52 protein-coding genes and 2 tRNA genes (2 of these 54 only partly in view) are annotated in these 56863 nt (G+C 62.6%); 31 read left to right on the top strand and 23 right to left on the bottom strand.

Annotation, left to right across the window (positions count from 1 at the left end):
* The 6 genes from A9K65_RS24475 to A9K65_RS24450 all read left to right on the top strand — a co-directional run.
* On the top strand, positions 1-247 hold the 3' portion of the coding sequence (locus A9K65_RS24475) for a VOC family protein (protein WP_027162400.1). Its footprint begins 176 nt before the window's first position; only the last 247 of its 423 coding nucleotides appear in the window; its start codon lies beyond the left edge, outside the window; it ends in the stop codon at positions 245-247.
* Positions 247-1029, top strand: coding sequence for an AAA family ATPase (locus A9K65_RS24470; RefSeq protein WP_064995428.1), 783 nt, complete (start codon positions 247-249; stop codon positions 1027-1029). Before A9K65_RS24475 ends, A9K65_RS24470 begins: the two co-directional genes overlap by 1 nt.
* A complete protein-coding gene (locus A9K65_RS24465) occupies positions 1026-1790 on the top strand; it encodes a GNAT family N-acetyltransferase (protein WP_024504600.1) in 765 nt (254 codons plus the stop codon). Before A9K65_RS24470 ends, A9K65_RS24465 begins: the two co-directional genes overlap by 4 nt.
* Positions 1777-2298 carry a CoA-binding protein gene (locus A9K65_RS24460; RefSeq protein ID WP_024504599.1) on the top strand — a complete coding sequence of 174 codons (522 nt, stop codon included), beginning with the start codon at positions 1777-1779 and terminating at the stop codon, positions 2296-2298. Before A9K65_RS24465 ends, A9K65_RS24460 begins: the two co-directional genes overlap by 14 nt.
* A 226-nt stretch (positions 2299-2524) precedes the next feature.
* Entirely contained in the window at positions 2525-3805 is a 1281-nt protein-coding gene (locus A9K65_RS24455; protein ID WP_064995427.1) for an O-acetylhomoserine aminocarboxypropyltransferase, read from the top strand.
* A 94-nt stretch (positions 3806-3899) separates the two neighbouring features.
* Positions 3900-4247 (top strand): cupin domain-containing protein, encoded by a 348-nt coding sequence (locus A9K65_RS24450; protein WP_064995426.1) that lies wholly within the window; start codon positions 3900-3902, stop codon positions 4245-4247.
* Positions 4248-4644: 397 nt separating this feature from the next.
* On the opposite strand, the gene A9K65_RS24445 is transcribed toward A9K65_RS24450, so the two are convergent.
* Together A9K65_RS24445 and A9K65_RS24440 are read right to left on the bottom strand one after the other, a co-directional pair.
* Positions 4645-5712: a hypothetical protein gene (locus A9K65_RS24445; protein ID WP_245321891.1), complete on the bottom strand. Its 1068-nt coding sequence runs from the start codon at positions 5710-5712 to the stop codon at positions 4645-4647.
* Positions 5713-5736: 24 nt separating this feature from the next.
* Positions 5737-6987, bottom strand: coding sequence for a cytochrome P450 (locus A9K65_RS24440; RefSeq protein ID WP_064995425.1), 1251 nt, complete (start codon positions 6985-6987; stop codon positions 5737-5739).
* Positions 6988-7091: 104 nt separating this feature from the next.
* On the opposite strand from A9K65_RS24440, the gene A9K65_RS24435 reads away from it, so the two are divergent.
* Positions 7092-8195 carry an FAD-dependent oxidoreductase gene (locus tag A9K65_RS24435; RefSeq protein WP_064995424.1) on the top strand — a complete coding sequence of 368 codons (1104 nt, stop codon included), beginning with the start codon at positions 7092-7094 and terminating at the stop codon, positions 8193-8195.
* A 25-nt stretch (positions 8196-8220) separates the two neighbouring features.
* Here the strand turns inward: A9K65_RS24435 and A9K65_RS24430 are convergent, their stop codons facing one another.
* Positions 8221-9600 (bottom strand): pyridoxal-dependent decarboxylase, encoded by a 1380-nt coding sequence (locus A9K65_RS24430; RefSeq protein ID WP_064995423.1) that lies wholly within the window; start codon positions 9598-9600, stop codon positions 8221-8223.
* Between the two features lie 49 nt (positions 9601-9649).
* Positions 9650-10240: a hypothetical protein gene (locus A9K65_RS24425; protein WP_064995422.1), complete on the bottom strand. Its 591-nt coding sequence runs from the start codon at positions 10238-10240 to the stop codon at positions 9650-9652.
* Between the two features lie 337 nt (positions 10241-10577).
* Here A9K65_RS24425 and clpP point away from each other — a divergent pair, with 337 nt between their 5' ends.
* The 4 genes from clpP to A9K65_RS24405 all read left to right on the top strand — a co-directional run bounded on the left by clpP (position 10578) and on the right by A9K65_RS24405 (position 16068).
* Complete coding sequence (gene clpP / locus A9K65_RS24420; RefSeq protein WP_013532191.1) at positions 10578-11207, top strand: ATP-dependent Clp endopeptidase proteolytic subunit ClpP; 630 nt, start codon at positions 10578-10580, stop codon at positions 11205-11207.
* Between the two features lie 297 nt (positions 11208-11504).
* Entirely contained in the window at positions 11505-12779 is a 1275-nt protein-coding gene (clpX, locus tag A9K65_RS24415) for an ATP-dependent Clp protease ATP-binding subunit ClpX (protein WP_013532190.1), read from the top strand.
* Positions 12780-13085: 306 nt separating this feature from the next.
* Positions 13086-15497, top strand: coding sequence for an endopeptidase La (lon, locus tag A9K65_RS24410; protein WP_013532189.1), 2412 nt, complete (start codon positions 13086-13088; stop codon positions 15495-15497).
* A gap of 298 nt (positions 15498-15795) precedes the next feature.
* Positions 15796-16068, top strand: coding sequence for an HU family DNA-binding protein (locus A9K65_RS24405; protein WP_006201846.1), 273 nt, complete (start codon positions 15796-15798; stop codon positions 16066-16068).
* A 144-nt stretch (positions 16069-16212) separates the two neighbouring features.
* Here the strand turns inward: A9K65_RS24405 and A9K65_RS24400 are convergent, their stop codons facing one another.
* Positions 16213-17235 carry an aldo/keto reductase gene (locus tag A9K65_RS24400; protein WP_064995421.1) on the bottom strand — a complete coding sequence of 341 codons (1023 nt, stop codon included), beginning with the start codon at positions 17233-17235 and terminating at the stop codon, positions 16213-16215.
* A 177-nt stretch (positions 17236-17412) separates the two neighbouring features.
* Here A9K65_RS24400 and A9K65_RS24395 point away from each other — a divergent pair, with 177 nt between their 5' ends.
* Positions 17413-17979 (top strand): SIS domain-containing protein, encoded by a 567-nt coding sequence (locus A9K65_RS24395; protein WP_027162393.1) that lies wholly within the window; start codon positions 17413-17415, stop codon positions 17977-17979.
* A gap of 3 nt (positions 17980-17982) precedes the next feature.
* Positions 17983-18726, top strand: a complete 744-nt coding sequence (locus tag A9K65_RS24390) for a creatininase family protein (protein ID WP_063167792.1) — start codon at positions 17983-17985, stop codon at positions 18724-18726.
* A 50-nt stretch (positions 18727-18776) separates the two neighbouring features.
* Here A9K65_RS24390 and A9K65_RS24385 read toward each other — a convergent pair whose 3' ends face one another.
* The 3 genes from A9K65_RS24385 to A9K65_RS24375 form a co-directional block, all read right to left on the bottom strand.
* Complete coding sequence (locus A9K65_RS24385) at positions 18777-19694, bottom strand: carbohydrate ABC transporter permease (protein ID WP_064995420.1); 918 nt, start codon at positions 19692-19694, stop codon at positions 18777-18779.
* A gap of 26 nt (positions 19695-19720) precedes the next feature.
* A complete protein-coding gene (locus tag A9K65_RS24380) occupies positions 19721-20842 on the bottom strand; it encodes a sugar ABC transporter permease (RefSeq protein WP_024504588.1) in 1122 nt (373 codons plus the stop codon).
* 88 nt (positions 20843-20930) lie between these two features.
* Complete coding sequence (locus A9K65_RS24375; RefSeq protein ID WP_013532183.1) at positions 20931-22595, bottom strand: sugar ABC transporter substrate-binding protein; 1665 nt, start codon at positions 22593-22595, stop codon at positions 20931-20933.
* A 289-nt stretch (positions 22596-22884) separates the two neighbouring features.
* On the opposite strand from A9K65_RS24375, the gene ugpC reads away from it, so the two are divergent.
* Genes ugpC through rbsK form a run of 3 tightly spaced genes read left to right on the top strand, consistent with a single transcriptional unit; the run spans position 22885 to position 25351 of the window.
* Entirely contained in the window at positions 22885-23943 is a 1059-nt protein-coding gene (gene ugpC / locus A9K65_RS24370; RefSeq protein WP_064995419.1) for a sn-glycerol-3-phosphate ABC transporter ATP-binding protein UgpC, read from the top strand.
* 21 nt (positions 23944-23964) lie between these two features.
* Positions 23965-24417 carry an RbsD/FucU family protein gene (locus A9K65_RS24365; RefSeq protein WP_064995418.1) on the top strand — a complete coding sequence of 151 codons (453 nt, stop codon included), beginning with the start codon at positions 23965-23967 and terminating at the stop codon, positions 24415-24417.
* A gap of 4 nt (positions 24418-24421) precedes the next feature.
* Complete coding sequence (rbsK, locus tag A9K65_RS24360) at positions 24422-25351, top strand: ribokinase (RefSeq protein ID WP_064995492.1); 930 nt, start codon at positions 24422-24424, stop codon at positions 25349-25351.
* A gap of 145 nt (positions 25352-25496) precedes the next feature.
* Here the strand turns inward: rbsK and A9K65_RS24355 are convergent.
* Positions 25497-25573 (bottom strand) — tRNA-Asp (locus A9K65_RS24355).
* A 216-nt stretch (positions 25574-25789) separates the two neighbouring features.
* Between A9K65_RS24355 and A9K65_RS24350 the strand changes: the two genes are divergently transcribed.
* Positions 25790-25865, top strand: a tRNA-Val gene (locus A9K65_RS24350).
* Position 25866: 1 nt separating this feature from the next.
* Here the strand turns inward: A9K65_RS24350 and A9K65_RS24345 are convergent.
* The 6 genes from A9K65_RS24345 to A9K65_RS24320 all read right to left on the bottom strand — a co-directional run bounded on the left by A9K65_RS24345 (position 25867) and on the right by A9K65_RS24320 (position 31449).
* Positions 25867-26520, bottom strand: a complete 654-nt coding sequence (locus tag A9K65_RS24345) for a GNAT family N-acetyltransferase (protein WP_064995417.1) — start codon at positions 26518-26520, stop codon at positions 25867-25869.
* On the bottom strand, positions 26517-27287 hold the full coding sequence (locus tag A9K65_RS24340; RefSeq protein WP_013532178.1) for an SDR family NAD(P)-dependent oxidoreductase: 771 nt from the start codon (positions 27285-27287) through the stop codon (positions 26517-26519). Before A9K65_RS24340 ends, A9K65_RS24345 begins: the two co-directional genes overlap by 4 nt.
* Before the next feature lie 13 nt (positions 27288-27300).
* On the bottom strand, positions 27301-28296 hold the full coding sequence (locus A9K65_RS24335; RefSeq protein ID WP_013532177.1) for an ABC transporter permease: 996 nt from the start codon (positions 28294-28296) through the stop codon (positions 27301-27303).
* A 145-nt stretch (positions 28297-28441) separates the two neighbouring features.
* Positions 28442-29482: a sugar ABC transporter substrate-binding protein gene (locus tag A9K65_RS24330; protein WP_027162389.1), complete on the bottom strand. Its 1041-nt coding sequence runs from the start codon at positions 29480-29482 to the stop codon at positions 28442-28444.
* Positions 29483-29521: 39 nt separating this feature from the next.
* Positions 29522-30286 carry an ATP-binding cassette domain-containing protein gene (locus A9K65_RS24325; protein ID WP_063167797.1) on the bottom strand — a complete coding sequence of 255 codons (765 nt, stop codon included), beginning with the start codon at positions 30284-30286 and terminating at the stop codon, positions 29522-29524.
* Complete coding sequence (locus tag A9K65_RS24320) at positions 30283-31449, bottom strand: ROK family transcriptional regulator (protein WP_064995416.1); 1167 nt, start codon at positions 31447-31449, stop codon at positions 30283-30285. The genes A9K65_RS24325 and A9K65_RS24320 overlap by 4 nt, the downstream gene beginning before the upstream one ends.
* Before the next feature lie 224 nt (positions 31450-31673).
* Here A9K65_RS24320 and A9K65_RS24315 point away from each other — a divergent pair, with 224 nt between their 5' ends.
* A complete protein-coding gene (locus A9K65_RS24315) occupies positions 31674-32852 on the top strand; it encodes a M24 family metallopeptidase (protein WP_064995415.1) in 1179 nt (392 codons plus the stop codon).
* Entirely contained in the window at positions 32839-34068 is a 1230-nt protein-coding gene (locus A9K65_RS24310; protein WP_064995414.1) for an amidohydrolase, read from the top strand. The genes A9K65_RS24315 and A9K65_RS24310 overlap by 14 nt, the downstream gene beginning before the upstream one ends.
* Positions 34069-34117: 49 nt before the next feature.
* On the opposite strand, the gene A9K65_RS24305 is transcribed toward A9K65_RS24310, so the two are convergent.
* Positions 34118-35422: a M23 family metallopeptidase gene (locus A9K65_RS24305; RefSeq protein ID WP_063171953.1), complete on the bottom strand. Its 1305-nt coding sequence runs from the start codon at positions 35420-35422 to the stop codon at positions 34118-34120.
* A gap of 150 nt (positions 35423-35572) precedes the next feature.
* Complete coding sequence (locus tag A9K65_RS24300; protein ID WP_013532169.1) at positions 35573-36040, bottom strand: peroxiredoxin; 468 nt, start codon at positions 36038-36040, stop codon at positions 35573-35575.
* A gap of 95 nt (positions 36041-36135) precedes the next feature.
* Here A9K65_RS24300 and A9K65_RS24295 point away from each other — a divergent pair, with 95 nt between their 5' ends.
* Complete coding sequence (locus A9K65_RS24295) at positions 36136-39516, top strand: DUF3971 domain-containing protein (protein ID WP_064995413.1); 3381 nt, start codon at positions 36136-36138, stop codon at positions 39514-39516.
* Positions 39517-39522: 6 nt separating this feature from the next.
* On the opposite strand, the gene tyrS is transcribed toward A9K65_RS24295, so the two are convergent.
* Positions 39523-40776: a tyrosine--tRNA ligase gene (gene tyrS, locus A9K65_RS24290; RefSeq protein ID WP_013532167.1), complete on the bottom strand. Its 1254-nt coding sequence runs from the start codon at positions 40774-40776 to the stop codon at positions 39523-39525.
* A 343-nt stretch (positions 40777-41119) separates the two neighbouring features.
* Between tyrS and A9K65_RS24285 the strand changes: the two genes are divergently transcribed.
* Positions 41120-42763, top strand: coding sequence for a glycosyltransferase family 39 protein (locus tag A9K65_RS24285; RefSeq protein ID WP_064995412.1), 1644 nt, complete (start codon positions 41120-41122; stop codon positions 42761-42763).
* 126 nt (positions 42764-42889) lie between these two features.
* A complete protein-coding gene (locus tag A9K65_RS24280) occupies positions 42890-43639 on the top strand; it encodes a phosphatase PAP2 family protein (RefSeq protein WP_245321889.1) in 750 nt (249 codons plus the stop codon).
* A gap of 11 nt (positions 43640-43650) precedes the next feature.
* On the opposite strand, the gene A9K65_RS24275 is transcribed toward A9K65_RS24280, so the two are convergent.
* Together A9K65_RS24275 and A9K65_RS24270 are read right to left on the bottom strand one after the other, a co-directional pair.
* Positions 43651-44301, bottom strand: coding sequence for an FMN-binding negative transcriptional regulator (locus A9K65_RS24275; protein ID WP_064995411.1), 651 nt, complete (start codon positions 44299-44301; stop codon positions 43651-43653).
* A gap of 21 nt (positions 44302-44322) precedes the next feature.
* A complete protein-coding gene (locus A9K65_RS24270) occupies positions 44323-44997 on the bottom strand; it encodes an alpha/beta hydrolase (RefSeq protein ID WP_013532163.1) in 675 nt (224 codons plus the stop codon).
* Between the two features lie 236 nt (positions 44998-45233).
* Between A9K65_RS24270 and A9K65_RS24265 the strand changes: the two genes are divergently transcribed.
* The 7 genes from A9K65_RS24265 to sufA all read left to right on the top strand — a co-directional run bounded on the left by A9K65_RS24265 (position 45234) and on the right by sufA (position 52552).
* On the top strand, positions 45234-46397 hold the full coding sequence (locus A9K65_RS24265) for a cysteine desulfurase family protein (RefSeq protein WP_064995410.1): 1164 nt from the start codon (positions 45234-45236) through the stop codon (positions 46395-46397).
* A 242-nt stretch (positions 46398-46639) separates the two neighbouring features.
* Entirely contained in the window at positions 46640-48157 is a 1518-nt protein-coding gene (sufB, locus tag A9K65_RS24260) for a Fe-S cluster assembly protein SufB (protein ID WP_013532161.1), read from the top strand.
* A 27-nt stretch (positions 48158-48184) separates the two neighbouring features.
* The gene (sufC, locus tag A9K65_RS24255; protein WP_023810312.1) at positions 48185-48940 is read left to right on the top strand and encodes a Fe-S cluster assembly ATPase SufC; all 756 of its coding nucleotides are present in this window, start codon (positions 48185-48187) and stop codon (positions 48938-48940) included.
* A 19-nt stretch (positions 48941-48959) separates the two neighbouring features.
* Positions 48960-50228 (top strand): Fe-S cluster assembly protein SufD, encoded by a 1269-nt coding sequence (gene sufD / locus A9K65_RS24250; protein WP_064995409.1) that lies wholly within the window; start codon positions 48960-48962, stop codon positions 50226-50228.
* 184 nt (positions 50229-50412) lie between these two features.
* Complete coding sequence (locus A9K65_RS24245) at positions 50413-51654, top strand: cysteine desulfurase (protein WP_064995408.1); 1242 nt, start codon at positions 50413-50415, stop codon at positions 51652-51654.
* Positions 51655-51675: 21 nt separating this feature from the next.
* Positions 51676-52068, top strand: coding sequence for an SUF system Fe-S cluster assembly protein (locus A9K65_RS24240; RefSeq protein WP_013532157.1), 393 nt, complete (start codon positions 51676-51678; stop codon positions 52066-52068).
* Between the two features lie 103 nt (positions 52069-52171).
* The gene (gene sufA / locus A9K65_RS24235; RefSeq protein WP_013532156.1) at positions 52172-52552 is read left to right on the top strand and encodes a Fe-S cluster assembly scaffold SufA; all 381 of its coding nucleotides are present in this window, start codon (positions 52172-52174) and stop codon (positions 52550-52552) included.
* 184 nt (positions 52553-52736) lie between these two features.
* On the opposite strand, the gene A9K65_RS24230 is transcribed toward sufA, so the two are convergent.
* A complete protein-coding gene (locus A9K65_RS24230) occupies positions 52737-53234 on the bottom strand; it encodes a GFA family protein (protein WP_024504571.1) in 498 nt (165 codons plus the stop codon).
* Between the two features lie 90 nt (positions 53235-53324).
* Here A9K65_RS24230 and A9K65_RS24225 point away from each other — a divergent pair, with 90 nt between their 5' ends.
* Entirely contained in the window at positions 53325-53648 is a 324-nt protein-coding gene (locus A9K65_RS24225) for a TfoX/Sxy family protein (RefSeq protein ID WP_024504570.1), read from the top strand.
* Between the two features lie 234 nt (positions 53649-53882).
* On the opposite strand, the gene A9K65_RS24220 is transcribed toward A9K65_RS24225, so the two are convergent.
* Both A9K65_RS24220 and A9K65_RS24215 read right to left on the bottom strand, forming a co-directional pair.
* Positions 53883-54800 (bottom strand): pseudouridine-5'-phosphate glycosidase, encoded by a 918-nt coding sequence (locus A9K65_RS24220; RefSeq protein ID WP_064995407.1) that lies wholly within the window; start codon positions 54798-54800, stop codon positions 53883-53885.
* Positions 54801-54874: 74 nt separating this feature from the next.
* Entirely contained in the window at positions 54875-55819 is a 945-nt protein-coding gene (locus tag A9K65_RS24215) for a carbohydrate kinase family protein (protein WP_064995491.1), read from the bottom strand.
* 279 nt (positions 55820-56098) lie between these two features.
* Between A9K65_RS24215 and recA the strand changes: the two genes are divergently transcribed.
* Positions 56099-56863, top strand: partial view of a recombinase RecA gene (gene recA / locus A9K65_RS24210; RefSeq protein WP_013532151.1) — the 5' portion only. Its footprint extends 333 nt past the window's final position; only the first 765 of its 1098 coding nucleotides appear in the window; its start codon is at positions 56099-56101; its stop codon lies beyond the right edge, outside the window.

Here is a 56863-nt window from a genome sequence, read left to right as displayed (position 1 = left end):
CGGCATTGCCTTCGCCGCGGCGCCATCGGCGGTCTACCTCGCCTACAACACCCGCTCCGACGCTGAAGTCGACGACGTGCTCGCCAGGGCGGAAAAAGCCGGCGGCCGCATCGTCAAGCCGGCCGGCCGCGCCTTCTGGGGCGGCTGGTACGGCTACTTCGCCGACGCCGACGGGCATGTCTGGGAAGTGGCGCACAATCCGGCCTTTCCGATCGCGGAAGACGGCACGATTTCGCTACCTGGCTGATGGCCCATCGCAAGCAGCTGACGCGGCTCAACGCTCCCTATCTGAAGCGCATCCTGCTCGATGCCGTGCGGGTCGAGGATTGGGAAAAATATCCATGGAACCTGCCGCTGTTTCGCGGCCACGACTTCGAACTCGAATTCACCACGCCGATCACCATCATCGTCGGCGAGAACGGCACCGGCAAATCGACGCTGCTCGAGGCGATCGGTGCGCTGGCCGGCTATGACGAAGCCGGTGGCGGCAAGGGATATAGGCCGGTCGACCATTCCAGCGCCATCGACAAGAGCGGTGCTGCGCTGGCAAACACGTTCCGTGGCCACTGGCTGCCGAAAGTCACTGCCGGCTGGTTCTTTCGTGCCGAATCCTTCTACTCCGTGGCCCGATATCTCGATCAGGCGGCACTGGAAGACCCTTTCAGGCCCCCGCCGCCGGACTTCCTGTCCTGGTCGCATGGCGAGGGCTTTATCCGTTTTTTCGAGGAGCGCTGCCGCAGGCAAGGCATCTACATCCTCGACGAACCCGAAAGCGCACTGTCGCCGACGCGACAGATCGAGCTGCTCAAGATGCTGCGGCGCATGGACCAGTCGGGCACCGCGCAAGTGATCATGGCGACGCATTCGCCGCTGCTGATGGCTTGTCCTGGCGCGCGGCTGTTCCGCATCAGCCGGTTCGGGCTCGATCCCACGGATTTCAGCGATACCGATCATTTTCGCATGATGCGCGACTTCTGCACCGATCCGCAGGCCTTTATGGAGGAAGCGCTGCGGGAGGATGACGCGTGAGCGCCGGCGATGATGACCTCAACTGGCGCGTCGAGCAGGCGTGCCGCGAAGGCTGGCCGGCGGCGACCGAGACGTTGGTTGATGGCTGGCTTCTGCGGCGATCGGGCGGACGGATCCGGCGTACCAATTCGGCCAATCCCTTGCGCGGCGAGCGTGGCGCGCCTGATGCAGTCATCGACGCCGCCGAGTCCTTCTACATCGGCCACGGCCAGACGCCCTTGTTTCGGGTTCCCGGCATCGCCGGCGAGCTCGAAGCCGCTCTCGACCATCGCGGCTACCAGCCGGAAGGCGGCACGATCCATCTCCATGCCGGGATCGGCGACCTGGCTGAATTTCGCGATGAGCAGGTCACCGTTTTGAAGGTGCCGGGCGAGGACTGGCTCGCGGCGCGGTTCCGCATGGGAGCCTTTGACGACGCCGAGCGCCGCATCTTTCGCGAGATGACCGGGCTGATCGTCGGCGACCGGGCGTTTGTGTCCTATGAACGCGACAGCCAAATTGCCGCCCTGGCCTATGGTGTCATCCGCAATGGCCTGCTTGTGGTGGAATCGGTTGAAACCGATGGCCGTTTCAGGCAGCAAGGCCTGGGCCGCAAGACCGTCGGCGGCCTCATCGGCTGGGCGCGGCGGGCAGGGGCTCACGCCGCATGCTTGCAGGTGGTGGCCGACAACACACCGGCCCGCGCTCTCTATGCCTCGCTTGGGTTCAGCCGTGAACTTTACCGATACCACTACCGCAGGAAGCCGCATGAACCACGATAGCTACGACAACACTTACATTGCCGGCATCCTCAATTCGGTGAAGACCATCGCCATGGTCGGCGCGTCCGCCAATGATGTGCGGCCAAGCTATTTCGTGCTGAAATATCTGCTGGCCAAGGGATTTTCGGTGTTTCCGATCAATCCTGGCCAGGCCGGCAAGGAGATCCTCGGCCGGATGACCTATGCGAGGCTCGCCGATATTCCGGAGCCGATCGACATGGTCGACATCTTTCGCGCGCCGGCGGCGGTGCCCGGCATCGTCGACGAGGCGTTGCGGCTCGATCCCTTGCCGAAAGTGATCTGGATGCAGCTTGGCGTGCGCCATGACGAAGCAGCCGCGCGCGCCGAGGCCGCCGGCATCAAGGTGGTGATGAACCGCTGCCCCAAGATCGAATATGGCAAGCTGTCCGGCGAGATCGGTTGGACCGGCGTCAATTCCGGCGTGCTGTCGTCGAAGAAGCCGCTGATGCGGTCGGGATTCCAGAGTTTTGGCGTGCGGCAGAAGTAGTGCACGTCGCTCAAAAGTGCGCAGCGGTTTTGGGATAACGACGTGCACCAAAAGCAAGGCCTGACGCGCGATGCGCCTTAGGCGCAAAATTATTCCTTAGGCCAGCGCATTTTCTCGGGCCTCGGCCGCAGATCGCTAGCCGAAGGGTATTTTCTTCTTTGCATTCGCGCTCATGCTTCGCCAAGAATGCCCGGCGATTTCAAGAGTTTCAAAAGGGAGGTTTTCAGTGACCCGCACGCCAGGTTTCAACACGCTCGCCATCCATGCCGGCGCCAAGCCCGACCCGGCGACCGGCGCGCGTGCCACGCCGATCTACCAGACGACCTCCTTCGTCTTCGACGATGCCGACCATGCCGCTTCGCTGTTCGGGCTGAAAGCCTTCGGCAACATCTACACCCGCATCATGAACCCCACCCAGGCGGTGCTGGAAGAGCGCATGGCGGCCCTCGAAGGCGGCACGGCGGCACTTGCGGTCGCCTCTGGCCATGCCGCGCAGGTGATCGTGTTTCACAATCTGATGCAGCCGGGCGACAATTTCGTCGCCGCCAACAAGCTTTACGGCGGTTCGATCAACCAGTTCGGCCATGCCTTCAAGAACTATGGCTGGGAGGTGCGCTGGGCCGACACCAACGACATCTCGACCTTCGAGAGCCAGATCGACGACAGGACCAAGGCGATCTTCATCGAGAGCCTCGCCAATCCGGCCGGCACCTTCGTCGACATCGAGAAGATCGGTGACATCGCCCGCAAGCACGGTCTGCCGCTGATCGTCGACAACACGCTGGCCTCGCCCTACCTCATCCGGCCGATCGAGCACGGCGCCGACATCGTCGTGCATTCGCTGACCAAGTTCATCGGCGGCCATGGCAACTCGATCGGCGGCGCCATCGTCGATGGCGGCACGTTCGACTGGTCGAAATCGGGCAAATACCCGATGCTGTCGGAACCGCGCCCTGAATATGGCGGCCTCGTTCTGCACGAAACCTTCGGCAATTTCGCCTTCGCTATTGCCGCGCGCGTGCTTGGCCTGCGCGACCTCGGCCCGGCGATCTCGCCGTTCAACGCATTCCTGATCCTGACCGGCCTGGAAACCTTGCCGCTGCGCATGCAGCGCCACTGCGACAATGCCGTCACCGTTGCCGCCTGGCTGTCCAACCACCCCAAGGTCGCATCGGTGAATTACCCCGGCCTGCCCTCAGACAAGAACAACGCGCTGCAGAAGAAGTACTCACCGCTTGGCGCCGGCGCCGTGTTCACCTTCGCGCTGAAGGGCGGCTATGACGCGGGCGTCAAATTCGTCGAGGCGCTCGAGCTGTTCTCGCACCTCGCCAATGTCGGCGACACCAAGTCGCTGGTCATCCACCCGGCCTCGACCACGCACCGCCAGCTATCCGACGAGCAGAAGGTCAAGGCTGGCGCAGGACCGGACACGGTGCGGCTGTCGATCGGCATCGAGGACGTCAACGACATCGTCGCCGACCTCGAACAGGCGCTCGCCAAGGTCTGATTCTTTTACCCTCCCCCTTGTGGGGAGGGTCGGCGCGCAGCGCCGGCGTGGGGGTGAGCCGGCGGATTGCCGGCTCTTTCATGGAGAACAAGTCTTGTCCGTGCACTACTTGACGATATCGACCGACAGCGTCGAACCCGAATCTGGCGCGCCGGCGCCGGATCGGCTGATCTCGGGCGATCCCAAATTCCGCACCTGGAATGTCGAGGAGCGGGAGGGCGGCCTCCACGCCGGCATCTGGGAATCGACCCCCGGCAAATGGCGCATCGCCTATGACGAATGGGAGTTCTGCCACATCCTGTCCGGCGTTTCGGTGGTGACGGAGGACGATGGGCAGGCGCGCACCGTCAAGGCCGGCGACAGTTTTGTGCTCAGGCCCGGCTTCAAGGGCAGCTGGGAAGTGCTTGAAACGACTCGCAAGGAGTATGTGATCAAGCTCTGATCGCTTTCATGAACAATAACAGCGGAGAGCTTGCGCTAGTTTGAAATTCCAGTACAATTAGGTATGGATGTATATAAAATAGCTGTCACTATTGCTTGTATATTTGCGGATGTCTGGATCATAAATTTTTGCATTTCAGTTGTGTTTCCAGCGATCAAATCAGGAATCTATCCTGCGCCCGGTAGGGTCTACCTGCGAGAAACGCACCCGAAGAGATTTTGGTTGGCGATAGTGTTCTTTCCAACGTTGGCGGTTTTTGCGGTGGCCTCGACGATACTGCTGGTATTTAGCATTTGAGGGAAAGTATCGGCCTCCAATAGAGGTTTCCCGCAAGAATCCGAATTTCATTGTCCCGGCTATCTCGGCTCCTCGGTCTGTCGCCAGCGTGCCGGTTTGTCTACTTCGCCGGAAACTGGCTAAGGCAGGCTTCCGAGGCCTTGTCGTGGAAAGTCAGCACGTCGGCGTCCTGCGCCTCGATGTCCGCGTCGGAGATCTCGTCGCGATAATACTGCGCCATGAGATCGAGTCCCTCCTGGCTGATGCCCTGCGTCGGCATCTCGCGGGCGAGGCAGCCGCACAGGGTGAGCGCACGGTCCGGTGATCCGATCTTGTGGTTGGTGAGAATGAAATCCTGCGCCGGACAGGCATCGAGAAAGCCGTCAAAACTCAACTTCTGCTGCGGCTGGTCGCCATGGTTGAAATAGGCTGGCGGCCATTGGTTCTTGCCGCTGGCGACATCGCAGCCGGTGCCGACATCCTTGGCACTGTTCTGGACGGCAAGCAGCGCCGTCCACTTTTCACCCGTCGGATATTCGAAGTTTTCTGCCAGCGACGCGGTGTACATGTCGAGATCGGCCTGCGTGAGGCTGGTTACCTGAAACCGGTTGAGCTGGCACTGGCATTCGGCGCTCACGCGCTCGGCTTCGCCCTCCGCCGGCTGCTCGTTGGATTTGCTTTTCTGGCAAGCCGCCAGGAAGGCCGCGCCGTCGAGCGACGAGGCCGGGAAGGCGTAGGCGTCGAGATAGCGCTTGCCGTCCCAGACGATCGTCATCTGGTCGGACTGCATGTCAAGAAAACCGTTTCGCTTGAAGGCGCTGAGCCCGATCTTGTCCTGCGGCACCAGCCTCGCCCCCGGAATGTCGCCGAGAACCTCCTGGTAGCTGTCGCCTTCCAGGACAAACAGGAAGTTGCCGCAGTTGGTGCCATCACAGCCGGGCGCATAGCGATAGGCGAAAATCTCCGGAAAACCGTCGAGGTTGAGATCGACCTCGATGGCAAAGGATGTCGGCGGCAGGCCCTTCGACCCGGTCTGCCGCTCCAGCAGAACCGTCGCCATTTTCTGGGCGATGGCCATGCTGTTTTGCCACGGGATGTTTTCCGGCTGCTGCTGGGCGGCCGCGATCTCAGGGAATGCGCACGCCAGCGCCAGGGCAAACACCGTCGCCCGTATCGAAAACAATCTCATATCGCAGCCCCAGGCCCGCGATCGTCAAAAGCCGACGGCGAGCCTTTCCAGCCCATGGAAGTGGTAAGTGTCGCGGAAGCTTGGCCTTTCGGCAAGATGCAGCTTCGGGTGCCGTTCGAACAGGGTTTTCAGCGACACCTGCAATTCTAGCCTGGCCAGCGGCGCGCCGATGCAGAAATGAATGCCGGCGCCGAATGACACGTTCTTCTGGTCCGCACGATCCGGCCGGAAAGCTTGCGGTTCGGCGAAGGCGCGCGGGTCATGATTGGCCATGCCCAGCATCAGCCCGATCGTCTGGCCCGGCTGCACGACAATGCCAGGCGCGACTTCGATCTCTTGGTAGGCATAGCGCGTGAACATGTGCAGCGGCGCGTCGAAGCGCAGGCATTCCTCGACCGTTGCCGCGGTCGCTTCGGGTGAGCCGAAGAAGCGGCTGACATCGCCGCCTTGCATAAGGATCGAACGGACAGCGTTGCCGGTCTGATGCACTGTCGCTTCATGACCGGCATTGAGCAGCAGGATCGCCGAGGACACCATCTCGTCCTCCGACAGCTTTTTGCCGTCCTCCTGCGCCGAGATCAGCAGCGACAGCAGGTCGTCGCCAGGGTTCTTGCGTCGCTCGGTGACATGGAAACGCAGGAAATCGGCAAATTCGCCCGCGGCGCGGTTGGCCGTCTCTTCGATCGCGCGCGTGCGGCCATGCATGTACATGGCAACCATCTGGTGCGACCAGTCGAGCAGTTGCGGCCCCATCTCGACCGGCACACCGAGCATTTCGGCAATGATGGTGATCGGCAAGGGCGCCGCGAAGGCAGGCAACAGGTCGACCGTCTTGCCTGGTTCGAAACGGTCGATCAGCTCGTTGGCCAAAGCCTCGACACGCGGCCGCAGCCGTTCGACCTGACGCGAGACGAAGGCGCGGTTGACCAGTGTTCTCAGCCGCGTGTGCACCGGCGGCTCCAGTTCCAGCATCGAATTGGCTTCGACGCCGTCGAAGGCCCTGAGATGGCTGCGGTCCTGTCCAATGCCGCGACTGTCTGGAATGCCGGCCGGATTCTGGCGGCCGAAACGGCGGTCGCGCAGCAGCCGGTTGACGTCGTCGAAGCCGCCAAAGCACCAGAAGCCGAATTCTTCCCAGAAGAAGGCATTCGATGCGCCGTGCAGAAATGCATAGGCCTCGTACGGGTTCTGAAAAAAGGCAGGCTCGTGCGGATCGAGCCGCAGGTGTCGCGTGGCTGGATCAAAGACCAGGCCGGGTGGCGTCAATTTGCTCATGCCAGACCAATAGCGCGGCTTGCCAGTCCGGTTCCAGACCGTATGTTGGCGCCCGCAACCCAATGCGTTGAGCCAGCCGACAAGGCTGCGGAAAGTCTGATCTGATGAATGTGATCGTTGTCGGCGCGGGTATTGCCGGTCTCTCGACCGCGTGGTCGCTGGTCAAGGCGGGTCACAGCGTTTCGGTCGTCGAGCAGGGGCCGATCCCGAACCCGCTGGCCGCGTCGGGCGACCATCATCGCATCATCCGCCGCGCCTATCGCGCGGGGACCGGCTACGGCCGGCTGATCACCGAAGCCTACCAGGCCTGGGACGAGATGTGGGCCGATCTCGGCGAAAGCCACCTCGATCCCAGAGGATTTGTCTGCATTTCGCGCGAGCCCGGCGACGAGGCCGAGGAATATCGCGAGGGCCTGGAAGAAGGCAATTTTCCGTTCGAACTGCTGGAGCCCGATGCAGCCGTGAAACGCTGGCCGTTTCTGGAAGCCGGCTCGTTTCGCTACGCCTATTTCTCGACCGAAGGCGGCGCCCTGCATTGCCGCAAGATCGCGTCCGGCCTGGCAAAGTGGCTGCGCGCCAACGGCGCCAATGTCTACGAAAACAGCAAGGTCGTCGAGGTCGACGCCGAAGCCGGCCACATCGTGTTCGAAAGCGGCGAGACGATGCAGTCCGACCGCATCGTCGTCGCCGCAGGCGCCTGGGTGCTAAAACTGTTTCCGGAATTGGACGGAGAATTGGAGACCTATCGAACCGCACTTGCCTATGTCGAACCGCCGGCCGACCTCAAGGCGGCCTGGCAGGCGGCACCGGTCGTGCTCGATGTCGGCGGCGCGATCGACGGCTATGTGATCCCGCCCTCCGGCGGCGCTGGCATGAAGTTCGGGTCCGGGCTGCACAAGGTGCCGACCAGCGACGCCGATTGGAACCGTCAGCCGGTGGCGGGCGAGGGCGAGGCGATCCGCAACCTGTTTTCGCCGCCGATCGCCCGCATCGCGGAGTATCGTGTGACCGAGGTCGTCACCTGCGCCTACACTTTCACATCAGAGGAAAAATTCATGGCGCATGGAAAGGGCAAATGCCTTGTTGTCTCGGCATGCTCCGGCCACGGCTACAAGTTCGGCGCGGCGGTCGGCAGGCGCGTTGCCGCTGCTGTCGGCGATGGGGATATCGCCGGTCTGAAGGCATGGCTGCGGGCGGAGGTCGCCTGAAACACGAGGCCAAATCCGCAGCGGTTCAATGATTGAGTTCGTCTGCGGCGGCAATGACTTCGGACACAATCGCCCGCACGTCATCCAAGGTCGTCCTGTGATTGACGAAACACGCCCGCAGCGCGAACTGACCGTTGATCGTTGCATTCGACAGATACACGCGGCCGCGCGCGATCACGCGGCGCAGGATCGCTTCGTTGTCCTTAGAGCGGTGACGGAAACAGACCGCGCTTAGCGATACCGGCGCAAGCTGCTCAAGCTCCGGCTGTGAAGCGATTGCCTGTGCCAGCATCTGGGCATGGTAGAGATCGCGCGCGATGGCTTCGCGATAGGCACGGCGCCCGTGATACTGCAGCGACATCCAGAGCTTCAGCGCACGGAAGCGCCGAGACAGTTCGATCGACTCTTCAAAGAATGCAAATGCTTCCGTTGGGTCTTCGCTCAATATCCTGACGTAGTCGTCGCTGTGCGAGAAAGTCGTGCGCGCAATGTCTGGGTGACGATTGAGCAGGCAGCCGCAATCGAGTGGCTGATAGAGCCACTTGTGCGCATCGAGCGACAGCGAATCCGCCAAAGACAGTCCCTGGAACTTTTCCGGGACGGCCAGCGCCGCCAGTCCCCCATAGGCCCCATCGACATGCATCCACAACGCTTCCTTGCGGGCAATGTCTGCGATTTCGGGAAGGGGATCGATCGCACCGGAGATGATGGTGCCGGCCGTGGCCACGATGGCGATGGGCATGTTGCCGATGCCGCGGTCGGCGGCAATAGCTGCCTGGAGGGCATCCGTCCGCATCCTGAATTTGTCGTCGACAGGGATCAAACGGAGATTTTTTCTACCGATCCCCAACAGCGCGACGGCCTTGGGAATGGACATGTGCACTTGCTCGGAAGCATAGATCACGCACGGCCGCACGCCTGTTTCGTTGGCTGGCAGCTTCGCTTCCCGCGCCATCGCCAGGGCCATGAGGTTCGCCGTCGAGCCGCCGCCGCACAGGCTGCCTGTAAATCCGGGGCAACCGACAGCCTCCGCCAACCATTCGACGACGGCGCGTTCGATCGATGTCGCAGCCGGTGCCGAGCGCCACGACGTCACATTCTGATTGAGCACCGCAGCCAGCAATTCCCCCAGCGCGCCGATCGGTTCGCCGGAGCCGACGACATAACCGAAGAACCTGCCGGTTGAAGGCCGCACATGCTCCGCTATCGACTTGAAATCCTGCAAGACTTCCCGACCACGACCGCTCTCCTGCCAAGGCCGCGAGAAGAGTTCCGTCGTCTGTTTGCCGCTGGTCGTGGGATACGTCCGACGTTCCTCGAGGGAGGCCCAATAAGCTTTGGCAAGCGCCAAGGCTTCTTCGGCAAGGTCTGACAATTCCTGATTGGAAATTTCCAGGTCGCGCATGCCCTCAGCCCAACGGAGATCCGCTGCGAAGCAGGGTACGCCATGCGCGCTAATCCTGGCAATGCCTGGGAATATGCACCCGCCGCCAACTGGATGAGCCTTCCCGGACCAAGACGCGACGCGCGACGGTCTGGTAGGAGGCGGGGACATCGATGACGCGCCTTTGTTCCGGCCGCACCAGCACCTCCTCGGCGATGCTGTCATATTGTGCGGGAATGACGACGCGCCGCGTGCGTTCGGGCTGGATCACGATGGTCTCTGCGACGCGTTCGTAGCGCGCCTTGTGCCATACCTTGCACAGCACCTTGCGGCCATGGATGACGCGCCATTCCCAGGAATAGCCGACGCCATCGACCCGGACCGTACGGTAGACGGTGCGGGTGACGGCCGGTACGATCTGGTAGGTCACTTGCGCCGGAACGGTCATCACGACGCGCTCGCGCGTGCCAAAGATAGGGGCGATATAGTCGACCTGCTGACCGGGCGGACTGATCATCACGTCTTCATAGACCGTGTCATAGACGGCCGGACTGCGGACCGGCTCATAACATTCGACGGCGCGGCCGCCGGCCGCCGTCTGCGAAATCGTGCCGAGCACGGTCAGGCCGGCAATGGTGAAGCATGCGGTTTTCCCGGGCATGACACTCCCCTGTTGAACTCTATGCATAAGTTCAACGTTGAATTGTAGAGGAAGCCGTCTCGGAAAAAAGCGGTTTCGGCGCATTTCGTTAAGTGACGCGGTTAAGAAACTGCTACGTTGCGGGGCCGGCGATGCGGCTCCGGACCCGCGGAAGCATCCGCCGCCGCGAATCCTTGGTCAGAAAGCTTGATTCGACTTACCCAGATGGCTAGGAGGGGTCGGCCTTGCACAAGGACGAGCCGGCATCCTATTTACGGAATAACGATCCAGAACCGATTCTGCCCGATCTGCCGGCATTCCCGGCGCCGGAATCCCACCGCGAGATAAGAGATACCTGATGAAGAACCCCGTCGAAACCTACATGAACCTCGTTCCGATGGTGGTCGAACAGACCAATCGCGGCGAGCGGGCCTACGACATTTTCTCGCGCCTCCTCAAGGAGCGCATCATTTTCATCACCGGTCCGGTCGAGGACGGCATGGCGACGCTGGTCTGCGCGCAGCTTTTGTTCCTCGAAGCTGAGAATCCGAAGAAGGAAATCAACCTTTACATCAATTCGCCGGGCGGCGTCGTCACCTCGGGCATGGCGATCTACGACACCATGCAGTTCATCAAGCCGGCCGTGTCGACGCTCTGCATCGGCCAGGCGGCTTCGATGGGTTCGCTGCTCCTGACTGCCGGTCACAAGGACATGCGCTTTGCCACGCCGAACGCCCGCATCATGGTTCACCAGCCTTCCGGCGGCTTTCAGGGCCAGGCGTCCGACATCGAGCGCCATGCCCTTGATATCATCAAGCTGAAACGTCGCCTCAACGAGGTCTACGTCAAGCACACCGGCAAGAGCTACGAAGAGATCGAGAAAACGCTCGACCGCGACCATTTCATGACCGCCGACGAAGCCAAGGATTTCGGCCTCATCGACAAGGTCATTTCGTCGCGCGAGGCGGCCGAAGGGGCGCTGGCATAAAGGCAAGTTGGCAGTTGGATGGCACCATCACGCGCTTTTGGCGCGTCTTGCGGCATTTCGGCCACAATTGGCTGTTCCCTCGGGGGACAGGATTGCCTACGTTAAGGCTATGTTGAGTTTCGGCGGCTTAGCTTTATGCGGGGTTGTCGCGAATCATTGCCACGTTTTCTGATTTGTGTTTCGTACGGAATGCGTTGCGGGAGCCGGGACACACTGGCGGCGGCGGATTCCCGCGATAGATAGAGTATGCGCCCTTTCAGCCAGACCATCGGCGGGCGGCCATGAAAGGACATGAAAATGAGCAAGGTCGGCAACAACAGCGGCGATTCCAAGAACACGCTTTACTGCTCGTTTTGCGGCAAAAGCCAGCACGAAGTGCGCAAGCTGATCGCCGGTCCGACGGTCTTCATCTGCGACGAGTGCGTCGAACTCTGCATGGACATCATCCGTGAAGAGAACAAGACCTCGATGGTGAAGTCGCGCGAAGGCGTGCCGACACCGCAGGAGATCCTCAAGGTTCTCGACGACTATGTCATCGGTCAGCCCTACGCCAAGCGCGTGCTGTCGGTGGCGGTCCACAATCACTACAAGCGCCTCGCGCATGCCGGCAAGAACAACGATGTCGAACTGGCGAAGTCCAACATCCTTTTGATCGGCCCGACCGGTTGCGGCAAGACGCTGCTCGCGCAGACGCTGGCCCGCATCATCGACGTGCCGTTCACCATGGCTGACGCGACGACGCTGACCGAAGCCGGCTATGTCGGCGAGGACGTCGAAAACATCATCCTGAAGCTGTTGCAGTCGGCCGACTACAATGTCGAGCGCGCCCAGCGCGGCATCGTCTACATCGACGAAATCGACAAGATTTCGCGCAAGTCGGACAATCCCTCGATCACCCGCGACGTGTCGGGCGAGGGTGTGCAGCAGGCGCTCTTGAAGATCATGGAAGGCACCGTCGCCTCCGTGCCGCCACAGGGCGGCAGGAAGCACCCGCAGCAGGAATTCCTGCAGGTCGATACAGCCAACATCCTGTTCATCTGCGGCGGCGCCTTCGCCGGGCTGGACAAGATCATCTCGGATCGCGGCCGCAAGACGTCGATCGGCTTCGGCGCGGTCGTCGCTTCGCCGGAGGATCGCCGCACTGGCGATGTTTTCCGCCTGGTCGAGCCCGAGGACCTGTTGAAGTTCGGTCTCATCCCTGAGTTTGTCGGCCGTCTGCCGGTCCTGGCGACGCTGGAAGACCTCGACGAACCGGCGCTGATCCAGATCCTGACCGAGCCGAAGAACGCGCTGGTCAAGCAGTATCAGCGGCTGTTCGAGATGGAAAATGTCGACCTGACCTTCCATGAGAACGCTCTTTCGGCGATCGCCAAGCGCGCCATTGAGCGCAAGACCGGCGCGCGCGGCCTGCGTTCGATCATGGAGGCGATCCTGCTCGACACGATGTTCGAGCTTCCCGCACTCGAAGGCGTGCGCGAAGTGGTGATTTCGGAGGAGGTGGTGACCGGCAGTGCCCGGCCGCTCTACATCTACTCCGAGCAGAAGGAAAAGAAGGGCAATGTCAGCGCCTGACATGAGCCCGCAGCGAAATTCTGAAACGGCGCCGCAAGGCGCCGTTTTGCTGTCGCACAGCGGTTTTGCGCGGCGTACGGGCTGGCGTCGCAAATGTGTCACTCGCGGACGGGTTGGGAGTGCGGATTTGGACACGCCCCTTGATCTTTGGGGGTCGTGCATCCAACTAACTGGAGAAGGCCGAGGTGCCCGATTTCTGTGCTGTAAAACTCCCGTCACAAACGGTGGTAGGCGGAACGATCCCCGGTCGTTAATATAAGATTCGCGGTTGGCTCAATTAGCGGCCGCGACATGAAAGGTTGGACAATGGCCAAAGTATCCAAGGCACCCAGCGACGGCGTCTTCGCAGTTCTCCCACTGCGCGACATCGTGGTGTTCCCGCACATGATCGTTCCGCTCTTCGTCGGGCGTGAGAAGTCGATCAAGGCGCTGGAAGAGGTGATGGGTCAGGAAAAGCAGATCCTGCTTGCCACCCAGATGAATGCCGCCGATGACGATCCCGAGCCCGATGCCATTTTCGACATCGGCACGCTCGCCAATGTGCTGCAATTGCTTAAGCTGCCCGACGGCACCGTCAAGGTTCTGGTTGAGGGCGCCTCGCGTGCGAAAATCGTCTCGTTCACCGACCGTCCCGATTTCCACGAGGCCCGCGCCGCGGCGCTGGTCGAGCCGGAAGAGGAAGAGGTCGAGGTTGAGGCGCTGGCGCGTTCGGTCGTCACCGACTTCGAGAATTACGTCAAGCTGAACAAGAAGATCTCGCCCGAAGTGGTGGGTGCTGCCAGCCAGATCGACGACTACTCCAAGCTCGCCGACACGGTTGCCTCGCATCTCGCCATCAAGATCCCCGAGAAGCAGGAGATGCTGGCCACGCTTTCGGTCAAGGAGCGGCTGGAAAAGGCGATGGGCTTCATGGAAGCCGAAATCTCCGTCCTGCAGGTGGAGAAGCGCATCCGCTCGCGTGTCAAGCGCCAGATGGAGAAGACGCAGCGCGAGTACTACCTGAACGAGCAGATGAAGGCGATCCAGAAGGAACTCGGCGAAGGCGAGGACGGCCGCGACGAGGCCGCCGAGATCGAGGCGCGCATCAAGAAGACCAAGCTCTCCAAGGAGGCCCGCGAAAAGGCGGAAGCCGAGTTGAAGAAGCTCCGGACGATGTCGCCGATGTCGGCTGAATCGACCGTCGTGCGCAACTATCTCGACTGGATCCTGTCGATCCCGTGGGGCAAGAACTCCAAGGTCAAGCAGGACCTGGCTTTCGCGCAGAACGTGCTCGATACCGACCATTTCGGCCTCGACAAGGTCAAGGAGCGCATCGTCGAGTATCTCGCCGTGCAGAGCCGCCAGAAGAAGCTGAAGGGGCCGATCCTGTGCCTCGTCGGCCCTCCCGGTGTCGGCAAGACCTCGCTCGGCAAGTCGATCGCCAAGGCGACTGGACGCGAGTTCATCCGCATGGCGCTGGGCGGCGTGCGTGACGAGGCCGAGATCCGTGGCCACCGGCGCACCTATATCGGCTCGATGCCCGGCAAGGTCATCCAGTCGATGAAGAAGGCCAAGAAGTCCAACCCGCTCTTCCTGCTCGACGAGATCGACAAGATGGGCCAGGACTTCCGTGGCGATCCGTCATCGGCGTTGCTCGAGGTCCTCGATCCGGAACAGAACTCGACGTTCATGGACCACTACCTCGAGGTCGAATACGATCTGTCGAGCGTCATGTTCGTGACGACGGCGAACACGCTGAACATCCCGGCGCCCTTGATGGACCGCATGGAGATCATCCGTATCGCCGGCTACACCGAGGACGAGAAGATCGAGATCGCCAAGCGGCACCTGATGCCTAAGGTGATCCGCGATCACGCGCTGCAGCCGAAGGAGTTTTCCGTCGGTGAGGACGCGATCCGCGCCATCGTCCAGACCTACACCCGTGAAGCGGGCGTCAGAAGCCTGGAGCGCGAGCTGATGAAGCTCGGGCGCAAGGCGGTGACCGAGATCCTGAAGACGAAGAAGAAGACGGTGAACATCACGGCGGCGAACCTCGCCGATTACCTCGGTGTTGAACGCTTCCGCTTCGGTCAGGTCGAGGCTGACGATCAGGTCGGTGTCGTTACCGGACTCGCCTGGACGGAAGTCGGCGGCGAGCTGCTGACGGTCGAAGGCGTCATGATGCCCGGCAAGGGCCGCATGACGGTGACCGGCAATTTGCGCGACGTGATGAAGGAATCGATTTCGGCGGCGGCCTCCTATGTCCGCTCGCGCGCCGTCGATTTCGGCATCGAGCCGCCGCTGTTCGACAAGCGCGACATCCACGTGCACTTGCCGGAAGGCGCCACGCCGAAGGACGGCCCGTCTGCAGGTGCTGCCATGGCGACAGCCATTGTATCGGTACTGACGGGTATTCCGGTCCGGGCGGATGTGGCGATGACCGGCGAGATAACGCTTCGCGGCCGCATCCTGCCGATCGGCGGGCTCAAGGAGAAGCTGCTCGCCGCACTGCGCGGCGGCATCAAGAAGGTGCTGATCCCGGAAGACAATGCCAAGGATCTGGCGGAGATTCCGGACAATGTGAAGAACGGCATGGAGATCATTCCGGTCTCACGTGTCGGCGAGGTGTTGCGCCACGCGCTGGTGCGTATGCCGGAGCCGATCGAATGGGTCGAGCCGGTCAATCCGCCGGCTGCGACAGACAGTGCCGACGACGCTGGAAAGTCTCTGGCGCATTAGAGCGCCGGGCGTCCATCTGGACGCACAAAGGACGCTCTAACGCTTAGACTTGCGCATGGCCCTTGCCGCAAACCGGCTACGGTTTTCGGGGCCATGCGTTGGTTTTCGTCGAGGTTGCAGCGCACAAACGGAGAGCCGGGCCTGACGCCCGGCTTTTTCATGTGAAAAACCCCGGAATTCCGGGCTTTTTCCGCTTTTTTCCTGCCTTTTCGACTTGGTTGCGGGAGCGCTTCTTTCTAAAGTCCGTTTCCTGCCGGATGAGTCGATAGTTCCGGTGTTCTCATGGAAGGGAATTTTTATGAACAAGAACGAACTGGTGTCCGCTGTCGCCGACGCCGCGAGCATTTCGAAGGGTGACGCGCAGTCGGCGGTCGATGCGGTATTTTCCGTGATCACCGGCGAACTGAAGAAGGGCGGCGATGTCCGGCTTGTCGGCTTTGGCAATTTCACCGTGTCAAAGCGTGCCGCCTCGACCGGCCGCAATCCTCAGACCGGCGCCGAAGTGAAGATCCCGGCGCGTACCGTGCCGAAGTTCTCGGCCGGCAAAGGCCTCAAGGACGCAGTCAACTAAGCGTTTTTTCTTTTCAGAGACCTCAGAAAAGCCGGGCTTGCCCGGCTTTTCATTTTGGTGCCCTACGTTGGTTCATGCGACCAGAAAAGCCGGGCTTGCCCGGCTTTTCATTTTGGTGCCCGACGCTGACGCGACGCGGCCGGCTTATGCGGTCGGCGCATCAGTGCGCATAAGACCTTCCTCCTTGAGATCCGCCCAAAGTGCTGCGGGCAGTTTCGCATCGAGCAGCGAGCGATTGCTCTCGACCTCGCTCGGCCGTTGGCCACCGGGGATCACCGAAACGACTGAAGGATGCAGCAGCGGGAATTGCAGGGCGGCCTCGATCAGCCTGACACCATGACGCTTGCAGACGTTCTCGATCCCGGCGACCCGGTCGAGTATGTCCTTCGGCGCTTCGGAGTAGTTGTAGTAGGCTCCGGGCTTCGGCCCTGTTGCGAGGATGCCGGAGTTGTAGGGTCCGCCGAGAACGATGCCGATGCCGCGTGCCTGGCAGAGCGGCAGGAAGGACGTCAGCGCCTCCTGTTCCAAGAGCGTATAGCGCCCGGCCAGCAGGAACAGGTCGAAGTCGCCGCGCTCAGCCAGCGTCTGCGCGACCTGCCACTCATTGATGCCGCCGCCGAACGCCTTGATCACGCCCTGGTCGCGCAGCGACAGCAGGCCGTAATAGCCCGAGCGCATGAACTCCTCGATGCGCCGGTCGGAGGCTCCCTTGCTGCCATGCGTGAAGATGTCGACATCGTGCACGAAGAGTATGTCGATCCGGTCGACGCCGAGGCGCTCAAGCGAGGCTTCGAACGAGCGCATGACGCCGTCATAGCTGTAGTCGTACACCTCGCGGCGTGATGGCGTGTCGAAGAACTTGCCGATGCCGGTGCGCTCTTCGGGCGGGCAGGCACGCATGATGCGGCCGACCTTGCTCGACAGCACATAGTCAGCGCGCTTCTTGCCGCGCAGGAACGGGTTGAGCCGCGTTTCCGAGAGGCCGAGCCCATAGAGCGGCGCGGTGTCGTAGTAGCGGCAGCCGGTCGCCCAGGCGGCCTCCAGCGTGGCGTTGGCGTCCTCGTCGGAGACGGCACGGTAGAGATTGCCGAGCGGCGCCGCGCCGAAGCCGAGCTCGGTGAAACTGATGCCGCCATTGCCGATGCGGTCGAAATGCCGTGTCTTCATATCCTGCCGTTTGCCTCGCTTGATTTGTCTGACATGACACTATCACGCCTGTGATCAGGCAAAAGCATAGCTGCGCGTTGGACACGCATTTTCACGGTTGCTAGCATAACGAAATCAAGCTGTTCGTGGCAGCAAGAGCGGCAAATACCAGGGTGATTTTTCAATGGCGGGTTTGCGGTGAGCGACAAGAGCAAAAGCCTGTTCGAGACCTCACTTGAGGAGCTGGGTGGCGTGCTGGCACGCATCGACGAAAGCCGGATCGACGCCGCCTGCAAAACGCTAGCCGGCGCGCGACAGATCGTCGTCTATGGCTGCGGCCGCGAGGCCTTGCAGGTCAAGGGTTTTGCCATGCGGCTCTACCATTTGGGCCTGCCGGTTTCCGTGGTCGGCGACATGAACACGCCGCCGCTGGGGCAGGGCGATGTCTTCCTGGTCAGTTCCGGGCCGGGAGAAACCTCGACCGTGCTGACCCTGATGCAGGTCGCGCGCCAAGCAGGTGCAACCAATCTCCTGCTGACCGCCCAGGCCGAAGGCAGCGCGGCAAGGCTTGCCGACTTCACGCTGCTCATTCCCGCGCAGACCATGGCCAACGATCAGGGGGCGCAAAAAACATCGGTCCTGCCGATGGGCTCGGTGTTCGAAGGCGCGCTGTTCCTGCTGTTTGAGGTGATGGTGCTGAAGCTTAGGGAATTGACCGGCGTGTCGCCCGAAGCCATGCGCGCCCGCCACACCAACATGGAATAGATCATGCGCTATGAACTGATGCTGCCACACCAGATCCGCAGGGCGATCGCCGAGAATTGGCCGGTCGCTCTGCCGCTCGGCGTGCTGGAATACCATGGCGAGCACATGGCCGTCGGCATGGACACGCTGGCCGTCATCAAGACGCTGGAGCTGTTCGAAAAGGAGAAGGACGTCGTCATCCTGCCGCCCTTCTACTACGGTGCGGCAAGCTATGCGGTGGCGCCGCCGGAAGGCAGCGGCTCGGTGCAGGTCGGCGGCAATGCGCTGGCGCCGTTCGGCGAGGAACTGTTCTACAGCCTGCTGCGCATCGGCTTCCGCAACATCCACGCCATTATCCACCACCAGACCGAGAACTTTGTCGCCGGCATGCCGACCGATCTGGCGTTCAAGGCCGCCGGCCGCCAGGCGATCTTCCGCTTCCTCGAAAAGGAGCGCGGCGAGGGCTGGTGGGGGTCGCAGGCGATGGCGGACTATTATTCAGGACACGCGGCGGGTGAAAATTTCTTCAACTGGGTGCAGGTGCATCCGCTGATGTCGGCTGACATGAACGGCAAGTACCCGTTCGACCATGCCGGCATTGGCGAGACCTCGCTGATGCTGGCGCTATGCCCGGAGGCTGTCGATGCCAATCACTTCGCCGACAATACCGGCTGGTACACGGCGAGCGCCAAGGATGCTTCGGCAGAGCTCGGGCAGAAGGGCGTCGCCATGATCATGGACCACCTGCGGGCAATATTGGGACGCTAGCGCGCGGCTTCCCTTCTCCCACAAGGGGGAGAAGGTAAGAGGGCGCCATGCTACTTCACCGCGCCCGCGGTCATGCCCATGATCAGATAGCGCTCCAACGCGATGCCAATGACGGCGAGCGGCGCGATGGCCGCCGTCGCTAGTGCCGCCATCGACCACCAGTTGATGCCTTGCGAGCCGGTCTGGCTCGCCACCATGACCGGGATCGTCTTGGCGTCGGTCGAGGTCAAAAGGGCGGCGAAGAAATACTCGTTCCAGCACAGCACCATCGCCAGGATGAAGGCGGCGACCATGCCCGGCAGCGCGATCGGCATGACGATGCGGAAGAAGGCGCCCCAGATCGACAGCCCGTCAACAAGGGCGGCTTCCTCGAGCTCGACCGGGATCGAGTTGAACTGGTCGCGCATGATCCAGATGACGATCGGCAGCACCATCAGCGTGTAAAGCAGGATCAGTCCGATGCGCGTGTCGAGCAGGCCGACCTCGCGGTAGAGCACCAGGAAGGGCAGCGCCAGCACCACCGGCGGCAGGATCAGCTGCGACAGGAAGAAGAACGAGATGTCCTCGTTCTTGAACCAGGCGAAATGGTAGCGATAGCGGGTGAGCCCGTAGGCGGCGAGGCTGCCGATGATGATGGCGAGGCTCGACGCGCCGACCGAGGTGATCACCGAATTCATGAAGCGCTTGAGGAACTCCTCGCGCACGGTCGAGGTCTGGAAGATCGAGTCCGGCGACAGGCCGAGCGAACGCCAGCCCTTCCAGTCCGGCTGGAAGTCGACGAAGGGGACGAGATGGCCTTGCGTGACGTCGACTGCGGTCTTGAACGAAGTCGTGATCGTCCAATAGATCGGGAACAGGCAGATGAACGCCCAGAAGGCCAGCGCGCCATAGATGAAGACGCGGCTGGCGAGGAAGCTCGCCGGCGAGCGGATCTCCGAGGCGACATATTCGGTGGTCTGAACGCTCATCGGGCTCAATTCACCCCCATCTTGCTTTAATTGACATTGCGGACAAAACGGTTGGCAAATTTCAACAACCACGTGACGAACACGACGATGATCACCAGATAGGCCATCGCCAGCATGGTTCCGTAGCCGACATTCGAGCGGTCGCGGTATTCGCGGTAGATGAAGCTCGACACGGAATCGGTGGCGCCGCCGGGGCCGCCGGACGTCACGGTGATGATGATGTCGGCAAGCTTCAGCTTGAAGATGATGCGCAGGACCACCGCCGTCACCGACACCGGCAGCATCAGCGGGAAGGTGACCTGCCAGAAGGTCTGCCACGCATTGGCGCCGTCGACGCGTGCGGCTTCGAGCACCTCGCGCGACATCGCCTGCAGCCCGGCCAGCAGCATGATCATCATGAACGGAATGAAGGTCCAGGCATCCAGTATCATGATCGATATGCGCGCGATGATCGGATCGGAGAAGAAGGCGGGATTTTCCCAACCGAGATGGCGCGCCAGCGTTGCGGCCGGTCCGAACCTGTATTCCATCAGCGATTTGCCGATCATCCACGACACCGCGACCGGCGACAGCATCAGCGGCATCAGGAAGACGACGCGGAAGAATTTTCGCGCCCGGATCTGGGCATTGAGGAGCAGCGCCAAGCCGAAGGCAATGACATATTCGACCGCCACCGCCAGCACGTAGAGCACCATGTTGAACAGCGCGTTGCGGTAGTAGGGATCGCCCAGCATCTGCCAGAAATTGTCGAGCCCGTTGAACCGGCGGCCGCTGAAGGAACTGAGGTTCCAGTCGGTGAGCGCGATGTAGAAACCGAACAGCGTCGGGAAGATCACCATGGCGATGGTGAACAGCAGCGCCGGCAGCAGAAACAGGGCACGCTGGCCGTCTTCGCCGCGCGTCAGCACCTGGCCGACACCGATCGCCACGCCCCACAGCACATAGGCATAGACGACGGGGCGCCAGGTCTCGAAGCCGATCGTATCGGGGCTGCCCTTGTAGAGGATCTCCAGCACGATCGTCGCCAGCAGGCCAAGCGTCGCAACGGCCATCAGCGCCCAGCCAAGGCGTTTACGGCCTGGAGAGATCAGATCGGAAGTGCCGGCATCTGCCGGCCACGGGTTCGCGGTCGATGTCTGGTCAGCCACAAATCTCGCCCGTTTGAAGGCTCTCGAGGAGCCGGAGCCTGTCTAAAGTGGTCCGGCGTTGCCGCCGGACCACGGTTCATAGGCCAGCCTACATGCCGAGCGAAGCTTTGTAGAGCTTGATCTGGTTGTCGCGGCCGATCTGGTCGGTCAGCTTCTCCCATGCCGCCGCGATGGCGTCGGCGCCTTCCTGCGCCTTCATCTTGCCCGCGAAAGTGTTGGCCAGGATGTCCTCGGCGGCGCTGTAGTACTGGAAGATGCCGGGGATGCGTGGCTCGATCGCCGCGTTCGGATGGTTGTAGCTGTCGGATTCCGATTTGAGGTAGGAGGTGATGAAGGCCTCGTCGTAGCCGGCCGCCACCCATTCGGGAATGTCGAAATGCGAGTTGCGGTAAGGCTGGAAGCCCGACGGATACATCGCCGTCCAGATCGACAGGTCCTTGCCGCCGAGATGGGCTGCAGCGGACCATGCCGCCTTCTTCTTCTTTTCGTCGGCATCGACGCGGGCCATGACATAGACGCCCCAACCGAGATAGGCGCAGTTGGGCGCATAGTTCGGGCCGCTGGCGAGCTTGTCCCAGGCGCCGGTCTTCGCATTGTAGACATCGTCCGAGCCCGGCAGGATCGAGAAGCCGGTGACGTCGCCGACGACGGAAGAGTCGTTGGTCTTGACGTTGGAGCCGACGTCGCCCCACCAGGTGACCATCGAGCCGGTGCCGGCCAGGAACTGCTGGAAGGCGGTCGTGTTCGGATCGGCGTTGATCTGGTCGGCGGGTTCGGAGGGCAGCGCGTCGATGACGTCCTGGATGGCGCGCACCCAGGCCGGATTGTTGACGCGCGGCTTCATCGTGTCGGCGTCGAACAGCCAGGCCTTGTCGTCGGGGTGCTTGGCATAGGCGGTGGCGCGGCTGCCAAGGAAATAGAAGCCGAAGCCGCCCCAGGGCTTCGGCGCGTCGAGATAGCCATAGACGTCCTGGTCCTTGAGCTTCTTGCCCTTCAGGAACTTGGTCACCGCCTGAACCTGCTGCCAGGTCTTCGGCACGCCCCATTCACCTTCGCCGCCGCCGTCCTTCCAGGCCTTGGCGAGGTCGGCATCGGCGAACACGTCGGTGCGGTAGTTGAAGTTGTGCGCGTCGCCGTCGACGGTCACGCGGTATTGCTTGCCGTCCCAGGTGCCGACCGGCGGCTTCAGATAGCTGACCAGATCGTCGAAATCGATCTGGGTCTTGACCCAGTCGGGCATTTCCGACGTCAGGCCCTTGCCGCAGACATCGCCTTCGAACGGCGCGCCCATTTCGATGATGTCGAAGTCGACGGTCCCGGTCGCGATCGACTGCTGCAGGCGGGCGTTGTAGTCGGCCTGCGCCAGGTCGATCCAGTTGATCTTGGCGCCGGTATAGGTCTCCCATGGCTTCAGGAAGCCGCGGAACAGCACATTGTGCAGGTTCTGGTTGTTGAGACCCATGAAGGTCAGCTCGACGCCGGCGAATTCGCCTTCCTTGACATTGGCCTTGGTGGCTTCGAGGCAGAGTTCACCGACCTTCTGGAAATCGGCGTCCGTCGGCTGGCCTTTGCCGACGCCGGGGATCTGCAGGATTTTTGTGCGCAATTCGCTTGCCGCGGAGGCCGGGCGCGTCAAGGCGCCAAGTCCGGCGCCGGATGCGGCTGCGATCGCGGCCATGCTTGCCGCACCCTTCAATATGTCGCGCCTTGTGGCGCCGGCTCGAACCAGTTTGTCGTAAAGACCCGTTCTCATCGCCTATTCCTCCCAGAACATCAGTGTGAATAAATCGGCCAACTGTCGGACGCCGGAGCGCCAACGATGCTCCCGTTTCGGAAACGAATTAGGCAGGACCCCACCCTGCGTCGATTGAAGTTCCGATTGCGGATCGGGCACCGACATTTTGACCAGCGCCTGCCACTATTCTCACAACCCAACGCCGTGTCAACGAGAGCGGGTTTTTATCTATAAGGGACCGACTTGCCCTGGCAGGTCGCGTTGGTTAGCTTCTGCGCCTACGGCCGGTGGAGCCGATGGGGGAGACATGGCGCAAGTCGCGATCAGCAAAGTGGCCAAGGCGTTTGGAACCGTCAAGGTTCTGCACGAAGTCAGCGTCGATATCGCCGACGGCCAGTTCGTGGTGCTGGTCGGCCCTTCGGGTTGCGGCAAGTCGACGCTGCTCAGGATGGTGGCCGGGCTGGAGACCGTCTCGGGCGGCACGATCGCCATCGGCGACCGCGTCGTCAATCATTTGCCGCCGGCCAAGCGCGACATCGCCATGGTGTTCCAGAACTACGCGCTCTATCCCCACAAGACGGTGGAGCAGAACATGGCCTTTGCCTTGAAGCTGCGGAAGACCGATCCGGCCGTGGTCGCCGAGCGGGTCAAGCGCGCCGCCGACATCCTCGACCTCAACCCTTATCTGAAGCGCTATCCCCGGCAGCTCTCGGGCGGGCAGCGCCAGCGCGTGGCCATGGGCCGCGCCATCGTGCGCAATCCCCAGGTGTTCCTGTTCGACGAGCCGCTCTCCAACCTCGACGCCAAGCTGCGCGTACAGATGCGCACCGAGATCAAGGAACTGCACCAGAGGCTGAAGACCACCACCATCTACGTCACCCACGACCAGATCGAAGCCATGACCATGGCCGACAAGATCGTCGTCATGCGCGACGGCCGCATCGAGCAGGTCGGCGCGCCGCTGGAACTGTTCGACCGCCCGGCCAACCTGTTTGTCGCCGGCTTCATCGGTTCGCCTTCGATGAACCTGCTCAAGGGCACCATGCGCAAGGGCGACAAGCCAGGGGTCGACATCGCAGGCACGCTGTTCCCGATCGGATCGGGCAACGCCGCACAGGACGGGCAAGCGGTCGTCTATGGCGTGCGACCGGAGCACCTCGAGATCCATCCCGACGGCGTGCCGGCGAAGATTTCGGTGGTCGAGCCGACCGGCTCGGAAACGCTGGTGTTCCTGCGCTTCGGCGAAGGCGAGATGGTGGCGCTGTTTCGCGAGCGCCACGACTTCAAGCCGGGCGATACGCTGAAGCTGAAGCCAAGGCTCGACCAGATCCATCTTTTCGACGCAGAGACCGGCAAGCGTCTCTGATCCCAACGCACGAGGAATACCATGCTCAAAGGCATCAACCCGCTGCTCAATGCCGACGTGCTGCAGGCATTGCGGGCAATGGGGCATGGCGATGATCTGATCATCGCCGACACCAATTTTCCGTCCGATTCGGTGGCGCGCCAGACGGCGCTCGGCCGCGTGCTGCGCATCGATGCTTCGGCCGCGCAAGTGGTCAAGGCGGTGCTGTCGCTCTACCCGCTCGACACGTTCGTCGACGATTCGGCCGCGCGCATGGAAATCGTCGGCAAGCCGGACGAGATTCCTGAAGTGCAGAAGGAAGTGCAGAAGGAAGTCGATAAGGCCGAGGGCAAGTCGTGGCCGATGATCGCGGTCGAGCGCTACGCCTTCTACGAGCGCGCCAAACAAGCCTATTGTGTCATCCAGACCGGCGAACGCCGCTTCTATGGTTGCTTCGCCTTCCGCAAGGGCGTCGTGCCGCCGGATGCGGAGTAGCGGCATGGCTTCGGGCAAGCCGGTCGTCATATTGGGTGTGTTCGTCGCCGACACCGCCTACAGGGCGCAGCGGCAGCCGCGCATGGGCGAAACGATCCTCGGCACATCTTTCACGCTGGGTCCCGGCGGCAAGGGCTCGAACCAGGCGGTGGCCGCCGGCAAGCTCGGCGCCGACGTCACCTTCCTCACCCGCCTCGGCGTCGATCCCTTCGCCGACATGGCCAGGCAGACCTGGGCGCAGGCGGGCGTCAAGGATGCCGTCATCGATACGCCGGAAAGCTACACCGGCGCGGCCTACATCTTCGTCGAGGAGACGACCGGCAACAACGCCATCATCGTCAGCCCCGGTGCTGCCATGCTGATCTCTCCAGCCGATATCGAAGCCAATGCCGCATTGATCAGCAATGCCGGTGTCTTTGTCACGCAGCTCGAACAGCCGATCGAAGCAGCCATGCGGGCGTTGGAGATCGCGCGTGGGGCAGGGGTGACGACGATCCTCAACCCAGCCCCTGCGGCAAAGCTTCCCGACCGCATCTACACGCTCTGCGACTACCTCACGCCCAACGAGACCGAGACGGAGGAACTGACCGGGATGAAGGTGTCCTCGGTCGACGAGGCGCGAGCCGCCGCCGACAGTCTGCTCAAAAAGGGGGTCGGCACAGTCATCGTCACGCTCGGCGACAAGGGCGCGCTTTTGCACTCGAAAGATCGCTCCGACCACGTTCCAGCCGTCAGCGCCGGCCCGGTGGTCGAAACCACGGGGGCAGGCGATGCTTTCAATGGCGGGCTTGCGGCAGCACTTTCGAGGGGCGTGGAACCGCTGCAGGCGGTGCGCTTCGCTTGCGCCGTCGCCGGAATCTCGGTGACCCGGCCAGGGACTGCGCCATCCATGCCGACGCTGCAGGAGGTCGAGGCGCTGCTGGCGAGAGGATGATCTTGCGCGGCAAGACGTCTGCACGGGCCGAACGGACCTGAGTGACCTCAGGTCTCTTGGACCTCAGGTCTCTTGCAAGACAACATTTTTGACAATCAATGTCGACATTTCTCCAAAGCCAAGGGCTTGATACCCTTGAGAGAAATGGCGCGAGTGACGGGGCTCGAACCCGCGACCTCCGGCGTGACAGGCCGGCACTCTAACCAACTGAGCTACACCCGCGCATGGCGAACACGTGTCAGCCGTGTTCGTCGTTGGGGCGCTGGATAAGGGGTTCGCCACCGGGTGTCAAGCGCACCAAACCATCATAACAGCAAACAGGAGAAGGTTTTTTGACAGCCGGCGTTTTGTTGGCAAAACCGGCATCCAACCAGGGCGTCCTGCGCTCATTTGGCCTTGCGAAGCGGACCCTGACCGCTTAAAGGTCCGGCCCGGAGCGGGCGATTAGCTCAGTTGGTAGAGCGCTTCGTTTACACCGAAGATGTCGGCGGTTCGAGCCCGTCATCGCCCACCATTCACACGATCTCCGGTGCGGTTGTCAGCCGTTTGGCGACATAGATGCTGTGGTCTGGCAATCCCGGCTCCCGCAACACTGCGAATCCGATGGCCCTGTAGAAGCGCAGCGCGTTGTGATTGTCCGGCATCACTTCGAGGCAAAGCCCGCGTGATCCGAGCGCGGCGAGCCTTTTCTCGAGAAAAGCCATCGCCCGCCGGCCGATGCCTTTTCCACGCGCTTGCGGCAACAGGTCGATATGACCGTGCGAAGGGTAGGCAGCCAGGGCCGGCGGAATGGTGAAGTCGCGATGATGGATCTGGTGGCGAGCCCAGTCGCTGCCGCTCCAGCGTGTGCGGTCGGGTCCGGGATCGGTCACCTGCGCGCGAAGGCGCGGATACCACCTTGCTGCCAGGCCTGCATTGAAAGCCTTTGTGTCTTTTGCACCCAGCAGATAGCCCGCGGCGCCCGTTGGCCCATCGACGATGAAAGCGAGGTCGGGCTCCAGCACCTGGTAGGGGATGGTGTAGATCTGGCCCAACAGATCCGGAGCGTCTTCGCGACCGGTTGCATCCTGGCCGGCATCACCGGTCTTGAGGCAGATCATGGCAAGTGCTGGATGGTCGGCCTCGGTCGCCTGGCGCAGGAAGAAGCCATCGCCGAAATCGATGATCATGGCGGAACGAGCCGGAAATCGCTGCCTTCGGGCAGCAACTGCCCACCATCGACGACGATGGTCGTGCCGGTGATGTAACTGGCATCGTCCGAGGCGAGGAACAGGAAGGCATTGGCGACGTCGCGCGGGCTGCCGAGGCGGCCAAGCGGGATGGAATCCTCCATGTTCTTGATGAACGCCTCGCCGCGATGCAGCTCGATCGCTTCGGTCAGGATGTTGCCGGGCTCGACGCCGTTGACGGTGATGCCGTAGCCGGAGAATTCCAGTGCCGCGGCGCGGATGAAGCCGTTGATGCCGGCCTTGCTGGCCGAATAGTGGCCATGGCCCGGGCTGGTGACATGCGGACCGGTGATGGAGGAGGTGTAGAGCATGCGGCCGAAGCGTTGCGCCTTCATCGGCACCAGGGCCGCGCGGCTGGCATTGAAGGTGCCGCGCAGATTGACCGCCATGACGCGGTCCCAGTCGTCGGCGCTGGTGTTCTCGATCAGCTGCCAGGGATAGATGCCGGCATTCTGCACGATGATGTCGAGACGGCCATGCTGCTTCAGCGCCAGCGCCACGGCGGCCTCGGCGTCGCTCATTTGCGAGATGTCGGTGCGGATGAAGGGGACGCCCAACTCGCCAGCGGTCGCTTGCCCGGCCTCGACTTCGGTGTCGGCGAGCACCAGCCGCGCTCCCTCTTCGGCAAAGCGGAGCGCAATGCCCTTGCCGATGCCGCGGGCGGCGCCGACGATGAGCGCCACCTTGTCTTTTAGCCGTCCTGTCATGCGAGCCGTCCTGTCATGCGAGTCTTTGGCGAATGGTTTGCTTGAAGGCGTCGAGCAGCACCGCGGCCAGCACCAGCAGGCCATGAATCACCTGGGTGAAATTGGCCGGCAGGCCCATCAAATTGATCGCCGTGTTGATGGCCGAGAGCAAAAGCACGCCGGCATAGACGCCGGGGAGGGTGCCGACGCCGCCTTTGAGGCTGACGCCGCCGATGACGACCGCGGCGAAGGCGTTGAACAGCAAGCCGACGCCGAGATTGGCGGTGGCGCCCGACGTGCGGATCGCCAGCAGCCAGCCAGCGAGGCCGGCGATGGCGCCGGCGAGCACGAAGGCGATGATGAGATTGCGGTTCACCCGGATGCCGGCGCGGAAGGTCGCCGTCTCGTTGCCGCCGATCATCACCAGATGCCGGCCGAACGGCGTCTTGGCCATGATCAGCGAAAAGACCACGAAACAGCCAACCGCGATCCAGGCGGTGAGCGGCAGGCCGACAAGGCGCTGGATGCCGAACCAGCGGATGGCTGGCGCCAGGTCCTGCGCCGAGCGGCCGCCCGACACGACCAACACGAGGCCGCGCACCCAGATGTAGGACGCCAGCGTGATGATGAAGGCGCTCATCTTCACCTTGACCACCAGATAGCCGTTGAAGGCGCCGATGAGACCCCCGACTGCCAGCGCCAGCAGCAGCGAAACCGGAACCATCAGCCACTCGGGATGCAGCTGCACGCCCATGCCGATGCCCGACGAGCAAAACAGGATGCCGACCGCCATGGCGCTGAGCGCTGCGACGGATTCGACCGACAGATCCATGTGACCGGCGATGATCACCAGCGCCAGGCCGATCGACATGACGCCGAGCACGCTCGAAGCCTCGATGATGTTGGCGAAGATACCGAGCTGAAAGTAGTTCGGGACGAAGATGGAGAAGACCACCAGCACGAACAGCAGCATGAACCAGACGAGGTTGTCGAGTACGAACTCCAGGGCTTTGCGTGTGCGCGGGTTCATGGGCTGATCCGGTTGGCGCCCCCGCGAAATCAACTCGATTCCGTCGGGTTCAGGCGCGGATTCAAATTCGCCACGGCATCCTTTCGGACGCGGCGTTGTGAAAAGGCAGGCTCCGGGCCGCTACGGCCCGGAGCGCTTCAGATGACTATTCGACCGACTTGACGGTGTCCGTCGGCGGCTTCTGGTTGCCCCAGAAGGCCGGATTATCGACGTTTTCCTTGGTGATGGCGGCACCGGGGATCTTGATGTTCGGACCCCAGGATTCCTTGGTCACGGTCGATTTCAGGCCGAGCACGTCGTATTCGCCGGGCTTGATTTCCTGCTTCTTGACGATCTTGTCCATGAACATGGCGACAGCCGCGGCCTGCGCGTAAAGCGGCTGCTCGATTTCGGCGTTGAGCCAGCCCTTGCGGATCAGGTCGAGGCCGACCGGAGCGCCGTTCGAGCTCATCAGCATGACGTCGCCCGGCTTCTTGCCGGCCGCCTCGAGCGAGGCGACGGCGGCGACCGATAGGTGCGCGGCATGGCTGAAGATCAGGTCGATGTCGGGGTTGGCCAGCATCTGGTCGGCAACGATTGTGCCGGCATTGCTGGCTTCCCATTGCATGGCCGGAAGCGAGATGATCTTGACGTCCGGAAATGCCTTCATCTTCTCCTCAAAACCCTTCTGGATGTCGAGCGTGTAGGGATCGCCGGGGTCGCCGAGCACCTGCAGAACCTTGCCCTTCACCGAGCCGTTCTTGGCTTTCAGCAGCTTCTCGGCCTGATCCGCGGCGACGTAGCCGATCTCGACCGTTCCGGCGACAGAGGTGAAGTCGGACGGGGTCGAGGTGATCTGGCGGTCGAACTCGACCACCGGGATGCCGGCGGCGCGCGCGGCTTCGATGGACGGTTTCAGCGCATTGAAGTCGACTGCAGCCAGGATGATGGCCGCCGGCTTCAGCGCGATGACATCGTTCATCTGCGATTGCTGGGCGTCGGTCTTGTTGTCGGCGTTCAGCGTCTTCATCTCATAGCCGGTCTGCTTCAGGAACAGTTCCAGCGCGCTCACCGAGCCGGTCTGGAACTCGTCCAGCAGGGTCGGCACCATATAGTAGACGATACCCTTGGACTGGGCGAATGCCGGCGTGAGCGTGGCAAAGGCCAGTGCAAGGATACCGAAGACAGCAAGAAGTATTCGCTTCATGTCGTTCGCTCCTCTTAAGCCGGACCCCTCTTTTGTCCCTCAGCCTGTCGGTCCGGCGCCGGCAAGCGTCTCACCGGTGATCATGTTGATCACCGCGTCGGGACTTGTTTTATTGCGTGCGACATCGCCGGCCACGACGCCCTGGCGGATCACCACGATCCGGTCGGCGACCTGAAAAGCCTGCTGCATGATATGGGTGATGATGACGACGCCGATGCCCTGGTTGGCCACCTGGCGGATCATGTCGAGACCGCGCCGCGTCTGTTCGACACCGAGGGCGGCGAATGGTTCGTCGAGCAGCACCAGCTTGCCGCCCCAGTGCACGAAGCGGTTGAGTTCGATGGCTTGCCGCTGGCCGCCCGAAAGGTGCTCGACATTGGCGCGCAGCGAGGGAATGCGGGTGCCGGCATTGGCCAGCGCCTTTCCGACGACGGCTTCCATGGCGCGCTCGTCGAGCACGGGAATGCCGAGAAACTTGCGGGTGATCTCGCGGCCCATGAAGAAATTGGCGACCACGTCGACATTGGTGCACAGCGAGAGATCCTGGTAGACGGTCTCGATGCCGGCCGCCTTGGCCTCGGCCGGTGATTTGGCGAGGAATTCCTTGCCCTCGAACAGCATGCGGCCCGATGTCGGCTCCAGTCCGCCTGATATGATCTTCACCAGTGTCGATTTGCCGGCGCCGTTGTCGCCCAGCAGCGCCACGACCTCGCCCTTGTCGATCGAGAAGCTGATCCCCTTGAGCGCTTCGATCGCGCCATAGTTCTTGGTGACGTTGTCGAGCACCAGCAGGGGTTCACTCATGCCGCAATCTCCCTGCCTTTGAGAAGGTCGCGCTCGCGTTCGCGTTCGGCCGCGAACATCTGCCCGAAGCGAGGTGACAGAACCCCGGAAACCGCCAGGGCGGCGGCGCCGCGCAGCACGGAATGCTGTCCGCCGCGTGCGACCACGACCCTGGGCGTCGTGCGGTCCTTGCGGGCCGAGACGGAGTTGTGCAGGCCTGCGGCCGAACCAGCCAGCATTTCGAGCAGGTCGGTGGATGCCAGCCCGCCGAGGATGACCGTCTCCGGGTCGAACAGGTTCTCGATGACGGCGACGGCGTTGTGAAAGATCGATGCGACTTCGGCCACCCAGTCGGCCTCGCTGCCGTTCCAGCGCCGGAGCGCCTCGAGCGACAAATATCTTTCGAGGCAGCCGCTGTTGCCGCAAGGGCAGGCTTCGCCGCCGGGAATGACGGGAATGTGTCCGATCTCGCCGGCATTTCCCCAGGCGCCGCGCAAGGCGCTGCCGTCATGAACCATGACGCCGCCAAGGCCGACGCCGAAATAGAGATAGTAGTATTCGGAAAACTGGGCGCCGAGGCCATAGAGGCGCTCGCCCATGGCGGCCGCGGCCATATCGGTTTCAAAGAAGGCCGGCAATCCGGTGGAGGCCGCCAGCCGTTCGCGCAGCGCCACATCATTCCAGCCGGTCATGGTGGTCGGCCCCACGAAACTCATGGACTCCACGTCGAAGGGGCCGGGCAGGGCCATGCCGACGCCCAGCACCCGTCCGCCAGCCCGCAGTCTGGTCAATTCCACCACCATCGCCCCGATCAACTCGAAGGCGTGGTCCGGCGTCGCGTTCGGCGCTTCGCGGTAGATGCTCTCGATCACGTCGCCGCTCAGATTGATCAACGCGGCGCTGATACCAAGCGGGGTGATGTGGATGCCGACGGCATAGCCGCCCTCGGGGTTGATCCGGAGCGTCGCCGGCGGCAGGCCGCGCCCCTTCGGCTCTTCGCGCAGCGACAGGATGTAGTCCTGATCTTCCAGTTCGCGAACGATGGTCGATACGGTCTGGACGGTGAGGCCGACGCGCCGGGCGATCTCGCCGCGCGCGATCGGCCCGTGCAGGCGGATGGACTCAAGCACGATGCGCCGGTTGTACGGCCGCCCGAACTCCTGATTGGTCCCCCGCAGTGCCATGCCTTGCGCCCCTTAGGAGAGGGTAGCTTCGCATTGCTTATTTATTCAGTCAAATGGAATTCAAAAATAAATTCATGGCGAGGTTTTCCAAGGGGAGGCCCATGGAGGGCGTATTCGGTTCAGGACCTGCCCACGCGTCGTCCTGGCCGATTGCCGCCATCGTGAAACCTCTTCAATGGTGAACGAAACCCGCGACCATTGATCTGACAAAGCATGGAGCAAAGATGATCGAATTGCCGTTTGCCCGCGACGAGTACCAACAGCGGCTTCGCAAGATCCGCACCGAGATGGCGAAGCGCGGTCTTGAGCTCCTTGTCGTCAACGACGTTGCCAACCAGCATTACATCACCGGCTATGACGGCTGGTCGTTCTACACGCCGCAAATGGTGCTGGTTCCAATCGAGGAGGTCGAGCCGGTCTGGATCGGGCGCGCCATGGATGCGGCCGGCGGTCTTCTGACAGCCTGGATGAAACCGGAAAACGTGGTCGGCTTTCCGGAAGACCATGTCCAGCGAGGCGATCGCCATCCCATGGACTGGATTGCGAACTGGATTGTCGCCAGGGGCTGGGGGAGCCGCCATATCGGCATCGAACTCGAAGCCTATTATTTCTCCCCCAAGGCGCACGCCCGGCTTGTCGCCGGACTTCCCAATGCAAAATGGCACGATGCCGACCTGCTGGTGAACTGGATCCGCGCGGTCAAATCGGCGCCCGAGATCGCCTATTTGCGCAAGGCATCGACGCTCGCCGAAGCTGCCGTCACGCGAGCCTTCGAGGTGATCGCGCCGGGCGTTCGCGAATGCGACGCCATCGCCGCCATCCAGGCGGCGCAGATCGCGGGCAGCCCGGACTTTGCCGGCGACATCACAGCACTTCCGCCGACAATCCTCGGTGGCGAGAATGCCTCGGCGCCGCACATCATGTGGAGCGACAGGCGGTTCGGAGAAAACGAGACGATTGCGCTGGAACTTGCCGGCGTTTGCCGCCGCTATGCCGCCGGCCTCGCCAGGACCATGCAGCTTGGCAAGACGCCGACAAATGTCTCGGATACCGCCAAAGCGGTGATCGAGGGCATGGACGCGGTGCTCAACGCGGTCAGGCCGGGAACGACTGCCGAAGCGGTCGAAGCTGCCTGGCGCAAGGTCATCCAGCGTTATGGACTGAAGAAGGAATCGCGCATCGGCTACTCCATCGGCGTCGCCTATCCGCCGGATTGGGGCGAACACACGATCAGCCTCAGGCCGGGCGACAAGACGGTGCTTGAACCGGGCAACGTCGTTCATTCCATCCTTGGCATGTGGATGGACGGCTGGGGCATCGAGGTCAGCGAGACCATCCTGGTCACCGAAACCGGCCACGAGACCCTGACGAAGTTCCCGCGAGAGATCCATGTCAAATCCTGAGGGTTCGGCCACGGCGGGTGGTGTTGTGAAAACCGTGACGACCGATATCGACGCCGGAATTCTCGACCGGATGATCGAGGTCCGTCGCCATCTGCACCGCAATCCCGAGCTTTCGAACCAGGAGGCCGGCACGCAGCGTTACCTCAGGCAGATGCTGGTGGATCAGGGAATCGTCGACATTCGCGACGTCGCCGGCTTTGGCCTTGCCGTCGATATTGTCGGCGCCGGCAGGCCGTCAAATCGAAAGATCGCCATTCGCGCCGACATCGATGCCTTGCCGATCGAGGAGGAGTCCGGTGTCGATTATGCATCGACGAATCCAGGTGTGATGCATGCCTGCGGTCACGACGCCCATGCATCGATGGCTTTCGCGGTGGCCGCGCATCTTCACCAGTCGCGGGACAGTTTTGGCGGTACCGTTCGCCTGATCTTCCAGCCGGCGGAGGAGGACGAACCGTCGGGCGGCAAGCGGGTGGTGGAAGAGGGGCTTCTCGACGACATCGACGCCGCCATCTGCGTCCACGTCGATCCGTACACACCGACCGGCAAGATCGCCGTCGGCTCCGGTCCCTACACTCTGGCCTGTGACACGTTCGATGTGGCCGTCATCGGCTCGGCGGCACACGCGGCAAAACCGCATGAAGGTGTCGATGCGTTGGCCGTGGCTTGCTCCCTGGTGAGCGAATTGCAGAAGATCGTTTCGCGCGAGACCGATCCGTACGATCCGCTGGTGATTTCCGTCACGGCCATCAATGGCGGCAACGCATATAATGTCACCGCCGGCAGGGTCACGTTGAAAGGCACCATCCGCAGCGGCAGCGATGCAACCCGCGAGCGGGCCTGGCACCGCGTTCGTACAATAGCCGCGGGTATGGCGACGAGCCACGGCGCGCGTGTCGAGGTCGACATCCACAAGGGCGAACCCGGCGTCGTCAACGATGTCGAGATGACAGAGCTGATTGCCGCCAGCGCCAAGGCCTGCATCGGTGCCGACAACGTCCTCAACACGCCCGGATGGACGATCGCGGACGACTTTGGCTACTACAGCGAGAAACGTCCTTCGGTCTATTTTCGGCTGGGAATCCGGAACGAGGAGATCGGATCGGTCTTTCCGCTCCATCACGCCCGGTTTCGTGTCGACGAGGCCGCGTTGAAGGTCGGCGCGACCACCTTGGTTGCGGCAGCGACGGCGTTTCTGTCGACGGGAGCGCCTTAGTCAGCCATCATGATGGTCATCGGCGCATGGGGCAGGAGCCTGGGATCGCTTACAGATACTGGGCGACCTTCTTGCCGACCGTGAGGAAGCGCAAGGGATCGATCGCTTCGCCATTGTGGCGGACTTCGTAGTGCAGATGCGGGCCGGTCGAGCGGCCGCTGCTACCGGTCTTGCCGATGACGGCGCCGGCGTCCAGTTTCTCGCCGACGGTCACGTCGATCTCGCTGAGATGCCCGTAACGTGTCGCAAAACCATTGCCGTGGTCGACTTCAACCATGCGGCCATAGCCGCCGTTCCAGCCGGCTTTGGTGACGGTGCCAGGCGCCGTGACTTTTGCGGCCATGCCGATCGGCGCCCTGAAATCCATGCCGGAATGCAGGGCGGCGGTGCCAAGGAGAGGGTCGGTGCGCACGCCGAACGGGCTGGTGACGGAGTGACCCGGAGCCGGATTGGTCAGCGGCAGCTGGCGCGCTTCTTTCTTGAGATGGTCGAGCGCGTCCAGCGCTTCGTCCAGCTCCTTGACCTTGCTGTCGAACATCATCGAACTGTCGAGCGGGATCAGCGGTCCGCCGACGTCGCTGTCGCCCTTGCCGAAGTCGCTGTCGACGGGCAGTCCGGCCGCCTCGAGCGCCTGGGTGATGGCATCGGCGCTCTTATAGGCATTGTCGGCAAGCGTGCTGATGCGGGTCAGTTGATCGCTCTCGATGGATTTCAACGACTGGTTGATCGAGACGAAGAGCTTGTCGGCACGATCGGCGGCTGAATCATTGGGCAGCGGATCGGAGCGGGTTGACCACAGCGAGAACGGCCTTGTGTCGCCGGCGCCGAGATCGGCGCTCAGGCTGGCGACCGCATAATTCCGCGCGGGCTCCTTGATGCTGCCGGTCGCTTCGGCGCGTTTGTCCGGCTTCGCAGCCGCTGCCGGATCTTCGGCCGGCGCTGCGCCGACTTCGCTCTCGGCGCGTTCGAGCAGCGGACCAAGGCGGCCATGACGCTGGCTCAACTGGCTCTGGCGTTCAAGCAGTTCGCTGACCTTGGTTTCCATCAGCTGCTGGTCGAGCAACTGGCGGCTGGTGATGCGGTCGACCTGGGCGCGAAGCGCCGAAATGCGATCTTCATAGGCTTGCTGCATGCGCGCCTGACGCGCCGTTGTGGCGCCGATCAAATCGTCGCGCAGCACGAGATAGGAGGTGGCCATGAGGTAGCCGACGGCAATGGCGGCCAGCGCCGAGCCGATAAAGGCCGCCAGCCACGGTCGGATCGTAAAATGCCTGATCTCGTTGCCCCGGGCGATGATGACCGTATGGGGCTCCTTACGCTTGCCGAAGACTGCGGACTGACCGGTTGCGTTCACGGGACCAAGCTTTCGTTTACGACACCACGACAGCTTGATTACACATTATTAGGGTTAACAAAGGCTTGCAGCGATAGCTTGCTCACAGCGATTGCCCGCCAGGCGTGCGTAAGGTTGCAAGGGAACCTGGGCCAGCCTCGCCGGCAAACCTCAAAGCGCTCTAACGGCCTCGAGCACCTCTTCGGCATGGCCCTTGACGCGGACCTTGCGCCAGATCCTGGCGATCCGCCGGTCGCGGCCGATCAGGAACGTCGCGCGCTCGACGCCCATATACTTGCGGCCATACATCGATTTCTCGACCCACAGATGGTAGGCCTCGATTACCTTGCGTTCCTCGTCGGCGGCGAGGTCGATGGTGAGATTGTATTTCGACTTGAACTTATCGTGCTTCTTGACGGGGTCGGGCGACAGGCCGATCACCACGGCGCCGGCCTTCTCGAACTCCGGCTTCAACTGCGAGAAGCTGATCGCCTCCTGCGTGCAGCTTGTTGTGTCGTCCTGCGGATAGAAATAGAGCACGATGGGCTTGCCGGACGATGCGGCAAGGCTGACCGATCCGCCGCCGTCCCGCGGCAGGTCAAATTGCGGCGCGAGATCGCCTACGTCGAGGTCAGCCATACCGATGCCCTTGTTTGAGGTTACGCGCGAAGCCACACCGATATAGTGTCGGACGGGGATTCGTCCACGATCGAGTTCGTACAACGGAAAATTGCGTGGATCAGGAGCGACCGCAGCACGAGAAGATCCGGTTCAGGCGTGATGAGATCACCGACCTGGGGACCTTTCCGTCCGCCTGCCGTGTGCCGCCGCTTGGTCAGGCGTCGATCGGACGCGGTTTTCGCATCCTGTCGCGACTGTTCGCCGGTCTGGTCGCTTTCGTGCTGCTGGCCGCCGTGCTCGTTTATCTGGTTGGCGCCTCCGGCATCGGAGCCGACCGGCTTCGCGCCGAGGCGGAAACGGCGCTTGAGAAACTGGCGGGCGTCGATGTCAATGTCGCGGTCGGGCCTGCCCGCATCACGCTCGACGGTTCGAGTTTCATCGCGCTTCAGGTCAGCGACGTCAGCTTGAAGACATCAGACGGCAAGCCGATGGCCGATGCCGGCCGCGTGCGCTTCGGCGTGCGTCTGTTCCCGCTGCTGTGGGGAGATGTGCGGCTGACCAGCGCCAGGATCTCGGATGCCCGCATCGTCGTGGCGGCGATGCCGTCAGGCGGCGACTGGACCGCCGGCCTGCGCAATGCGGACGGCCTCATCGATCCGGAGAAGCTGTCCGCCGCGGTGTTCGGAAACATCAACCACGCACTCGATGCCGTGCGGGAGGATTCGCTGCGTCGCATCGATCTTCGCAATGTCGAATTCGTGCTGCCCGAAACCGGAGCGATCAAGCTCGTCAAGATCACCGACGCCACCGTCGTGCAGTCGGGACCGGGCGGCATGCAGTTTTCCTCGAAGGCGGACATCGACGGCAGGACGCTTACGGTTGCCGCTACCGCCACCCGTGATATCGCGGCGCACCGGGTCACGGCGCTGGATGCGAGCGTCGATCTGGCCGACACCGGCGACGCGGCGGCCGCTGCCGGCAAGTTGGGACCCGTCGCGTTGAAGCTGACGGGATCGGAAGGGTTCGGCGTGAACGCATCGCGGCTGACGGCCGCTTTGTCATCGACGGGCTCTGTCCTCGATCTCGGCACGCGAGGATTGCTGGCGGCGGACGTCGATATCAATGCGACGCTGGTTGCTGGCAGCAACAAGGTCCAGGTCGACAGATTGCTGCTGAAGACCGGCCGCTCGACATTCGATTTCGCCGGTTCGATCGGGCCGAAGCCGGCAAGCGGAGCGGTGGGTGAAGAGCCCTCCTATCGCTACGACCTGACCAGCGACGGATCGTCGCTTGCGCCTTCGGAGTCGCCCGAGCCGGCGCTCACCTTCCTCGCCCGGATCGCCGGTGTCTACAACACGGTGAGCCACAAACTGGTCGCAGAGCAGATCGCGCTTCGGTCCGCCGGCTCCGGCGAGGTGCTTGGCACCGCCGCCGTGGCGTTCGTCGACGGCAAAGTGCCGGGGATCAATCTGGCGTTCAACATCCACGACATGCAGGTCTCTCACGTCAAGCAGCTATGGCCGTGGTTTTCGGCGCGCAATGCCCGGCTCTGGGTGCTGGCCAATCTGTTCGGCGGCCGTGTCGTCGACGCCAACCTTCAGTTCCAGGTGGTGCCGGGCCGGCTCGGCAACGGCGTGCCGCTTTCGGCCGATGAGGTGTTCGGCCGCTTCCAGATCGAGGGATCGCGATTCGACACCGCCGGCCGGATCCCGCCGATACGCGACGCGGTCGGCGTCGTCGGTTTCCACGGCAACGATGTCGATATCTCGCTGTCCTCGGGCACCGTCTACATGCCCAGCGGCCGCACCGTGGCGGCCAGCAACGGCACGCTGACGGTCAAGGCGGCGAACCGCCCGCCGGTCGTCGGCGCGCTCGACATCGATGTCGACGGCGACGCATCCGCCGTTGCCGAACTCGCATCCTACGAGCCGATCAACGCCATGCGCCATGTCGGCATTCTGCCGGAGGACCTGTCGGGCAGCGTCACCGGTCACGTCAAGGCGGATATTCCGCTGCAGTCCGGCGTCGACTCCTCGAAGCTCGATTGGCTGGTGTCGCTCGACTACACCGGCATGTCCCTGGCCAAGCCCTTCGAAGGACAGGTCGTGACAGATGCCGACGGTTCGATCACGGTCGACCCCGAGAAGGCGGTGATCGCCGCCAAGGCGTTGCTGAACGGCATTCCGGCCGAACTCGATCTGATCGAGCCGCTCAGGGATGAGGGGCCGGCGCGCAGCCGCAAGGTGGCCCTGGTGCTCGACGACAAGATCCGCGCCGCCGCCATGCCCGGCCTGAAGCCGCTGCTTGCCGGAACTGTGAAGGTGGCGATCGACAAGAACGGCAGCGGCGACCAGAACGTCTCGGCCGACCTGACCAACGCCAGGCTGGACATTCCCTGGGCGGGCTGGAGCAAGGGGGCGGGGGTGCCCGCCAACGTCACCTTCGTCATGACCAAGTCCGGCGACACCACGACGCTGTCCGATTTCAATCTCGACGGAAAGACGTTCTCCGTCGACGGCAGCATCGTGCTGGTCAATGGCGCCTTGTCGTCGGCGCGGTTCAGCAAGGTCACCTTGAACAGAGGCGACGACGTTGCTGTGTCGGTGAAGCGGTCCGGCAAGGGCTATGCGGTCGACATATCGGGCAATGCGCTCGATGCCCGCTCGCTCATCAAGCAGTTCACCTCCGACGTCGACACGGCTACCAAAACCACCGGTTCCGACGCCATTTCCGTCAGCGCCGATGTCGACCGGCTGACCGGTTTCCACGACGAGCAATTGTCCAATCTGAAGCTCGACTACAGCGCGGCCGGCTCGCGGGTGAACGGGCTGAAGGTCAGCGCCACGGCCAGTTCAGGTGCGGCCATATCGATCAGCAACACGACCGGCGCCGGCCGGCGCACGCTCAACATGCAGTCCGCGGACGCCGGCGCCATCCTGAGATTCCTCAACATCTACGAACATATGGAAGGCGGCGTGATCACGCTCGCACTGGCCGGGCCGAGCGACGGATCGCTCAAGGGCAAGGTCGACACCAGCAATTTTTTCGTCGTCAACGAGCCGAAACTCGCCTCCATCGTCTCGACCACGCCGGCCGGCGACAACCGCAGCCTCAACCAGGCGGTCAAGGGCAAGCTGGACACGTCGCGGGTGAAGTTCGAACGCGGCTACGCCGAGATCGACAAGGGCAGCGGCTATCTGAAACTGGCCAATGGCGTGCTGCGCGGACCGCGCATCGGCACGACGTTCCAGGGCACGCTCTACGACCAGAACAACAACATGGACATGACCGGCACGTTCATGCCGGTCTATGGCCTCAATCGCATCTTCGGCGAATTGCCCATCGTTGGCGCGCTGCTCGGCAATGGCCGCGACCGTGGCCTGATCGGCGTCACCTACCGGCTCAAGGGCAACGCCAACAAGCCGCTGCTGGACATCAATCCGCTGTCGGTGATCGCGCCCGGAATATTCAGGTCGATCTTCGAATATAGGTGAGCGAGTTCAGGCCGGTCGCACCAGAATGTGTTTTTTCTTTCCCAAGGAAAGCTTTACGACGTTTTCCGGACTCAAATCCTGAGGGGTCACCAGCCGGCGCTCGTCGCTCACCGGCTCGTCGTTCAGGCGCACGGCGCCGCCCTGCACATGCCGCCGCGCTTCGCCGTTCGACGCCGCCAGTCCGGCGGTGACCAGCAGCGACAGGATGCCGACGCCGGTTTCGAGCGCTGTCTTGTCGACCTCGACGGTCGGCAGCGACTCCGCGAGCGCGCCTTCCTCGAACGTCTTGCGCGCCGTATCGCTGGCTTGCTCGGCGGCCGCGCGGCCGTGCAGCAGGGCGGTGATCTCGGTGGCGAGGATCTTCTTGGCCTCATTGATCTCGGATCCGCCGAGCCGCTCGAGCCGCGCCACCTCGTCCAGCGGCAGCGTCGTGTAGAGCTTCAGGAAGCGGGCGACGTCGGCATCCTCGGTGTTGCGCCAGTACTGCCAGAATTCGTAGGGGCTCAGCATCTCCGCGTCGAGCCAGACCGCGCCCGACGCCGACTTGCCCATCTTGGCGCCCGACGAGGTGGTGAGCAGCGGCGTGGTCAGTGCATAGAGCTGCGCGTCCTCCATGCGGCGGCCGAGATCGATGCCGTTGATGATGTTGCCCCACTGGTCGGAGCCGCCCATCTGCAGGCGGCAGCCGAGACGCTTGTAGAGCTCGACGAAATCATAGGCCTGCAGGATCATGTAGTTGAATTCGAGGAACGACAGCGACTGCTCGCGATCGAGCCGCAGCTTGACGGAATCGAAGGCCAGCATGCGGTTGACCGAAAAGTGACGACCGACATCGCGCAGGAAATTGACGTAGTTGATCTCCATCAGCCAATCGGCGTTGTTGACCATGATGGCGTCGTTGGGACCGCTGCCGAATTTGAGGTAGGGCATGAAGTTGCGGCGGATACCGGCAAGATTGTCTTCGATGTCCTGCGGGGTCAAAAGCTTGCGCGCCTCATCCTTGAACGACGGGTCGCCGATCATCGAGGTGCCGCCGCCCATCAGCGCGATCGGCCGGTGACCGGTCTGCTGCAGCCAGTGCAGCATCATGATCTGGATCAGCGAGCCGGCGTGCAGGCTCTTGGCGGTCGCGTCGAAGCCGATATAGGCTGTCACCGTCTCCTTGGCGAAGATATTGTCGAGACCGGCATCATCCGAAGTCTGGTGGATGAAACCGCGCTCGCTCATCGTGCGCAGGAAATCCGATTTGAAGGCAGGCATTTTTTCTATTCCCGAAAGCGTCCGGCCGCTGTGGCTCAGGCGTGCATGAACGCGGGCGTTTAGCATCCAAGCGCGATCAGCAAAAGTGGTTTCCGGTTTTGCGACTGATCGCGCCAGACAAAGGTCCAGCGATCAGCAAAAGTGGTTTCCGGTTTTGCGACTGATCGCGCCAGACAAAGGTCCAGCGATCAGCAAAAGTGCTTTCCGGTTTTGCAGCCCGCGTGGAGGGCGTTTGCGAATCCTTGCTTCGTCGTTTGGGCTGGCGTATTGAGGCGCCGCGCAGGGCAGGGCCTGAGGCGCCGCGACGGGGCCATCCCGCAGATCAGATCCGGAAAGCTCCGCGATGAACAGGAACTATCTTTTTCTCTTTCTGTTCAGCATGCTGATGACGTTCAGCGGACTGGCGAGCCTTCCACCCATCGACCGCGACGAATCCCGTTTTGTCCAGGCCACCAAGCAGATGGTCGAAACCTCCGACTATGTCGACATCCGTTTTCAGGATGCCTCGCGCTACAAGAAGCCGATCGGCATCTACTGGCTGCAATCGGCGGCCGTGGCGCTGAGCGGCGAGGGGGCGGCGGCGCCGATCTGGGTCTACCGCCTCGTCTCCATGCTTGGCATTGCCTTGGCCGTCGTCGGCATCGCCTGGACGGGCACCAAGCTGTTCGGGGCCAATGCCGGTCTCGCCGCCGGCCTGATGATGGCGGCGATCTTCGCCACCGCCTTCGAGGGCCGTGACGCCAAGACCGACGCCATGCTGCTGGCCTGCTGCGTGGCGGCGCAAGGCGCGCTCGCCCAGATCTATCTGGCAGCGCGCCGCAACGAACCGGTAGCCGCCCATCTGCCGTGGATTTTCTGGGCCGCTCAAGGCCTTGGAATTCTTATCAAGGGGCCGGTGGCTCCGCTGTTGTCGTTGCTCACGGTCGCCGCCCTGTTTGCCTTCGAGCGCGACTGGCGCTGGCTCCTGAAGCTGAAGCTGGTGCGCGGTGTCGCTCTGGTGGCGCTCATCGTGTTGCCCTGGGTCGCCCTCATCACCTGGAAGAGCGGCGGCGCCTTTCTCAACGATGCCGTCGGCAAGGACATGATGGCCAAGGTGGCCTCGGGCGAGGAATCGCACGGCCTGCCGCCCGGTTTCTACATGCTGACCTATTCCTTGTTCATGTGGCCGTTCGGCCTGATCGCGGTCGGCGCCGGGCTGCAGGCCCTCAACCGTCTGCGCGACGATCCCCGGCTGCGTTTCTGCCTCGCCTGGTACATTCCGTTCTGGCTGGTGTTCGAGCTGATCCCGACCAAGCTGCCGCACTATGTCCTGCCGGCCTATCCCGGCATGGCGCTGCTGATCGGCTGGCTGCTGACATTGTCGCCGCAGGAGGCGAATGCGCCGCTCAGGCGCTGGCAGGACTGGTTGTGGTGGTCGACCGCATTCGGTCTTGCCGTGGTCAGCCTTGGCCTGGCGGCGGTCTGCGTCGGAGCGCCGATCTATCTCACCGGCTCCTTTTCCTGGTGGAGCATCCCGGCCGCCGCGGCGGCGCTGGCGGCAGGGTATTTCGCTTTTTCGCGACAGCTGCAAGTGCCGCTCTCCCGCATCGGCGCCATCGCGGTCTGCGCCGGCATCACCTATGGATTGTTGTTCGGCGTCATCGCGCCTTCGCTGAAACCGATCTGGCTGAGCCCGGCGATCGAGGCGGCAGTCCAGGCCAACAGGCCTTGCGACACCACGGTGCTCGCCTCAGCGGAATATCACGAGCCGAGCCTGGTGTTCCTGGTCGGCACCAAGACGGTCCTGACCGATGTCGATGGCGTCGCCAAGCATCTGCTCGGCGATCCGGCCTGCGCGCTGGCGCTGGCACAAATCGGCGACGAGCAGAAGCTGAATGGCCTGTTGGAGGCGCAAGGCAAGTCGGCGAGCCGCGTTGCCGAGGTCGACGGCCTCAACTATTCGTCGGGAGACAAACTGTCGCTCGGCCTCTATCGTGTAAGCCAGTGACGGCTCGCCGATGCCCATGACGGCAACAATGGGGTCGAATTTCCTATGCTAGTGAAATCACGCCCGCCCGTTTCGAGCCTGCTCCTTGGCATAGGGCGCCGGTCGCTCGACAACTTTCGCGATACGATGCAGATCGCCAAAAGCCGCCTTGCCACCCGGCCGGCCAGATACCCGAATATTTTGTGGTCGGTCTGGGTGCTGGTCTGGGTCTTGCTGACCGCGGCGGCATTTGTTCGTCTCGACACTCCGGCCGGAATGCTTCACGGCAAGTGGTCGGCGGGATTTGCCCGGACTGCCGACTTTTTCACCCAGTTCGGCCTGGGAGGCTGGTATATCATTCCCTCAGTGCTTCTGCTTGTCGCCGCGAACCTGACGGATTGGCGAAGCCTGTCGCGGCGCTCGCTGATGCTGCTCTACAACTGGACCTGCCTGGCTTTTCTGGTGCTGTGCGCCACCGGCCTGTCGGGGATCGCCGTCAATGTGCTGAAATATGCCATTGGCCGGGCTCGCCCGCTCTATTACGAGGACTTTGGCGTGCTGACCCTGCACCCCTTCGCTTTCGATGCGCGCTTCGCCGGCTTTCCGTCCGGCCATGGTACGACAATGGGCGCGGTTTTCGGGGTCGCTTTGCTGTTGTTTCCGCGGCGATGGTACATCGCCCTGGCGATCACCGCCTGCATCGCCTCGACCCGTATCTTCGTTGGCGCGCACTATCCCAGCGACACCGTCGCCGGCTTCGGCCTTGGCTGCGGTTTCGCGCTTGCCTGCGGGCTGGTCTTTGCCCGGCTCGGCTTCATCTTCCGGCCGACGCCGTCGGGACTGCCGGTCCGCAAGAGAACGTTTCGGCTGATCGGACCGACAAGGAAGACTGCCTGAGCATTCGAAGTTCAGTTGCCGTCCAGTCCGCCATAGGATCTGACCAGGTCGGCCATGCCGGGCGATTGGTGGTCTTCGCTTTCGAGCCCCTGTGCAACGCCGACGCGATCGGCGACCGGCCGGTTCTGGCTGACCTTCCACTTGCCGTGGATTTCGCTGATCTCGATTTCCAGCCCGATAATGCCCTTGATCTGCGACTGGATGAAGGGCTCCGGCGCATCGGTCACCGCCCAGGGCGCGGCGCGGGCGCCTTCCTGGGAGACGGTCAGATCGGCGATCTGCTGCGCCAGCCAGTCCTGATCATCCATCACCTTGACGGTGCCGCGAACCTGCACGATGGCATAATTCCAGGTCGGCACCACCTTGCCGGTCTCGCGCTTAGTCTCGTACCAGGACGGCGTCACATAGGCATCGCTGCTCTGGAAGACGATCAGTACGGGTGACGCCGGATTGTCGGCCAACAGGCGCCATTGCGGGTTGGCCCGCGCCAGATGGGCGCGCAGCCTGCCGTTCGGCCCGATTTCCGCGTCGAGCAGGAACGGGATGGCATTGGCGACCGGCCCATCGGGTCCGCTGGAAATCAACAGGCCCAGCGGATGCGTCCGGATCAGCCCGTGCAGGATTTCCGGCCGCGTTTCCCTGAAATGAGGAGGTTCGTACATCGCCGTCCCTGCTTTCTTTGCTTATCTCAGCCGCTTCGGCCGCGGATCCGACAATTCGCCGGCCAGCCGGCGGTCGAGATAGTCGGCGCATTCCTCGAGCAGCAGGTCGGCATCGTTGGAGAAGAAATGGTTGGCGCCGGGCAACGTCTTTTGGGTGATGGTGATGCCCTTCTGCGTGTGCAGCTTGTCGACCAGGCCCTGCACATCCTTCGGTGGCGCCACCTTGTCGGCATCGCCATGGATGATCAGGCCCGATGACGGGCAGGGCGCCAGGAACGAGAAATCATAGGTGTTGGGCTGCGGCGCGATCGAGATGAAACCTTCGATCTCCGGCCGGCGCATCAGGAGCTGCATGCCGATCCAGGAGCCGAAGGAGTAGCCGGCGACCCAGCAGCTCTTGGAATCCGGATGCAGCGACTGCACCCAATCCAGCGCCGCGGCGGCATCCGACAACTCGCCGGTGCCGTGGTCGAACTCGCCCTGGCTGCGGCCGATGCCGCGGAAATTGAAGCGCAGCGTGGTGAAATCCCGCTTCTGGAACATGTAGAAGAGGTCGTAGACGATCTTGTTGTTCATCGTGCCGCCGAATTGCGGATGCGGGTGCAGGACGATGGCAATCGGCGCGCTCTTTTCCTTGGAAGGCTGATAGCGACCCTCCAGGCGGCCGGCAGGACCGGTGAAAATGACCTCAGGCATAAAATACTCCACTTGGGTATACGAATGCGCGGTGCCTGGAACGTTTCCTCTGGCCTTGACGCAGGGCGAGCGTCTTCTTAGAAGCTAGTTTAGAATTGTTCAAAACTGAGTGGCAAGACATCGAGCCCGGCCACCCGCGCCGCAAGCCGCGTAAATAGGACGGCTCGCCTTGGAATTTCAAGGAAATAACGCCATACGACGGCGGAATGGCTTCTGACGGGACTTGACGGACGAAAATGGCCGCAAAACGCGCCTATCTCGACTACAATGCCAGTGCGCCGCTGCTTGCCGCGGCCCGCGAAGCTATGGTCGCGGCGCTCGATGTCGCCGCCAATCCGTCATCGGTTCACGCCGAGGGGCGGGCGGCCCGCCGCCTGATCGAGACCGCAAGGCGTGACGTGGCGGCGCTCGTCAACGCCAAGCCCGAGCACGTCGTGTTCACCTCCGGTGCCACGGAAGCAGCCTCGACGCTGCTGTCACCCGACTGGCAGATGGGGCGCGGCATGGTGCGCATGAGCCGGCTTTACGTGTCGGAGGCCGATCATCCCTGCCTGTTGAATGGCGGACGCTTCCCGGCAGTGCAGGTAAACCGGATCGGCGTCGACGCCAACGGCATTGCCGATCTCGACGCGTTGGCAGCCGCACTCGCCCATCATGACAAGGCCGATGGCCTGCCGCTGGTCGCTATCCATGCCGCCAACAACGAGACTGGCGTCATCCAGCCGATCGATCGCATCGCTGGGATCGTCAAGGCTGCGGGCGGCGTCCTCGTCGTCGACGCGGTTCAGGCGGCGGGGCGTGTTTCGATCGATATGTCAGCGGGTTACGCCGATTACCTGATTCTGTCCTCGCATAAGATCGGCGGCCCCAAGGGCGTTGGCGCCATCGTCGCCGCTTCCGACCTGATGATGCCGAAGCCTCTGATCAATGGCGGTGGCCAGGAAAAGGGCCATCGCGGCGGCACCGAAAACCTCGCGGCCATTGCCGGCTTTGGCGCCGCCGCACGCGAAGCCCTGGCCGGGTTGCCGGCCATGGATGGCGTGCGCCGGCGCCGCGACGAGATCGAGGCCATCGTGAAAACGCTGGTGCCGGACGCGGAAATCTTCGGAACCGGTGCGCCAAGGCTTGCCAATACGGCATTCTTCGCTATTGCGGGCGTCAAAGCCGAAACCGCGCAGATCGCCTTCGATCTGGCCGGTGTAGCGCTGTCGGCCGGCTCTGCCTGTTCGTCGGGCAAGGTCGGACCGAGCCATGTGCTGAAAGCCATGGGATACGGTGACAGCCTTGGCGCCTTGCGCGTGTCGATCGGTCCGGCGACGGGCGCGGAAGACATCGAGTTGTTTCGCGTTGCGCTGACGGGAATCGCCGCGCGTCGGGCGGATAGAGAAAAAGCCGCGTGAGCGGTTGGGGCATCGGACCGAAAAGCGCGTAGCGATTTTCGGGAAAATCCGATGCTTGACGAAAATGATTTGGGCCATTCGGCCTGGTAGAGCCATGCGTTTCATGCTGGCCGGGTGAATTTCCGGTCGAAGCGCACTATATGAAACTTACGCTGCCGCAAGCGCCTTTTTGGGGTTCGTTTTGGCGGTGCCATAGTTTGAAAACTGTCGGGCCTTGACCCCGGCGTGGATGGAGAACGCATATGCCTGCTGTGCAGGACACGATCGATCGGGTCCGAAAGATCGACGTCGACCAATACAAATATGGATTCCAGACCGAAATCGCGATGGATAAGGCCCCCAAAGGCCTCAGCGAAGACATTATCCGTTTCATTTCGGCCAAGAAGGACGAACCGTCCTGGATGCTGGAGTGGCGTCTGGAAGCCTATCGCCGTTGGCTGACGCTTGACGAGCCGACCTGGGCGCGCGTCCACTATCCCAAGATCGATTTCCAGGACATCTACTTCTACGCGGCGCCCAAGAGCACGCCCGGCCCGACCTCGCTGAGCGATGTCGATCCCGAACTCTTGAAGGTCTACGAGAAGCTGGGTATTCCGCTGCGCGAGCAGGAAATCCTCGCCGGGGTGCAGAAGACCGACGCCTCGGAACTCGAGGAAGTCAGCGACAATGTCTACAAATCGGGCCGCGTCGCCGTCGACGCCGTGTTCGATTCCGTTTCCGTCGTCACCACCTTCAAGAAGGAGCTGGCGCAGGCCGGCGTCATCTTCTGCTCGATCTCGGAAGCCATCCGCGAGCATCCCGAACTGGTGAAGAAGTATCTCGGCTCGGTCGTGCCGACCTCCGACAATTATTACGCCACGCTGAATTCGGCCGTGTTCACCGACGGCTCGTTCGTCTTCGTGCCCAAGGGCGTGCGCTGCCCGATGGAGCTGTCGACCTATTTCCGCATGAACGAGAAGAACACCGGCCAGTTCGAGCGCACGCTAATCATCGCCGAGGAGGGGGCTTACGTCTCCTATCTCGAAGGCTGCACGGCGCCGCAGCGCGATGAGAACCAGCTGCATGCCGCCGTCGTCGAACTGGTGGCGCTCGACGATGCCGAGATCAAATATTCGACGGTGCAGAACTGGTATCCCGGCGACGCCGAGGGCAAGGGCGGTATCTACAATTTCGTCACCAAGCGCGGCGACTGCCGTGGCGATCGCTCGAAGATCTCGTGGACGCAGGTCGAGACCGGCTCGGCGATCACCTGGAAATATCCGAGCTGCATCCTGCGCGGCGACGATTCCTCGGGCGAGTTCTATTCGATCGCCGTGTCGAACGGTTATCAGCAGGTCGACAGCGGCACCAAGATGATCCACCTCGGCAAGAACACGTCGAGCCGCATCATCTCCAAGGGCATCGCCGCCGGCTTCTCGCAAAACACCTATCGCGGCCAGGTCTCGGCGCACCGCAAGGCGACCAACGCCCGCAACTTCACCAACTGCGATTCCCTGCTGATCGGCGACCAGTGCGGCGCGCACACCGTGCCCTACATGGAAGCCAAGAACTCGACCGCGCAGTTCGAGCATGAAGCGACGACCTCGAAGATTTCCGAGGACCAGAAATTCTACGTCATGCAGCGTGGCATTCCGGAAGAAGAGGCGATCGCGCTGATCGTCAACGGCTTCGTCAAGGACGTCATCCAGCAACTGCCGATGGAATTTGCCGTCGAAGCGCAGAAGCTGATCGGTATCTCGCTTGAGGGCTCGGTCGGCTGACCGGACAGATATTCAGGAAACGAAAAAATGCTTGAAATCAGAAATTTGCACGCCCGCATCGTCGATGACGGCACCGAAATCATCCGCGGCCTGAACCTGACGGTGAAAGCCGGCGAGGTCGCCGCGATCATGGGGCCGAACGGCTCGGGCAAATCGACGCTGTCCTACATCCTCGCCGGTCGCGAGGACTATGAGGTGACCGAGGGCGACATCCTCTACAACGGCCAGTCGATCCTCGAAATGGATCCGGCCGAGCGCGCCACGTCAGGCATCTTCCTCGCCTTCCAGTATCCGATGGAGATACCGGGCGTCGCCACCATGGAATTCCTGAAGGTGGCGATGAACGAGCAGCGCAAGGCGCGCGGCGAGGAGCCGCTGAAGATCCCGGAATTTTTGAAGCGCGTGAAGGAAGCCGCCGCCTCGCTCAGCATGGACATGGCGATGCTGAAGCGGCCGCTCAACGTCGGCTTTTCCGGCGGCGAAAAGAAGCGCGCCGAGATCCTGCAGATGAAATTGCTGGAGCCGAAATTGTGCGTGCTCGACGAGACCGATTCCGGCCTCGACATCGATGCGCTGAAGATCGTTTCCGACGGCGTCAACGCGCTGCGCGCGCCGGACCGGGCGTTCCTGGTCATCACCCACTACCAGCGCCTGCTTGAGCACATCGTGCCCGACACCGTGCACGTGCTCTACAAGGGCCAGGTTATCAAGTCGGGCGACAAGTCGCTGGCGCTTGACCTGGAAGCCAACGGCTACGCCGGCGTGATCGGCGAAGCCGCGTGAGATGCCAGAGGTAATACCGATGAACATGCACGCACAACCGCAACGGACACCGGCCGAGACAGCGTTGATCGACGCGTTCGGCGACCGGCTGTCGCTGCTGCCGGGTGACGGCGCGGTGATGCTGAAGCGCGACGACGCCATCGAGACGATCAAGCACGGCCTGCCGACGCGGCGCGTCGAATCCTGGCACTACACCGACCTCCGCCGGTTGCTGAATACCGTGCCGGACTTCGACCCTGCCGCCATGGCCAAGGCCATTGCGCCGATCGTTGACGGTTCCACTGTGGTGTCGATCCTGAACGGCAAGTCCGACGCCAAAGTGCCGGTTCTTGAAGGCGTCTCTTTCCAGCGCCTGTCGGAAAAGCTGGTCGACGGCAGCGCAGCAGCTGGGCTCGATCCCTATGGCGGCGACGACGCCATCGGCGCGCTGAACACGGCTTTCGTCGCCGACGGATATTTTGTCGACATCGCCGATGGCGTGGAACTCGAAAAGCCGGTCGAACTGCAGAACCTGCAGGCCGGCGGCCAGACCCATGTGCGCCTGCCAGTGCGTGTCGGCGCCGGCGCCAAGGCCGTCATCGTCGAACGGCAGACGGGTGACGGCGCTGCCCTGGGCAGCTCGGTCAGCCAGCTCGTGCTCGGCGAAGGCGCCGAGGTGACGTGGCTGATCGTCCAGGAACAGCCGGAAACGGCGACGCATCTGGCGCAGTTCAAGGCCCATATCGGCAAAAATGCCAAGCTGACGCTGTTCGTCATGAACGCCGGCGGCAGACTGGTGCGCCAGGAGATCATGGTCAGGACGACTGGCGAAGGCGCCGATTTCAAGCTGCGCGGCATCAACCTCCTGGCCGGCGACACCCACACCGACGTGACCATGGTTCTCGACCACGCCGTGCCGCACACGACCTCGACGGAGATCATCCGCAACGTGGTGACGGGCAAGGCGCGCGGCGTCTTCCAGGGTCGCATCAACGTCCATCAATATGCGCAGAAGACCAACGCCAAGATGGCATGCAACACGCTGTTGCTGTCGGACGACGGCGAGTTCTCGATCAAGCCGGAGCTTGAAATCTTCGCCGACGACGTGATTTGCGGCCATGGCGCGACGGTCACCGAGATCGACCACGATCATCTGTTCTACCTGATGGCGCGCGGCGTCGACGAGAAAAGCGCGCGGGGGCTGCTCGTGAAGGCCTTCGTCGCCGAGGTGATCGAGGAACTGGACGACGAGGCGATCGTCGAAGCGCTGGAAGCGCGGCTCGACGGCTGGTTCCTGGCACACGGGTAATTGGATGGGGTCCGGCAAAGCCACCCCTCATCCGTCTTGGCGCTACGCGCCAATCCACCTTCTCCCACAAGGGGAGAAGGTAAAGCGCTAGACCTTCTCCCCTTGTGGAGAAGGTGGCCGAGCGAAGCTCGGTCGGATGAGGGGTGTTGGAAGGATCTCGGCCTTGGCCGGCAAGGACTTTGAAATGGACCAGAAACTCGAAAACATTCCCTACGACGTCGAAGCGATCCGCCGCGATTTCCCGATCCTGTCGCGGGAAGTCTATGGCAAGAAGCTGGTCTATCTCGACAATGGCGCCTCGGCACAGAAGCCGCAGGTGGTGCTCGACGCCGTCCAGCACGCCTACAGCCAGGAATATGCCAACGTCCATCGTGGCCTGCATTTCCTGTCCAATGCCGCGACCGACGCCTACGAAAAGGCGCGCGAAACGGTACGCCGTTTCCTCAACGCGCCAAGCACCGACAACATCATCTTCACCTCGAACACGACCTCGGCCATCAACACCGTGGCCTATGGCTATGGCATGCCCAACATCGGCGAGGGCGACGAGATCGTGCTGTCGATCATGGAGCACCACTCCAACATCGTTCCCTGGCATTTTATCCGCGAGCGGCAGGGCGCCAAGCTGGTCTGGGTGCCGGTCGACGATCTCGGCGTCTTCCACATCGAGGAATTCGAAAAACGGCTGACCGACCGCACCAAACTGGTCGCCGTCACGCAGATGTCGAATGCGCTGGGCACGGTGACGCCGATCAAGGAAATCGTGCGCATCGCGCATGCGCGTGGAATTCCCGTCCTCGTCGACGGCAGCCAGAGCGCCGTGCATATGCCGATCGATGTGCAGGATCTCGACTGCGACTTCTTCGTCTTCACCGGGCACAAGGTTTATGGCCCTTCGGGCATCGGCGTGCTCTACGGCAAGAAGGACATTCTTCAGGGCATGCGCCCCTTCATGGGCGGTGGCGAGATGATCGAGGAGGTGACGGAAGACATCGTCACCTACAACGAGCCGCCGCATCGTTTCGAAGCCGGCACGCCGCCGATCGTGCAGGCGATCGGACTGGGTGCCGCGCTCGACTATATGGAAACGATCGGCCGCGAGCGCATCGCCGCGCATGAGGAAGACCTTAAGAACTATGCGCATGAGCGGCTGCGCGCCATCAATTCGCTGCGCATCTTCGGCGATGCGCCCGGCAAGGGAGCCATCATCTCGTTCGAACTGCAAGGCATTCATGCGCACGACGTGTCGATGGTGATAGACAGGCAGGGCGTTGCAGTCCGCGCGGGCACCCATTGCGCCCAGCCGCTGTTGAAACGTTTCGGCGTAACCTCCACATGCAGGGCATCGTTCGGCATGTATAATACCAGGGCCGAAGTCGACGCTTTGGCCGAGGCGCTTGAAAAAGCGCGCAAATTCTTCGGATGACGATTTTTTTGGGTGACGACCATGGATGATGCAAGCATCGCTGCCGAGACCACTCCGGAAACCGCGCCCAATGCGCTGGTTTCGGGATCGGCCATCCCAGCCGACGAACTGGCGCGGTTGACCGACGACATCGTATCGGCGCTGAAGACGGTCTACGATCCGGAAATCCCGGCCGATATCTACGAGCTCGGCCTCATCTACAAGATCGACATCGAGGACAATCGCTCGGTCAAGATCGACATGACGCTGACCGCTCCCGGCTGCCCTGTTGCCGGCGAAATGCCCGGCTGGGTCGAAAATGCCGTCGGCGCCGTCGAAGGCGTGTCCGGCGTCGAGGTCAACATGACCTTCGACCCGCCCTGGTCGGCCGACCGCATGTCGGAAGAGGCGCAGGTGGCGGTGGGTTGGTACTAGCCCGACAGAGGCTGGTGCACTTGCGCCATGGATAAAACTTCACCATTTTAGGTGAGGAATCATTCGGCAGGCCTTGAACCTGCATGGAATGGAAGGAAAAAGAATGGGACGCTTCGCCGTCATCACCATGACCGAAAAGGCCGCCGACCGGGTGCGCGAGATCGTCGCCACCCGCGACAACGCGCATGGCATCCGCCTCGGCATCAAGAAGGGCGGCTGCGCCGGCATGGAATATACGGTCGATCTGGTGACCGAGCCCAACACCAAGGACGACCATATCGAGCGCGACGGCGCGCATGTCTATGTCGCGCCCGAGGCTGCGCTATTCCTGTTCGGCACCGAGATGGATTTCGAGCAGACGACGCTGCGCACCGGCTTCACCTTCCACAACCCGAACCAGAGCTCGGCCTGCGGCTGCGGCGAATCCGTCGAACTGAAGCCGGCCGACCTGAAGGCACTGGCAGAGGCACGCGCTTCGGCCTGATTTTTTCCTTCGCCCCGTTTACGCGGAGAAAGTGTCACGAAGTGACGGATGAGGGGCAGCGCCAGCCTCTCCAGAGTTAGCTCCGCCCAGCCTGCCGGCGTACGTCGTTAGAAAATCCAAGCAATTGGCTTTTCGTTCGGTGCGCGGATCACTCCTCACCTCCCCGTAAACGGGGCGAAGAAACTCACTCCACCCACATGCCCGTCCGCTTGTGCCAATCGGCGATCGATTCCTCGGGATAGACGTCGAAGACCTTGTCGTGCTTGCCAACCACCGGTTCCACCCAGTTCGCTTTGTATTTCAGCATCAGGTGCACTCGGCTCGGCGGAATGGGTAAATCGCTGTCGATCGCTGAGGCGAAGGGGTGCACCAGTTCCGGCCATGTCGGATCGTAGAGCCAAAGGGCTGAGCCGCATTTCTTGCAGAAATTGCGCTCGCCGGTTGAGATTTCGCAATGCGGATGCTCGTCGTCCTCGATCTCCGCCCGAAAGACGCCGAGGCTGCGCTTGCCCCTGATGTTCAGTGTCTCGTTGTCGGCACCGAGATTGATGGCGAAGCCGCCGCCGCCTTGCTGCTTGCGGCAGATGGAGCAGTAGCACAGCATGAACGGCGCCGGCGTGTGGCTTTCCACCTCGAAACGCACGGCATTGCAGCGACAGGACCCTTTCAGCAGAAGCGGCATGGCGGGAAAACTCCGATACCTCTCTCAACCTGTCAGCATGATTTTGGTTGCGGCGATGACAAGGCCAGATGCCGGTGACATGATCGCGGCATGGACAATGAACGCATCGCCGAACTGTTCGAGGGTCTCGGCCCTGTCAGCATCCGCAAACTGTTCGGCGGCAAGGGCATCTATTTCGACGGCGTCATCGTCGCCATCGTGCTGCGTGGCGAATTGCTGTTGAAAGCCGACGAGCAAAGCGCGCCCGAGTTCGAGGCCGCCGGCTGCACGCAATGGACCTATACCGGCTCGCGCCACGGCAAGCTGGTCGCCATGCCCTACTGGAGCGTTCCCGACAGCGCTTTCGATGATCCCGACGAGATGACGGTCTGGGCACGGCGGGCCTATGAGGCGGGGCGGCGGGCGGGGAAGTGATGCCAGCCTTGGGGCGCTGGCGCGAGTTAACCCCCCCCTCTGTCCTGCCGGACATCTCCCCCTCAAGGGGGAGATCGGACGTCATCGCGACCTTCGCCAATCTTTCGATGGTGAAGGAATGAACGGAGCGCCGAAGCTTCCAATCTCCCCCAGATGTCCGGCAGGACAGAGGGGGGCGCGAGAAGGAACGCGGCGGTTGCGTTTAGCCGTGCATTGCCGAACGCCTATCCCACCCTACAGAGCCCTGGCTATCCTCGCCGCCAGCCGTGCATTGTTTTCCACCAGCGCGATGTTGGTCTTCAGGCTCCTGCCGCCGGTCAGTTCGAGGATCTTTCCCAGCAGGAATGGCGTCACCGCCTTGCCGGTGACATGTTGTGCCTCGGCGGCCTTCTGCGCGGCGTCGATATAGCCCGCCATCTCCGCAGCCGGGATTTCCTGGTTTTCCGGCACAGGATTGGCAATCAGCATGCCGCCGGCGAGTCCTAGTGCCGCCCTCGTCTGGTAGAAATGCGCGATCTCTTCCGGCTCGTGCAAGGTCAGTGGCGCGCGGAACGGCGATTGCCTGGACCAGAAGGCCGGCATCGTCTCGCAGCCATGGCCGATCACCGGCACGCCGCGCGTCTCCAGCACTTCCAGCGTCTTTTCGATGTCGAGGATGGCCTTGGCGCCGGCCGAGACGACAATCACCGGGGTGCGCGCCAGCTCGTCGAGATCGGCGGAAATGTCAAAGCTCTTTTCGGCGCCCTTGTGCACACCGCCGATACCGCCGGTGGCGAACACTTTTATGCCGACCATATGCGCCGCGATCATGGTGGCGGCGACCGTGGTGCCACCGGTGCGCCCTTGCGCCACGGCAAAACCGAGATCGGCGCGCGACAGCTTCATCGCGTCGCCCGTCATCGCCAGCGATTCGCGCTCGCCGTCCGAAAGCCCGATCTTGATGCGGCCGCCAACCACGGCGATCGTCGCCGGCACGGCGCCGCCATCGCTGATGATCTTTTCGACATCGGCCGCCATGGCGCCATTGTCGGGGTAGGGCATGCCATGGGTGATGATGGTGCTTTCCAGCGCCACCACCGGCCGGCCGTCGGCCAGGGCCTGCGCCACCGGCGCGTGGATGTCGATGAAGGGGCGGGCGGTCTCAGGGGTCATCAAGGTCTCCTATCCGGAATGCGGCGCGTCCGTCGGACGCTCGGCAACATCGCGGCACTATGAATTCGCCGGTCTCATGCCATTTCCCTGGCATCCGGCACAAGAGCCAACGCTTCCGCGAAGCTCGCCGCGGTGAACTCCGGAACGGCGGCGGCGCTTTCGATGGCAAGCGTCGCCCCGGCAATGCCTTCGCGCAGAGCTGCCCGCAACGGCAGTCCTCGCAGCAAGGCAGCGACCGTTGCGCCCGCCAGCGCATCGCCGGCGCCGGTGACGTCGGCGACTTTTCTTGGTGGCGGCGGCTGGATCGAGAAGGCGCCGGCTTCATCGAAGCCCAGCATGGGCCCGCCGCCTGCCGTCACCACGCCGCTGACGAGGCCGCTGCATCGCAACCCGTCGACGACCTCGCGCTCCGTGGCATTCGCGGCGACGCCGGCCAGCGCCATGGCCTCGCGCCGGTTCATGAAGACCAGCGAAAGCTCCTTCAGCACCGGTAGCAACCGCACCACCTTGGCCGGCGAAATGGCAATCGCGAAAACCGGCTTGCCCGCGGCGAGCGCGACCAGCCGTTCCAGCGCCGAAGAGGGCAGGTTGGCGTCGCACAGGATCGCGTCGGCGGCAGCGATCACCTCCCGCACCTTGGAGCGCCTAATCTGCTTGGGAAACGCCAAATCATAGAGCGCCATGTCGGCAAAGCCGACGATCAGTTCGCCCTCGCTGTCGATCAGCGCCGTGTAGCTCGGCGTCGTGCGGTCGAGGAAGACCGCCGACAGGTCGGCAATGCCTGCCCCGGCAATGGCCCGCGAAACCGTGTCGGCTGCGGCATCGCCGCCGCGCACCGACATCAGCGACGCGGAGACGCCGCGCCGTACGGCACTGCGCAAAGCGTTGAAGACGCCGCCGCCGACATCCTCGCGCATTGTGCCCGGATTGGAGGCGGCGGGCACGTAAGCGCCGGACACCTGGCCCCGCCGGTCGATATGGGCGCCGCCTACGGCCAGTATTTTCGCGGATTTCAGCATGCCGGCGATATGACCTTTGTTATTCCAGCCGCACAAGCGCTAGGCTGTGCGACGGAGCTTCGCATGCAAGGCGGCGATTCGGCAGATCGAAACAACCGGCCGTCTGGCCCAACGTGCGGTGCATCCCTGATCGAATCCTTGGACAAAAAAAGAACAAATCCGGATAATGCTTGTTTTTCAGATATTTGATCCCTCTTGCCAAATGAGAACAAAAAAGGTACAAATAGGCAGGGATTACGGATTGTCCGGCCTTCATTGACGACCAAGGGGTGATGTATCATGGCTCAGAATTCTTTGCGGCTGGTAGAGGACAAGGCAGTGGACAAATCAAAGGCTCTGGATGCGGCGCTGTCGCAGATCGAGCGGGCTTTCGGCAAGGGCTCGATCATGCGGCTCGGCGCCAACGAGCAGGTCGTCGAGATCGAAACGGTGCCGACCGGCTCGCTTGGCCTCGACATCGCGCTTGGCGTCGGTGGCCTGCCGCGCGGCCGCATCATCGAGATCTACGGGCCGGAAAGCTCGGGCAAGACGACGCTGGCCCTGCACACCGTGGCCGAAGCCCAGAAGAAGGGCGGCATCTGCGCTTTCGTCGATGCCGAGCACGCGCTTGATCCGGTCTATGCCCGCAAGCTTGGCGTCGATCTCGAAAACCTGCTGATTTCGCAGCCCGACACCGGTGAGCAGGCGCTGGAAATCTGCGACACGCTGGTGCGCTCCGGCGCCATCGACGTGCTGGTGGTCGATTCGGTCGCGGCGCTGACGCCACGTGCCGAAATCGAAGGCGAGATGGGTGATTCGCTGCCCGGCCTGCAGGCCCGCCTGATGAGCCAGGCGCTGCGCAAGCTGACCGCCTCGATCTCGCGCTCCAACACCATGGTCATCTTCATCAACCAGATCCGCATGAAGATCGGCGTCATGTTCGGTTCGCCCGAGACGACGACCGGCGGCAACGCGCTGAAATTCTACGCATCGGTGCGCCTCGACATCCGCCGCATCGGCTCGGTCAAGGACCGCGACGAAGTCGTCGGCAACCAGACCCGCGTC

It is taken from the genome of Mesorhizobium sp. WSM1497 (assembly GCF_001672455.2).
Classification (GTDB): Bacteria; Pseudomonadota; Alphaproteobacteria; order Rhizobiales; family Rhizobiaceae; genus Mesorhizobium; species Mesorhizobium ciceri.
This window is presented reverse-complemented; position numbering and strand designations above follow the sequence as displayed.

Bases quoted from the DNA above. Each gene is read 5' to 3' on its own strand.
- A9K65_RS24470 (WP_064995428.1), top strand. From the start codon at position 247: ATGGCCCATCGCAAGCAGCTGACGCGGCTCAACGCTCCCTATCTGAAG.
- A9K65_RS24460 (WP_024504599.1), top strand. From the start codon at position 1,777: ATGAACCACGATAGCTACGACAACACTTACATTGCCGGCATCCTCAAT.
- A9K65_RS24445 (WP_245321891.1), bottom strand. From the start codon at position 5,712: ATGAGATTGTTTTCGATACGGGCGACGGTGTTTGCCCTGGCGCTGGCG.
- A9K65_RS24440 (WP_064995425.1), bottom strand. From the start codon at position 6,987: ATGAGCAAATTGACGCCACCCGGCCTGGTCTTTGATCCAGCCACGCGA.
- A9K65_RS24435 (WP_064995424.1), top strand. From the start codon at position 7,092: ATGAATGTGATCGTTGTCGGCGCGGGTATTGCCGGTCTCTCGACCGCG.
- A9K65_RS24430 (WP_064995423.1), bottom strand. From the start codon at position 9,600: ATGCGCGACCTGGAAATTTCCAATCAGGAATTGTCAGACCTTGCCGAA.
- A9K65_RS24425 (WP_064995422.1), bottom strand. From the start codon at position 10,240: ATGCCCGGGAAAACCGCATGCTTCACCATTGCCGGCCTGACCGTGCTC.
- clpP (WP_013532191.1), top strand. From the start codon at position 10,578: ATGAAGAACCCCGTCGAAACCTACATGAACCTCGTTCCGATGGTGGTC.
- clpX (WP_013532190.1), top strand. From the start codon at position 11,505: ATGAGCAAGGTCGGCAACAACAGCGGCGATTCCAAGAACACGCTTTAC.
- lon (WP_013532189.1), top strand. From the start codon at position 13,086: ATGGCCAAAGTATCCAAGGCACCCAGCGACGGCGTCTTCGCAGTTCTC.
- A9K65_RS24405 (WP_006201846.1), top strand. From the start codon at position 15,796: ATGAACAAGAACGAACTGGTGTCCGCTGTCGCCGACGCCGCGAGCATT.
- A9K65_RS24400 (WP_064995421.1), bottom strand. From the start codon at position 17,235: ATGAAGACACGGCATTTCGACCGCATCGGCAATGGCGGCATCAGTTTC.
- A9K65_RS24390 (WP_063167792.1), top strand. From the start codon at position 17,983: ATGCGCTATGAACTGATGCTGCCACACCAGATCCGCAGGGCGATCGCC.
- A9K65_RS24385 (WP_064995420.1), bottom strand. From the start codon at position 19,694: ATGAGCGTTCAGACCACCGAATATGTCGCCTCGGAGATCCGCTCGCCG.
- A9K65_RS24375 (WP_013532183.1), bottom strand. From the start codon at position 22,595: ATGAGAACGGGTCTTTACGACAAACTGGTTCGAGCCGGCGCCACAAGG.
- ugpC (WP_064995419.1), top strand. From the start codon at position 22,885: ATGGCGCAAGTCGCGATCAGCAAAGTGGCCAAGGCGTTTGGAACCGTC.
- A9K65_RS24365 (WP_064995418.1), top strand. From the start codon at position 23,965: ATGCTCAAAGGCATCAACCCGCTGCTCAATGCCGACGTGCTGCAGGCA.
- rbsK (WP_064995492.1), top strand. From the start codon at position 24,422: ATGGCTTCGGGCAAGCCGGTCGTCATATTGGGTGTGTTCGTCGCCGAC.
- A9K65_RS24345 (WP_064995417.1), bottom strand. From the start codon at position 26,520: ATGATCATCGATTTCGGCGATGGCTTCTTCCTGCGCCAGGCGACCGAG.
- A9K65_RS24340 (WP_013532178.1), bottom strand. From the start codon at position 27,287: ATGACAGGACGGCTAAAAGACAAGGTGGCGCTCATCGTCGGCGCCGCC.
- A9K65_RS24335 (WP_013532177.1), bottom strand. From the start codon at position 28,296: ATGAACCCGCGCACACGCAAAGCCCTGGAGTTCGTACTCGACAACCTC.
- A9K65_RS24330 (WP_027162389.1), bottom strand. From the start codon at position 29,482: ATGAAGCGAATACTTCTTGCTGTCTTCGGTATCCTTGCACTGGCCTTT.
- A9K65_RS24325 (WP_063167797.1), bottom strand. From the start codon at position 30,286: ATGAGTGAACCCCTGCTGGTGCTCGACAACGTCACCAAGAACTATGGC.
- A9K65_RS24320 (WP_064995416.1), bottom strand. From the start codon at position 31,449: ATGGCACTGCGGGGGACCAATCAGGAGTTCGGGCGGCCGTACAACCGG.
- A9K65_RS24315 (WP_064995415.1), top strand. From the start codon at position 31,674: ATGATCGAATTGCCGTTTGCCCGCGACGAGTACCAACAGCGGCTTCGC.
- A9K65_RS24310 (WP_064995414.1), top strand. From the start codon at position 32,839: ATGTCAAATCCTGAGGGTTCGGCCACGGCGGGTGGTGTTGTGAAAACC.
- A9K65_RS24300 (WP_013532169.1), bottom strand. From the start codon at position 36,040: ATGGCTGACCTCGACGTAGGCGATCTCGCGCCGCAATTTGACCTGCCG.
- tyrS (WP_013532167.1), bottom strand. From the start codon at position 40,776: ATGCCTGCCTTCAAATCGGATTTCCTGCGCACGATGAGCGAGCGCGGT.
- A9K65_RS24285 (WP_064995412.1), top strand. From the start codon at position 41,120: ATGAACAGGAACTATCTTTTTCTCTTTCTGTTCAGCATGCTGATGACG.
- A9K65_RS24280 (WP_245321889.1), top strand. From the start codon at position 42,890: ATGCAGATCGCCAAAAGCCGCCTTGCCACCCGGCCGGCCAGATACCCG.
- A9K65_RS24275 (WP_064995411.1), bottom strand. From the start codon at position 44,301: ATGTACGAACCTCCTCATTTCAGGGAAACGCGGCCGGAAATCCTGCAC.
- A9K65_RS24270 (WP_013532163.1), bottom strand. From the start codon at position 44,997: ATGCCTGAGGTCATTTTCACCGGTCCTGCCGGCCGCCTGGAGGGTCGC.
- A9K65_RS24265 (WP_064995410.1), top strand. From the start codon at position 45,234: ATGGCCGCAAAACGCGCCTATCTCGACTACAATGCCAGTGCGCCGCTG.
- sufB (WP_013532161.1), top strand. From the start codon at position 46,640: ATGCCTGCTGTGCAGGACACGATCGATCGGGTCCGAAAGATCGACGTC.
- sufC (WP_023810312.1), top strand. From the start codon at position 48,185: ATGCTTGAAATCAGAAATTTGCACGCCCGCATCGTCGATGACGGCACC.
- sufD (WP_064995409.1), top strand. From the start codon at position 48,960: ATGAACATGCACGCACAACCGCAACGGACACCGGCCGAGACAGCGTTG.
- A9K65_RS24245 (WP_064995408.1), top strand. From the start codon at position 50,413: ATGGACCAGAAACTCGAAAACATTCCCTACGACGTCGAAGCGATCCGC.
- A9K65_RS24240 (WP_013532157.1), top strand. From the start codon at position 51,676: ATGGATGATGCAAGCATCGCTGCCGAGACCACTCCGGAAACCGCGCCC.
- sufA (WP_013532156.1), top strand. From the start codon at position 52,172: ATGGGACGCTTCGCCGTCATCACCATGACCGAAAAGGCCGCCGACCGG.
- A9K65_RS24230 (WP_024504571.1), bottom strand. From the start codon at position 53,234: ATGCCGCTTCTGCTGAAAGGGTCCTGTCGCTGCAATGCCGTGCGTTTC.
- A9K65_RS24225 (WP_024504570.1), top strand. From the start codon at position 53,325: ATGGACAATGAACGCATCGCCGAACTGTTCGAGGGTCTCGGCCCTGTC.
- A9K65_RS24220 (WP_064995407.1), bottom strand. From the start codon at position 54,800: ATGACCCCTGAGACCGCCCGCCCCTTCATCGACATCCACGCGCCGGTG.
- A9K65_RS24215 (WP_064995491.1), bottom strand. From the start codon at position 55,819: ATGCTGAAATCCGCGAAAATACTGGCCGTAGGCGGCGCCCATATCGAC.